Raw genomic sequence first — 47,535 nt, 5'->3', positions numbered from 1 at the left:
TGGTGGGAGAACAGTTTTTATTCCGGGGTTTTCCCCCTAAAAGCCGCACGTTCTCCCGGCTACCGCCATCTTAATACACCTACAAAAATAGGCCAACCAGAAATTCTGGCTGACCTAATAATACGAAGAGCCGCTATTCTGCATGAATGATGGATGACAGTGCTTCATCATTCGCATGCTTGATAGCGGCTTTACTGTTAATCGATTGAAGTAAATGGCACATTCATCATTTGTAAGATTGCTTCCGCACATACCTTAGGATGATAACGAGATGCCTTCTGCTCATGTTCTAAGCGGCGTGCGGAGACCTCATCATAATGATGTACAAGAAGATTCATCCATTTCGTAATCGTATGTGCAGACTCGATCGACTCGCCATATCCCTTCTCCGTGAAGTAGTGGGCATTCTCTTCCTCTTGGCCGGGAAGCGGCTGATAGAAGAGCATCGGAATCCCCTTGGCCAGCGCCTCGGTACAAGTCATCCCGCCTGGCTTAGTGACGAGCAGGTCGGACACATCCATCAATTGGTCAACTTCCTTGGTGTAACCCATCAGATGAATATTCTCATACTGAAAGCGAGGATTCTCCAGCATACGACGGCGAAGCTTCTCATTATTCCCGATACAAAAAATAAACTGTACATCTTTGCGCCAGCGGGTGAGCAGCTCTGTGGACTGTGTCGAATCCATCATTCCCCAGCCGCCGCCCATGACGAGCACAGTCGGCATGTCTTTCAGCCCGAAACGGGCGCGGATGGATGATTTGCCCATCCCATCATGCGGCTCCCAGAAATTCGGATGAACAGGAATTCCTGTCACTTGTATGGAGTCGCTGCTTACGCCATGAAGTTCAAGCTTCTCCTTCACCTCAGGCGTTGATACAAAATAGCGATTCACAGCAGGACTCACCCAGGCTGCATGCGCATCATAATCAGTAATGACCGTACAGAGCGGAACGTTAAGTCCAAGTCTGCGCAATCGGGAAATGACAGCGCTTGGGATCGGATGAGTGCATACAATCATATCAGGCTTAAGCTGGCGCATAACGGACATTGCATGAGTATAGAATACCCGGTGAAGCGCCATTGTAGTCAGTCGATTTAGCGATCTATTGTACTGTGTCTTATACATAAAGCCTACCAGCTTCGGCTGTACAAGCACAGTTTTGCGATATGCTTCTATAATGAGCGGAGCTGTCTTGGGGTTAAGGAAGCTCCCAAGCTCCATCACACGAGTTTGTACATGCGGAGACAGCTTGCGAAGGCTGACAGCAAGTGCATGGGCAGCTTGGGTGTGACCAGCTCCGAAACGCTCTGACAGCAGCAGTATACGCTTCTTTCCTTCGTGCTCGGCACCAAGTGTGATGGTACCGGAGGGAAGTGTAAATGTCATTGCTTGATGCACGGTATTTCACCCTTTTATTCGATCTTCTAGGTATATAATGGTTCTCATAATTTCTATACCCTACTATACCTGATGTCCATAATTACACAATAGGCCATAAAGCGACAGTACTTACGGCAGCGCCTGTACCGATGAATGCGCCAGCAAGACAGTCGGATGGATAGTGAAGTCCTAAGTACATACGGGACAGTGCGACGATACATGCAATCGGCAGAAGTCCCCATGACAGAGTCGGGTTAGCTATTATGAGCGGGACAACGACTGAGAATATGGCTGTCGTATGTCCAGAAGGAAATGAATGGTCAACAAGCGGCTTGCGGAATGTGCGTATATTAGGCAATGCTAAGTGTGGACGCACACGCGGATACCACTTCTTAATTAAGGCGACAGGCAGGTGGCTAACGGCAAGCGCAGCAACACATTGCCAGCCAACGATATTCCATGGATTAGGCGCCAGCCAGGCAAGCAGCAAGGTAAAGGCAATCGTAAAGGTTGCCCCGCCAAGATGGGTCAATGTATACAATATAATATTCATGCTCCGGTGATGCAGCCGGTGATTAATCCAAAAGAATAATTGGCGCTCACGATTACCCAGCCACGCGATAACACGGGTCATGTCGGTTCCTCCGTTATCCGGTATTTAATAATATGATCGTAACAGCGTAACATTAACAGAAGATGATGGGTTTGTGAATTTTATCTGAAGTCGCTACAAGTTCAAAGAGCATCTTTAATCATATTTTCAAATGCCGAGCATTTCAACAAGTTATTCCTATTTTACCTTGAAGTGATACTGCCTGCAAAATCGCGAATTACGCACGTAGAATGCCTATTTCTTCGATTATCTTGCTGTAGTGCCCTGTAATGAAAGGTGTAGCATGTACGGTAGGATTATGCGGTGAATCCGCTAATACAGAGGTTATGAATGGTAAGGGTTCTATTCATCAGAATCTTTGGCAATGCTGTATGAAGATAATGCCAGAGACATGTTTTCCATATATTCCAAACGGGTAATAAACATTACCTGAAACTTTCTTCCGTTGTATTACGTCCATAATAAAGAGAGGGTATATCCCCAGGTACAAAAAAGTAAATTGTTCCATTCTTATTGTCTTTCGGATCCTGGATCAACTTGAAAGAACAGCAAATTTTGACGAAAAGGGGGTCAAAAGCCATAATTTCTTAGCATTTGGATGAAAATATAACATAACCTTGCGGGAAAGCATGATTCGATGCGACTTCGCACAGTAACTGCGGCGATAATGTTCATATTCAAGCGTTGAAAGCCAATAAAAGGTTTTGACAAATGAAAGCAAACATTAGAAAATCGTGATCGACCGTTTTCAGCGGGGTAAACCATATATAGAGTTGATGAGCATGCGTTCATACATAAAAAGAGAGCGCCATGTTCGTTGACGCAACAATGAAATTGAAGTAGGGGTTATTTAAAAGGGGGACACCAAGCATGGTGGATACGTTATTTATCGTCTTGCAGGTTCTGCTGGCCGCGATTGGGGTGTACCAGTTTACCTTGTCGCTGTTCGGTATTTACCGCAAAAAAGAGAAAAAAGTATACGAACCGCAAAAATCCTTCGCTGTGCTCGTAGCAGCGCACAATGAAGAAGCCGTTATTGGAGCATTGGTTGAAAATCTGAAGGCGCTGGATTATCCAAGAGAAATGTACGACGTGTTCGTCATCTGCGACAACTGCACGGACGGTACAGCTGATATCGTAAGAGAGCATGGCGTGTACGCTTGCGAACGTCATAATCCGCATCAACGAGGCAAGGGTCATGCCATCGAATGGATGTTGAAGAATCTGTGGGAAATGCCGCGTCAATACGATGCAGTTGTCATGCTCGACGCTGACAACTTGGTAAGCAAAGACTTTCTGACTGAAATGAACAACGATCTGTGCTCGGGGGCACGCGTTATTCAAGGATACATCGATACGAAGAATCCAGAGGATTCTTGGATTACAGCCGCTTATGGCGTAACATACTGGTACTGCAACCGTCTATGGCAGTTGTCCCGTAAGAACTTGAACATGGCTAACTTCCTCGGCGGTACAGGAATGTGCTTCGAGAGCAAGCTGCTGAAGGAAATGGGCTGGGGTGCAACGAGCTTGGTTGAGGACTTGGAGTTCACTGCCCGCTGTGTTAAAAACGGCATCAACCCAGTGCTGAACTACAATGCACGCGTGTTTGATGAAAAGCCGCTTACGTTCAAGGCATCGGCTCGTCAGCGTCTGCGCTGGATGCAAGGTCACTTTACCGTAGCGCGTCGTTATTTCTTCCCGCTGCTGTGGCAGAGCATCAAGGAGCGTAACTTGGCGAAATTCGATATGGCGCTATACACAATTACGGTGTATACAGTCTTGGTTACTTTCCTCATGACGGCGTTCATGTGGGTAGATGCAGCATTCTTCAATGGGCCGAACGTGGCAACGTTCTTCCAGTACCTGCCTGAGTGGGTTCCGGTTGTGTCACTTGTGCTGTCCTGTGCTGTATTCGTACTGGCGTTGATTTTGGAAGGTGTCAAGTCTTGGCGCATCTATGCATCTCTGATTACATTCCCAGTATTCTTGCTGTCCTGGTGGCCGATTACGTTCTACGCATTCTTCACTCAGAACAACAAGGTATGGAGCCACACTGAGCATACACGAGTTGTGCGCTTGGAAGAGATGCAAGGCAAGCAAGTGTAAGGCGTAAAAAAATAATAACAGTGGCTTGACTTGGTTCAGTTCACTGTGATATATTATTCAAGTATTTGAAACACATATTGCAATTGGAAAAGAAGAAGCCCACGCTTCTCACCTGACCGACATGTTGTTGGCTGGTTATGACTCGCACTGCCTAGGCAGTGCTCACTAGATTAGAATGTCTATGTGAGGGATGTGGGCTCGATGAGCTTGCATCCCTTTTTTATGCGATAACCAGTTAGATGCAGGAAATTCGATTATGGAGGTGGCACACCATTAGCAAGGATCATTTGATTAACGAGGACATTCGTGCAAGAGAGGTTCGCTTAGTTGGTGCAGCTGGGGAGCAGATTGGCATTACGCCGTTCCGCGAAGCACTGCAAATGGCTTACGACGCTAACTTGGACTTGGTAAACGTGGCTCCGCAGGCAAAACCGCCTGTATGTCGTATTATGGACTACGGAAAGTTCCGTTATGAGCAACAGAAGAAAGAGAAGGAAGCGCGCAAGAACCAGAAGATCGTCGATGTAAAAGAAGTATGGTTCCGCGCCAATATCGAGGAGCACGACTTCAATACGAAGCTCCGCAATGTCTTGAAGTTTTTGCGTGACGGAGATAAAGTAAAATGCTCTGTTCGTTTCCGCGGACGTGAAATCACGCATGCTGATATCGGGAAGAAAGTGTTGGAGCGCGTTCTGAAAGAAGCAACTGAGCTTTGCATCGTTGAACGTACACCGAAGCTGGAAGGCCGCAGCATGATTATGATTTTGGCGCCAAAGACGAACAGCTAATTCGGCCCGCCGCGCAGAAGAAGGCGGCGGATAAGAATACCGAACTTGAGGAGGAAACGATAATGCCTAAAATGAAAACGCACAGCAGCTTGAAAGGCCGCTTCAAAATTACGGGAACAGGTAAAGTGCGCCGCTACAAAGCGTACCGCAATCACTTGCTTTCCCACAAATCGAACCGCACGAAGCGCGTTCTTGCTACTAGCCCAGTAATGGCAGCAGGCGACGTTCGTCGTATGAAGCAACAATTGGCTAACTTGAAATAAGCAATTATACGGAAACATCGAATCGATTGGGAGGTTAATACGAAATGGCTCGAGTAAAAGGCGGATTTACGACACGTCGTCGTCATAAAAAAGTATTAAAATTGGCAAAAGGGTACTTCGGTTCCAAACACAGATTGTTCAAAACAGCTAACGAGCAAGTGATGAAATCCTTGCTGTACGCTTACCGCGATCGTCGCGTTAAGAAGCGTGACTTCCGCAAATTGTGGATCGCTCGTATCAACGCAGCGGCTCGCATGAACGGCTTGTCCTACAGCAAATTCATGCACGGCCTGAAATTGGCTGGTGTTGAAGTGAACCGCAAAATGTTGGCTGACTTGGCAGTGAACGATATCAACGCGTTCAACTCCTTGGCTACAGTTGCAAAAGAAAAAGTTAACGCGTAAGAGTGCGTTGATATAAGAAAAGCAGCGATTTCGAAACTAATTCGAAACGCTGCTTTTTTTCATATAGGGATAAGAAAAGCATCATTTGCAGATCGTATGCTTTCTTTTCTCGTTATTGAAAGGAGTAAAGTGTTGTGTTGTTTACTCCCAGTACTTGCTCGTCGTTAGCTTATCCGCTAACTGTTTGCTCGCTACACGTCTTACCTTGCGCAGCTCTGCTCGTTCTGTGGCCGATTCATGAAGCAGCTTCTCTTCCTCTGTATCAGGGATAACAGGGGGCACAAACGCTGCTGAGCCGTCCTCATGACGTGCTACGAAGGTCAGGAAGGAGGTAGCGGCAACAACACGCTCGCCGGTATAGAGCTGCTCTGCAATGACCTTGACGAATACTTCAATGCTAGTCTTGCCTGTCCAAGTGACGAAGGACTCTAAGCAGACGGAATCTGTGGGACGAATCGGCCGTAGGAAATCTACGGAATCCGTGGATGCAGTCACGACATTGTGACGGCAGTGACGCATCGCGGAGATGGATGCTGTCTCGTCAATCAGACTCATCAGCTTACCGCCGAACAGCGTCTGATGGTTATTGACATCGTTAGGGAATACACGACCGGTCTTGAAGACACGGGATTCCTTGCAGTGTTTGGGTGCAGGAAGTGAAGAAGTTGTTGATTGTTGTTCTGACATAGCCTTCATTACGCCCTTTCTAAGAAGTCATAGGTATATTATAAAGGGTTCAGTCTCATTCATGCGGAAGAAAAAAATGACATTCAGGCAGCAGGAGAATAGGTAATAGCCTGTAAGCAATCAGGTTCGTATGCCGTATACAAAGAAAAGGACTGACACAAGGAATGCCAGTCCAACAAAATTTGCGGTTAGAGTATGCTTATTGCTGCTTGCTCGTGTGCTCAATTGCCTAATGAGCCGTTAATGCCTTCTTAAGTTCTTATTAAGCCTTCAGTGCCTGCTTGAAAGAGTCAGACAGCTTCGATTGAATCGCAGCAAGCTGGATTTTGAAGCTTTGCGATCCATCTGCTCCAGGAGCAATTTCATAACGGTCAAACGTCAGCACAAGGTACCCGTTCGATACATAGAAGTTTTGAGTTTCTTTAATTTGTTCGAAATTAAAATCAGCGTTGTTCTTCTTCAGAGCAATTTGATTGCGAACGACATTGCCAAGCAGGGCTTTATAATCGGTATCCTTGTTGAACAGATCGCCAAGCTGCAGGGCGTGCGCATTCTCTTCATTCAGGAAGGTATATGTGTCCGTACGGCTGGTGCCGTTAGCCTCTGCGCTCGTGATTTTGTACGTGTCGGCAATCAGGGATATGACATTGCCGCTCTTTACGAAGCGGAAATCAGAATTCAACACAGCCGGTTCGAAGGAAACCTTTTGTTTTTTCGCCACTTCAGCGGCTTTTTTGGAAGCCTCATAGACTTCAGCTTTTTCCTTCATCGCATGACGCATCAAAATATCATTTAGCTGCTCCTCGTATTTGCTGTCTTTCAAGCCCGATAGAACAGGTACACTCATATTGACATGCACAAATTTATTTGTGGCTTTAATCGGTTGCTTCGCTGCCTTTGGTGTTGGAATTGCGGATATGTACATTTCGGACAACTTGCCGAAGCCTTGCAGATCAAAGAGTACACCGTTCGTTTTCCAATTTGCCGCATAATCGGAAGGTGCCGATTTATCCAAAACTGGCTCAGATGCTGTGCCCAGCTCTTTGGAAATTTGCGGAGTCAATTGTTTTGCCATCTCATTGTCGAATACGAGCGTAACTTGGAACACTTTTTGGTTATCGTCCAGCATGTACTGAGCAGTAACCGGCTGTTTCAAGTTGAACCATTTTTCTTTGTACTCGATCATCGTAGCTTTTTTGCCTGAATATTCGATTTTCCCTTTGCCTTTGGTTTGCTGCAATTGTTTCAAGGTAAGATCAAGACCAACTTTGTTTGCTGTATATTTATTATTCAATGGAGTCGCTGTTGTTTGAGTAGGAGTAACTGCTTTGCCTGCAGCGGGTGCCGCGTAAGCTGCTGCACCCATGTTCGCGATCATTGTGCAGGAGAGTGCAAGTGTAACAACTGTTTTTTTCGTTTTCATCGATGTTTCAATCCCTTCGTGTGTACGATCTTCTGTGATGACTGCTCTATTAGTATAGACCTTTGTGAGATCGAAGACTTTACAGCAGAATAACAATTACACGGGAAAAAGAAACAAACTATTCATTGAAAGCGCCTTATGTATGACGATGTATTCATGATTGATGAACAACGTAGGGAATAGGGGGATTGTGTATAGATGTGTATAAACGCATCCATAGTTGAGAATAATTATCACTGTGAGTGATTCGTGCGTAGGCAAGGGCGGCGTGTCGGCCGCCCCATTCTCCTTACAGCTTTGGTTCGAATGTTTTGCAGTCCGTGTCACCGGAATCGCCAGCTTGCTTGCCACGATTGTTCACCACATAAATAGAAGTTGCAGCGCATTTGTTGCCTGCTGCCCAGTACTTGCAGGAGTTTACTTCACATAGTACGTCCTTAGCCATCGTTATTCACCTCCTCTCCTTACTAACTTCGCCAGCGGGCACCTCTTTTTATACATCTAGGAGAAGTTTCTATCATTTTGTAGTTTCCGAATCCTATCCTTTTTCGTTACAATAGAGGAATGTGACTTCGAGAAGAGGAGTGGGAATTACATGATCGATCTATCCAAGGTGGACATTCACCAGATGGTGATTCATAAGGTGGGCAACCAATCCAAAGATGAAGGAGTTCGTGTATCGAACGAACTGTACCATATACCGAATGACGACGTACGCGAGACGCTGCTTAAATATTTTATCTCCAGCTTTAAGTTTGACATGCATTATACGTTCCAGCATGAAGCTGAGTTACCCTTGAATGAAATGTATACCTATGCGAGCCGCACATTCCAGCAGGCGGGCTCGTTCCATGAACAGTCGGTTCACATGCTGAATCATTTGTATGAGCAATCCTCGCATCCGCAAATTAAGGCTGGCGAGCTGTACGTTGTGCACCTGAACAATATTTTGTACAACAATTTCAGTATTGATGCGATCGGGATCTTTAAGTCCGAAAATAAGGATGTATATATGCGAATTGATGAGCTAGCATCCGATGACTTGGGACTCCAGGTGGAGCAGGGCATTAATATTCGCAAACTCGACAAGGGCTGCATTATTTTGAACGTGTATGCGGACTCTGGTTACGTATTGGGCATCGTTGACACGTCAGCGGGCAAAGGCGGAGAGGCAGCACAGTATTGGATGGAGGACTTCCTCAATGTGAAGCTGCTTGAGGATGAGCATTATTTAACGGACAAGGCAATCGATATGTGCACGCAATTCTATGAAGATGTCATCGTTCCGGCTGCGGAAGAGCGCCCTGAGAAGAAGGACAAGCTGATGTTCATTAATAGTACGATGGAGTACTTTGCGAAGCATGAGCAATTCGAAGAGGAAGCATTCGCGGAAGAGGTTATCGGGCAACCTGAGCTTGTACCGTTGTTCAAGGCATATAAGGAAACATTTGAGGAGGCCAATGAGCTGCCTCCGATTACGGAAATTCCCATTTCGCAGCCTGCATTAAAGAAGGCCAAGCGCTCTCATAAGAACAATATCCGTACAGACACGGGGATCGATATGAAGCTCAAGCCAGAGAGCTTTCCTTTCATTGAAAAGGGTTATGATGAAGAGCGTGGCATGCACTATTACAAAGTATTCTTTAACGAAGAAGAATAGAGTGAGTATGATTCATTCCCACTACATCCATACCAGAATTGGTATGGATTTTTGTTTGATTGCATGGATATTTGTAGTTTTAGAACAAAAAGCCGAATTTATTGCAATATATTTAAAATGTTAATTTCACAGATTGAATATAATGTAACCCTAGGAAGCAGCAGAGATCGCAATTCAAAACAATAGGTACGAATGTAGTATCAAATCATGTCATCGATGATTTTTTTCGTGAAGTGGAGCAGACAGGGAGAGAATCAGAATGAGAAGGAGGGCTTGAGATTATGAGAAAATTGAAAACGCTGTCAATAATGCTGATCACGCTATCGATGCTGCTCTTATCTGCGTGCGGCGGAGCGGGAGGAACAACAGAAGGAGCGAAGCAGCCGGAGAAGCAGGAAGCGCAGAGCCAAGGGAATGAGGAGAAGAAAGAGCTCCCCGCATTTGATATGGGCGGTGAACCCGTCAAATTTATGGCTTGGGGTGGCTTGCCGAAGGAAGGCGAATCCAATGCGGGCGATGATCGACTGAGGCGAATGAAGGAGATTGAGCAGAAATACAACACGAAGATTGAGTGGATCGTTGTCCCTTGGGGCGAGGGTCAGAGCAAAATTGCTGCTGGCGCATTGTCTGGTGAGGCTCCGGCAGATTTCGTGCTGATGAACATGTACTTGGCCTTCCCAAGCTTAGCGGAAAAAGGGTACTTGCGTACAGTCGATGATGTATTCAACTTCGACGATCCGAAGTGGCCGTCCTCGCTGCGCAGCTCTGGCGCTTATAAGGATAAAGTATATGGAGTTGTCGAGAACATTGATTCCGGTGCAGGGATGTATTATAACCGAACGATGCTGAAAAAGCTTGGTCTGACCGATCCGCATGAACTCGTGAAGAAGGATGAATGGAACTGGGATCATTTTAAGGAAATGGCCAAAAAGGCGACACAGGATTTAAATGGTGACGGAAAAATCGATCAGTGGGGAATCGTATCATATGCGCCAATTTTCGCCCGTCAGGCCATCTATTCGAATAACGGCAGCATCGTGGAGACGAAGGACGATAAGCTTACTTTTACAATGGGTGAGCCAAATGCGATGGAAGCGCTGCGTTTCGTTTATGATTTATTTGCAACAGACAAGGTTATTATGCCCAACAAAAACGGCAGCATGGCAGACTATGAGGATACCCAGGCGATGTTCAATACAGGCAAGGCGCTATTCGTGACCGGAGAAATTTGGGAGGCATGGGGCCGCAAGGAAATGGCCGATGAATTTGGCTACGTATATTTTCCGAAAGGTCCAAAAGGAACTGATTACACAAGTCCCAACCCGGGCATGGCGATGTGGTTCATGCCGGCGAATGTGAAGAAGGCGAAGGAGAAAGCGCAAATTTATGAAGATTGGATTTTGTGGGATAAATTGAAGGACAACCAAAGAGAAAGCAATGAGTCGGTATTCCAGACACCTGAGGATGTGGATGTTGCTATGGATATCCCTACGAAAAATATTACACTCTATCATGATGGCATTGGTGATGTAGGGAAAATGTACAATGAAGCCATCGTGTCATTTACGAAAGGGAAGGATACGCCTGAATCGGCAGTGGAGAAAATGAAAAAGCCTGCGCAAAATATTATTGATTCCGTGGTAAATACAAAGTAAAGTGACACAGATTCATAGATTCAAGGCCAATATCCAATCAGTATGTTCGCAACGGACATACCATGTAGGGTACACCGGTGAAGGAGGGAGTATTATGCGTGGTGTGACGAAAGAACAGGCTAGAAGCTTAATCGGCCAGAAAATCTATGTGAAGCATAAAGACGGTAGCGTCGTAAGCGGCAAGCTGCTTGAGGTGAAGGGCAATCGGCTTGTGCTGGAACAAGGCAAAGGAAAAAAAGTAAAGACGAAAGCGATTATCCCACTTGTCTTATTTGACTTGCTGGCAATCGGCACGGCGCCTTTTGCATATGGCGGCTATGGAGGCTATGGTGGCGGATATCCGTATGGTGGCGGCTACGGATATTCCGGGTACGGAGGACCAGGGTCTTATGGCGGATTTTATGGAGGATATGGATATTATAGATAACATGCGGACATAAGGAAGATCTGCAAATAGGAGAGCGTAGTTACCTGCTAAGCAGAGAAGAGCCGACAGTGAGCCCGGGCAAATGCCCGGGCTACTCGCTCTTACAATTTCTTTCCCATCTCATGGCACACCACGGCGGGAACAAAGCGAATGAACCGATACCCTCTGCGTTCATAGAATCGTTCTGCCCGCACATTACCGTAATCGACCATCATGCGTGCTTGGGAGCATCGCTTGTATTTCCCGTATTGCTCAGCCTTTCTCATTAGTTGCCTTCCGATGCCTCGATGCTGCGAATCTTGAGCAACGGCCAGCATATCGATAATGAGCGTACCTTCTCTTACATATACATGAACAAATCCTATCGTTCGATTGTGACGATCAACGGCGACATACGTTGGCCCTACCTTCAACCGTTCAGGAATTTCCTTCAATAATTGCTCATGGCTCGCAATCAGATGGGAGTGTGGGAGCAGCTCCCGCTTCACAAGCTGTATAATTGCTTCATCGTCCAGTGCAGGGCGTCGAAGTCGGATCATAGTCATTCCCTCTGTTCCGTTTGTTTTTCTTAGTTTATGACTGTAATGATCGAGCGGTGATCATCGATTATTTTTTCATGAGATTTCGGAAAAAAAGCCGACTACTGTGAACAATATTCAAAATGCTTCCAGAGATAAAAGCATATAATGTGAATAACCTTAAGGGGGATACATCCAAAATTTATAGACATTATGGATGATCATTCTAAATAGAGAGAAGCTGTTAGGGATGAATCAAGGCTAGCGGTTATTGTCTATCGCTATCTAGCAGATGAATAGGGGTCATAATAAGCAGGGGGGAAACCAATGAAACCTAAAATGAAAGCGTTCGCAATTATGCTTGTTGCACTAACGATGCTACTCGTCACCGCTTGCTCGGGCTCTGGGGGGAATACAGCTCAGTCGCCGCAGGAACAGCCCAAAACAGAGGCTCCGAAGGAAGAACCAAAAAAAGAGGAACCAAAGGAAGAACCCAAGTCAGAGAAAAAGGAGCTGCCCGCGTTTGATATGGGTGGAGAGCCAGTACGATTCCTGACATGGGGCAAAGGGCTAGAGGAAGGCAAATCAAATGCTGAAGATATTCGCTATAAGCGGATGAAAGAAATAGAGAAGAAATACAATACGAAAATTGAATGGATTACCGTGCCGTGGGGCGAAGGAGCAGAGAAGATTGCACAAGGCGCACTATCGGGAGAAGCGCCGGCGGACTTTGTTATCCTCGATTTATATTTGGCTTTTCCTAACTTGCCGAACAAAGGCTATTTGCTGCCGGTAGACGATTTATTCGACTATAACGATCCGAAATGGCCGAAGCGAATTAAGGAGTTCTCCTCGTTTGCAGGCAAATCCTACGGGATCTTGGAAGATTCGGGAGCAGGAGCAGGCATATTCTTCAATCGCTCCATGCTGAAGCGCGAAGGTCTGGAAGATCCGCAAGAGCTTGCGAAGAAGGGCGAGTGGACATGGGATAAATATTTGGAAATGGCCAAGAAAGCAACGAAGGATACGAATGGAGACGGTGCAACCGATCAATGGGGAATTGTATCCTACGCGCCGGTGCAAGCCCGTCAAGCGGTGTACTCGAATGCAGGAAGCATTATTGATTACAAGGACGGCAAGCTGCAATTTACACTCGGTGAGCCGAATGCAATGGAAGCGCTCCGATTCCTAGGCGATTTATACACGACACACAAGGTGGCAATGCCGAACCGCAATGGCAACTTCGAAGATTACAACGAATCGCAGAAGGTGTTCAACAGCGGGAAAGCACTATTCGTGCCGGGAGAGATCTGGGAAGGCTCTACACGCCAAGATATGACGGATGAATATGGATTTGTATATTATCCGAAAGGGCCGAAGGCAACCGATTATGCGAACCCGATTACAAACTTCACGATGTGGTTCATGCCGGCTAACGTGAAGAAGGCCAAAGAGAAAGCGCAAATCTTTGAAGACATGGTGCCATGGGATCATTTAGAAGAATTCCGGATGGAGGGCTTCGAGAGTTCGCTGCAAAGCCCAGAGGATGTGGAGATTGCTCAGGCGCTGGCAGAGAAGGTTCAACCACTCTATTACGACAATATCGGCGACCTCGGCAAGAAATACACCGAAGCGGTTCTAGCTTTTGTCAAAGGAAAGGATACACCGGAATCCGCTATTGAGAAGATAAAGAAATCGTCCCAAGAGCAGATTGATACCATAATGAACAAAAAATAGTTGTGCGGTTATTCATCCCCCGCTGCCTCACAGCGGGGGTTTTATGTTGGTACCGTTAGAAGATTGGAGAGAGAAAGGAGAGACCGTCGTGGGCAAACACATGGACTCAACATGGAAGCGGCGAATCAGCATGATGCTGGGAGTCGCAGTTGCCGCAGGGGTCATTTGGACAGGAGCAGCCCTGTTCTCGAATGACTCGCGGAGCTCAACAATTGAACCAGCGTTAGCAAGCGGTGCATTAAAGCCGCTAAGTGTTTCTTCGGACTCCAATCCGAAAGGGCTGCTTCGTTATGAGTCGTACCAGAAGAAAGTGGGGAATCCATCTGCAATCGCATCGCAGCCGATTGAACTCTTAGCGAGCGAATTGGATCATTCGCTAAGCGAGGGAAGTCCTATAGAGTCGTCGTACGAGGGCTCAACAGGACAAGTGATTCGCAGTGGGGAGATGGGGACGTTCGGCTGGACGTTTCATGTGGAGGAAGATGGATGGTACGATGTGAAGCTTCGTTATTTTCCTGTGAGTGGAACAGGATCTCCAATCGAGAGAGAACTGCGGGTGGACGGAAATATTCCATTTGCAGAAGCGGAACGGATGCTGTATCCGCGAATTTGGGGCAATGAGAGAGAGGACATCGAACGTGACAGCAACGATAACGATATAAGACCGCGCCAAGTCGAACAGCCTGGTTGGACGGAACGAAGCTTGAATGACGCAGAGGGATATTATGCCGATACACTTGCCATTTATTTGGCGAAGGGGAAGCATACACTTCAATTTATCGGAATAAGAGAACCGATGATGGTAGAGCGCGTGACATTGGAACCGCGTGTAGCCAAGTCATATGCAGACATAGAGAAGGAGTATGCAGAGAAAGGCTATCAACAGGCAGACGATGCACTGATTAAAGTACAAGGAGAGTCGGCCTACCATAAGTCAAGCCCATCGCTATATCCGATTAATGATCGCTCTGGCCCGGATGTAGAGCCCTATGATGCATCCCGCATTCGCATGAATGCCATTGGAGGCGACCATTGGAAGGCACCCGGGCAATGGATCGCATGGAATGTAGAGGTGCCTGCGGATGGATTATATGAGATTGGATTCAAATACAAGCAGGATTTAGCTCGTGGCCTTAAGGTGACACGCAAGCTGATGGTTGATGGCGAGCTTCCATTTGCCGAAGCGGCAAAGATTACGTTTCCACCGAGCACTTCATGGGATGTGAAGGCAGCAGGCGATGAGCGCACAGGGAAGCCCTATTTGTTCTATCTGACGAAAGGACAGCATGAGCTGCGGCTGGAAGTAACGATGGGCGATCTCGCAGATATGGTTCGCATCGTGAAGGACAGCATTCAAGAGCTGAACGGATTGTATCGCAAAATTATAATGATTACGGGCACTGCTCCAGATCAATTCCGCGATTACCCGCTTGAGGATTTGATCCCGACGATGGCGGATACGTTCCTTGCGCAGAGCAAGCAATTGTCGCTTGTTGCGGATGAGATGGATCGTCTAGCAGGGGGAGCTAGTGTAAATGCAACAGTACTTCGAACGACAAGCTATCGCTTGCAGGATCTCGGCGAGCATCCAGAAACGATTACATCCCGGCTGACCAGCTTCAAAGATGGCATCATGTCGCTAGGAACGTGGATGCTTAGTGTGAACACGCAGCCGCTAACGCTTGATTATCTGTTTGTAAGCTCGCCGAAGACGGCATTGCCTGAAGCGGGAGTAGGATTGTGGGCATCCGTGAAGCATGAATTAACGTCGTTCTGGTATTCCTTCACAGATGATTACAATCTGGGAGGCGGCGGGAAGAAGACGGACATTACGGTATGGGTAGCTGGCGGACGCGATCAGGCACAGTTGATCCGAACCTTAATTGACAGTTATTTCACGCCGGAGACCGGCATTCAAGTTGACCTGCAGCTTGTCGGGGAGAATGTGCTGCTTCCTGCAACACTTGCAGGCAAAGGGCCGGACGTGGCGATTGCAACTGCCAACGTGATTGACTTTGCGATGCGAAATGCGCTAGAGGATTTGAGCCAATATCCGAATTTCCAAGAGGTATATGGACGATTCCGTGACAGTGCATTTGCGAGCTTCAAGTCCAAGGACGGTGTATTTGCCATTCCTGAAACGCAGTTGTTCCCGATGCTGTTCTATCGCAAGGATGTACTTAGCGAGCTGGGCATGAAGGTGCCGGATACCTGGGAAGAAATGATGTCGCTCGTGCCGGAGCTGCAGAAGCGAAATATGCAAATCGGACTAATGCCGAATCCGACCTTCGATACACTCCTCTATCAATTGGGCGGCAGCTATTACGAAGGTGATGGCATTGCAGCTGCGATTGGCAAGCCGGAAGGAATGGAGGCATTCCGTCACTGGACAGAGCTGTATACTCATTACAAACTGCCGCGTGAATTCGAGTTTGTGAATCGCTTCCGAACGGGGGAGATACCGCTTGGCATTGCAGACTACACGACATTCAATACCTTAGCTGTATTTGCTCCCGAGATTCGCGGGGAATGGGGGTTCGCTCCAATTCCGGGTGTTAAGGGAACAGACGGTGTTGTACATCGGGAAAGTCTGTCGTCAGCAACGGGCTCTGTCATGTTCAAGAAGGCCAAGAATAAAGAAGCGGCTTGGAAGTTCATGAGCTGGTGGACGAATGCGGATACGCAATCATCCTTCGGAAGAGAGATGGAGTCTATACTCGGCGAATCTGGCCGATATACGGCAGCTAATGTTGAGGCTTTGAAGCGGCTGCCATGGTCTGCGAAGGAAGTGGCGACACTGAATGAACAGTGGAAATGGATTGTTGGGAAGCCTGCGGTTCCGGGTTCTTACTCCTTCGATCGCCACTTGCAGAATGCATTCTTCGAGGTATTCAATAACGGAACGGATGTACGGGAGACGCTAGAAGAATATGTGCGCATTATTAATCAGGAATTGACCATTAAGCGCAAAGAATTCAATTTGCCAATCCGAGAGGGGGAGCAATAGCCGATGGAAGTGAATCGACCTGTTCCAGCATCTGCGAAGTCGGTGCAGCCTGCCTCTAAGCTGCGAATGCGCCTGAATCATAAATTGGCCGAAGTGCGGCGCAATCGAACATTATATGCAATGATCGCGCCGTATTTCCTTATTTTCTTTACTTTTACGGTCTTGCCGGTAGTGTTGTCGCTCATTATTAGCTTTACAAATTTCAACATGCTGGAACTTCCAAAATGGGTAGGCTGGCAAAATTATGCCCGGTTGTTCGTCCAGGATGATGTGTTCCTCATTGCCCTGAAAAATACGCTGATGTTCGCAGTAATTACTGGCCCCGTCAGTTATATTGCCTGTTTTGTACTGGCTTGGATTATCAATGAATTGTCGCCGAAGGTGCGTACATTCGCTACCCTCGTGTTCTATGCTCCAGCGCTATCCGGCAATGCGTTCATCGTCTGGACACTGTTGTTCAGCGGCGATGCTTACGGGTATATCAACGCTTTCCTCATGAAGTGGCGCATCATTCTGGAGCCGATTCTCTGGCTAAAAGATACGAAGTATATTATGCCGATCATTATTATCGTACAGCTATGGTTAAGCTTAGGCACCAGCTTCCTTGCCTTCATTGCGGGCTTGCAGGGCATGGATAAGAGTTTATATGAAGCGGGGGCTATCGATGGGGTGAAGAATCGATGGCAGGAGCTATGGTACATTACACTGCCTTCTATGAGACCCCAGCTGCTGTTCGGTGCAGTCATCCAGATTACCTCATCATTCGCTGTGGCAGAAGTGGCGACGACGCTCGCCGGATTCCCAAGCGTGCAGTATGCAGGGCATACGATCGTAACTCACTTAATGGATTTCGGATCGCTCCGCTATGAGATGGGCTATGCCTCCTCCATTGCCACGGTACTGTTCGGGATTATGCTTGGCTCGAACTTGATTGTGCAGAAGCTGCTGCGGAAGGTGGGGGATTAGGATGGGACGTATATTTCGATGGAAACTGCGCATCGGACGCAAGGTGAATCGTTCTCGTACCGGTGATGTGTTTCTGTTCTTATTCTTGAGCTGCATTGGCGTTTTTATGGCGATGCCGCTTGTATTCGTCATCAATAATGCGTTCAAGCCAATCAATGAAATTTTACAATTTCCACCTAACTTCTTTGTTCGCAACCCTACGTTCAATAACTTCGTGGATTTATTTCTTCTCATGTCGGGCACATGGGTGCCCTTTTCCAGATACATTTTCAATACGCTGTTCATCGCATTTGTCGGTACTGCTCTTCATGTCATTATTGCCTCACTGGCGGCATACCCGCTTGCGAAGAAGAAGTTCCCCGGAAAGGGGATTCTGTTCACGGTTGTCGTCTTGTCCTTGATGTTCTCTGCGACCGTAACGCAAATTACGAACTACATGACGATGTCATGGCTTGGTTTGGTTGATACGTATTGGGCCATTATTTTGCCGGCGGTTGGCTCCTCGCTCGGCTTGTACTTAATGAAGCAGTTCATGGAGCAGGTGCCGGATGCGCTGCTGGAAGCAGCTCAGCTGGACGGATGCTCGGAGTGGAGAATCTTCTGGAGCATTGTCATGCCAATCGTGAAGCCGGCATGGCTGACTTTGATTATTTTCTCCTTCCAAGGATTGTGGAATGTAGGGGGAGCCGGCGGGGCCGGTTCACTGTTTCTGTACAGTGAGACGCTCAAGACATTGGATTATGCATTCAGCCAAATCTTAGCGGGAGGCATTATCCGCACAGGGCCATCAATGGCAGCAACGCTCATTCTCATCTCTGTTCCAATCACGATCTTCATCATTACACAGAGCAATGTGCTGCAGACGATGTCGACGTCCGGCATGAAAGAGTAAGCCAAGGAGGGAGCGTATGTTATTACATCAACCCAACCAAACATTGCCGTCCCGCCTTGTGCAGGCGGGATATCGAATCGTGCTTGCCTTCGTCATCTGCGCCATGCTGGGAATTTCTCTGTTCGATGCCACAGCATCTGCGGCTCCCTATGAAGGCTACAACTATGGGTATGACGGCAAGCCGATCAAGGCGCCGCTTCCATATGAACCTTCGCGGAGCTGGACGGGTGAAGCTCTTGGCGTTGGCGCATTGAATTCGCCGGAGGATATGACTATTGGCCCTGATGGGACGATGTATGTTCTCGATACGGGCAATAACCGATTGATCGCATTGAACGACAAGCTGAAGCCCAAGTGGGTTGTAAGCAAGTTCACGAACCAAGGGATAACAGATACGTTCGAACGCCCGCAAGGCCTCTTCGTGACGGAAGACAATCGCATCTATGTGGCGGATACCGGCAAGGCGAGAATCGTGGAGCTGACACCGGAGGGGAAATTCGTACGTGCACTTGGAACGCCGAAGTCGGATATGATACGGGCAGATCTGCAGTATGTTCCGATTAAGCTGGTCGTTGACCGAACGAAACGATTTTATGTCGTGAGCAAGGGCGTATTTGACGGCATTATGGAGTTGTCGCCTGAAGGGGAATTCAATGGATTTATTGGCGTGAACCCTGTTCTGTATAACCCGATTGAGCTGTTCTGGAAGCAGTTTGCGACGAAGGAGCAGCGCAAGCAGATGGCACTGTTCATCCCAGTCGAGTTCAATAATATATCACTTGATGATGAAGGCTTCATGTACGTAACCACTGCCGATGAGATGTCTACCGAGCCCGTTCGCCGCCTGAATCCTTCTGGGGTAGATGTATTGAAGCGCAAGGGCTACGAAAAACCGATGGGTGATCTGTACTTCAGCAACAGTGCCACAATGGGCGGATTCTCCACCTTAATTGCGGTTACTGCTGATAAGTTCGGCATGTATAGTGTGCTCGACAATAAGCGCGGCCGTATTTTTACGTATGACAAGGAAGGCAAGCTGCTGTACATCTTCGGGCAGAATGGCGATAAGTTCGGCCAATTCAAGGCTCCAATTGACTTGGAGATGTCAGGGGATAAGGTACTTATTCTTGATAAAGGATCGAATCAGATTATTGTGTTCGAGCCAACTCGATATGGACGCGTCTTGCGCAAGGCGGTTGAATTGACGGAGGTTGGCAATGAGGCAGAAGCCGAGGCCGCGTGGGAAGAAGCATTGAAGCTGAACAATAACTTGGATATGGCGCATGTTGGCCTTGGCAAGGCGAAGCTGCGAGCTGGCGAATCTGAGAAAGCCATTCATGAATTTCGCCAGGGGATGCGCCCAGACTATTACTCGCGTGCATTCAAGAGTTATCGCAAGCAGTTGATCTGGGATCAATTCGGGCTCATCGCGACCTTGTGCATTGTGCTCGTTGTTGGCCTGATTATCGGGAATCGGATGTTGAAGGGCAGACTTGCTTCTGAACCAGGTAAGATTCGATTTGCTTGGAAGCTGATGTTCAGGCCATTCAAGTCCTTCTGGGAATTGAAATATGAACAGGCAGGTCATTGGGGTTTTTCTCTGCTTTTGCTTCTCATCTTCATTATTTTATCAGTTATTAAGCGGCAATTTACCGGGTTTATTATTTTTCAGAGCTTGGAGACACAGTTCAGTATATGGATGGAAGTCCAGGTTGCCGTTATTCCATTCTTCCTCTGGTGTATTGCGAATTGGTCATTGACTACGTTAATGGACGGAGAGGGCAAGTTCAAGGAGATTGTAACTGCAACGGGTTACGCGCTTATGCCGTTAATTGTCATGCAAATTCCACTATTGATTCTATCCAACATCATGACGCAAGAGGAAACCTCGTTCTACTACTTGCTGGAATCGATCAGCTATGTATGGTGCGCCCTGCTCTTGTTCGTCGGCATGCTGACAGTGCATCAATATACGGCATCGAAGACAGTTGTCACGATGGGCCTGACCTTCGTCGTTATCGGGATCATCCTGTTCCTCGGTCTGTTAGCATTCAGCTTGGGGCAGCAAATGATAATGTTCGTATCCACCGTATATCAAGAAATCTTATTCCGGATCGGAGAGGGGTGACGACTTGAAAATCTCATTACGCAAGTCTCGTGATTCTGGAACTGTCGCACCCACACGGCGACGGAAGTGGAAATGGAGAACCATAGGCATAGCTGGGGCGATTATGGCTGTGCTGCTGCTCCTGTTCGTTCTGTTCCAACCAAGAAGCCTGCCGCGCACGGGAGATGCAGCGATGCCGGACTTCGGTGTATCCACATCGCCAGGAGCGATCAAGGGAACGGTTGCGCTGGCATCGAATGCCCAGTTGTCTGCAGCCCGGCAACAGGTAGCTGGCCTGGAACGAGTGGCAGCAACAGATGTCCTGGAATTGTACGTAAACAAAAGCACGGCAGAAGCTGCCGTCGTCGATCTGCGAAGCGCTGCGGTGTGGTGGACGAATCCACAGGATCGAGACTCGGACGGTATGGCCAGCCCGTTAATCAAGGGCAAGCTTGGCGCCCAACTGTCGCTTACCTACTTAATGCCGAATGGACAGACGAAGGATTATGACAGCTTCAATGACAGTGTTGTCCATAAGACCTTCACCATCCAATCGGAGTCGGACGGCATGACCGTCGTCTATGAATTTGGTAATCCGGAACGCGGCGCAGAAGTGATTCCACTCAAGATTAGCAAGCAGCGGCTGGAAGAGAAAATATTGAATAAGCTCGACCAGAAGGAACGGAATCAGATGTTGACCCGCTTCCGTCTAAATGAGGATACGGGGATCTATGAACGTAGAGAGATTCCGAAGTCAGCGCTCAAGAAAGTGCTTGATCTGATTGAGAAGGCTGGATATACCGAAGAGGATCTGAAGTCCGACAATGAGCAGAACGGTGTAATTGAAGGAGAGGGCGGAGGCAGTGCATCCTTTACGGTGCCGCTTCGCTACAAGCTTGATGGGGAGCACCTGCTGGTGAGTGTGGATGCCTCGGCAATCAAGGCGCAGCCCCCATACCGGCTGCATACCCTCGATGTTCTATCCTCCTTCGGTGCGGCAGGTAAGAAGGAGAATGGCTATTTGTTCGTGCCGGATGGTTCGGGCTCACTTATTCATTTCAATAATGGCAAGAACTACGCGCAAGGATTAGTCCTTCCTGTATATGGCGAGGATCCAAGCTTCTTCAAGACAGAGCAGTTGAATACGTATGAGACGGTTCGTATGCCTATTTACGGCATGAAGCGGGACACGAGCTCTTTTCTAGCGGTCATCGAGGACGGAGATGCGATGTCGACCCTTTATGCAGATGTCAGTGGAAGGCAGCATGAATATAACTGGATTGGCCCCCAGTTCACCGTATTGCCGAAGGACAAAGTGATGCTGAATGCCAGGGAGGAGCTTATTAAGACGCCTGCAGAGCCATACGCAGGACAGCTGCAAATTCGCTACATGTTCCAGAATCGCGAAGAGGCAGGATATTCGGGGATGGCGAATGCATACCGGGATTATTTGATGCGCAAATACCAGCTGAAGCCGCTGCGCGAACAGGCTGATAAGGCTGTTAAGCCAGCGGATGCGCCATTTTACGTAGAGGCGATCGGTTCGATTTCTAAAGTAAAGACCTTCTTGGGCGTTTCTTATGATTCGCCAGTGCCGCTCACCACATTCGATGAAGCCGGTCAGATGGTGGAGGAGCTTGCAGCTAGGGGAGTCTCCAATATTCAGATGAATTATGCCGGATGGATGAACGGAGGCATTCAGCATAAGCTGCCGAACAACGTGAAGGCGGTTCGTGAGCTGGGTGGAAGAGATGGACTGAACCGGCTGCGTGAACAGCTGCAGGCCCGAGGGGGAACCTTGTATCCGGAGTTCTCGCTTGGACGCGTATACAATGATGATGGGTGGAACGCAACCAAGGACAGCGTACAATCGCTTGGCCGAATCTCGTTGAAGTTCTTCCGATTCAACGCAGCTAATTTCAAGAAAAATTACGAAGCATTCTCCCATTCATTATTGTCGCCAGCGTTGTACCCAACCGTCATGAGCCGTTACTTGGCGCATGCAGAGCTGCCAGCGGATGATGGTGTCTCTATTCAGGATTCAGGAAGCGAGATCTATTCCAACTTCAATCTGAATGAACCCATATTGCGTCAGAAGTCGATTGCCTTCGTCAGCAAGGCGCTGAAGCAAGCGGCGGATCGGGGCAAGGTCATGCTGCAAGGCGGCAATGCGTATGTGCTTCCTTATGCGAGCCAGATTGTCCGCGCACCGATGCAGAGCAACAGATTTCAGATAACGGACGAGATGATTCCTTTCTATTCGATGGTTATGCATGGCTTGATTCCTTATGCAGGTGAAGCATTTAACGGGGTGGAGAATCAGGATGTGAACAGGCGGATGCTGCAAGCGGTAGAGACAGGTTCTAATGTATTCTTCAGCTGGCTTGCGGCGAGTACAGAACAGCTCCGCGATACGATGTGGGATGACTTCTTCGCCGCAGAGTATTCGCAATGGCTCGACGAAGCAGCTTCTGCGTACCGGCAGTTGAATGAGCTGCACCATAAGGTTGGCGATGCATTCATGATCAAGCATGAGCGCCTGGCGGATGAGGTAGTGCAGACAACTTACAGCAATGGTGTGCGCGTCATCGTCAACTACGGCAATGCGCCTGTTGAGGTAGGCGGAGCGGCGGTGGAAGCGGCCAACTATCGCATTGAGGAGGGGAGCAAGTGAAGCTGTCGATTGGAAAACGAAGAAGACCCTCGCTTGAACGAAAGAAGGCGATGTTTGGCTGGCTTTTTATCGCACCATGGTTGATCGGATTTTTGCTCCTCATGGCTGTTCCGCTCGTACGATCGCTGCTCTTCAGCATAAGCCATTTGAGTCTGACAGAGACGGGCTACAAGCTGTCATCTGTTGGATTTGAAAATTATACAAAAGCATTCACCGTTGATCCCAACTTCAATCGGCTCTTGATTGAAGCGACAATGAACATGCTAGCGAATGTGCCGCTAATTATCTTTTTTAGCTTATTTTCAGCAGTGCTGCTCTCTCAGAAGTTCCGCGGGAGAATGCTTGCCCGTGCAATCTTCTTCCTGCCGGTCGTGCTTGCTTCCGGTGTTATTCAGGGCATAGACAGCTCGAACTATCTTGCCCAGATGCTAGGGGATGTTGCATCAAGCGTAGAGGGCAATTTCTCAGGACTTCGCAGTATGGGACTGCGTTCTTTGCTGATAGAGATGGGGATGAGCGGCGATATCGTATTTTATCTGACTAGCGCTGTTGATCGCATCTATTACATTGTAGCGGCGTCGGGTGTGCAAATATTGATATTTTTAGCTGGGCTGCAGTCCATATCGCCTTCCTTGTATGAGGCTTCCAAGATTGAAGGAGCAACGGGCTATGAAGCATTTTGGAAGATTACATTCCCGATGATGTCGCCGCTTATTTTGACAAATACGGTCTATACGGTCGTAGATTCGTTCACGAATAATGGAGTTACAGGTTATATTCATCGGATGGCGTTTAGGGAGAATAACTTTGGCTTAAGCTCAGCGATGTCTTGGGCATATTTTCTTATCGTATCTATTATGCTCGGAGCGTGTGTCTACTTTATTTCCAAACGGGTCTTCTATTATGACTGAGAAAGGGGAGAGAAGCATGTCATCTATCGCAAGACAAAAGGCAGACGCAATAGGTCGACGTATGGAACGATGGAATGCGGAAGTTCGTCCCCTTGACCAGATGAAGAAGTGGCTGTGGATTTGTGCGCGAACCTTGCTTATCGTTGGGATCTGCTACATCATCCTGTACCCGCTCATTACGAAGCTGTCCATGGCGATTCGGGATCGGATGGATTTGTTTGATACGACGATCGTATGGATTCCGCGTCATTTTACATGGGACAATTTCAAGACGGCATTTGATATGCTGGAATATCCCGCCGCGTTCTGGAATTCTACGATGCTGAGTCTAGGGACTTCCGTTCTGCAAATGGTCTCCTGCGCCTTAGCCGGATACGGCTTCGCGCGGCTGAAATTTAGGGGAAGGGGGATTCTGTTCACGTTAGTAGTGTTCACGATTGTCATCCCGCCGCAGACCATTATGATCCCGACGTATTTGAATTATCGATTCTTCGATATATTTGGTCTCTATGAGCTGTTCACAGGCAAGCAAGGGGTTAACTTGCTGGAAAGCTATTGGCCGTTCTTTATTTCCTCTACATTAGCAATGGGGATGAAAAACGGGTTGTTCATTTTTATTTTCCGTCAATTTTTCCGCGGCCTACCGAAGGAGTTAGAGGAAGCCGCTTATGTTGATGGAACAGGGGTTCTCGGTACGTTCTGGAGAGTCATTATTCCGAATACCGTGCCGGCCATCGTAACGGTGCTGCTGTTCTCAATCGTCTGGCAGTGGAATGACAACTACTATGTCTCTCTATATATGAATTATACGCAGGTGCTGTCCTCGACGCTTGCCAGCATGCCAGGGGCATTAGGGCGGATTACGACAGATCCTTCCTATATTTCGCAGCTTATGAATACAGGAGCACTGCTTGTCATGATACCAATGATCATTTTGTATGTATTTGCCCAGAAGTATTTTGTTGAGAGTGTTGAGCGTACGGGTCTTGTCGGATAGTATTACAAACCATACCTTTTCCGCAGCACGAGTAATGTGCATGCACGAGAATGATGGGGTGTTTACTATATAAGGGGATTACTGCCTTAGAAGAAGAGGAGATGGAGTTATGTGCAAAGGGAATATGCATATGCAGGCTGAGGAAATCCAGCACAATTGGGCGCATGGAAGCTGGAGCGAGTTGCTGCAGGCGGAATGGAAGCAGATGATCGAAGAAGGAAAGGAGACACAGGGCATTGCGGAAGCCTTAGAGGACTGGATCCATCATCATTCGCATGATGAGGAGGCTGCTGCAAAGCTGTATTGCGACATGTCCAATCGCCGCATTCGCAGCGATTTCCCCTTTACTGAGCCATCTGACTTGGAGAGCATCCGGGAGCTGAGACCTACGAACGCTCCATTTCGCTCAGAAGAGGAGCTCAAACGGGAATCGGCACTGCGGGATGACGAGTTCTGGCATGATCGTTTCCATGGGGCATGGGTTGGGCGCGCAATCGGCTGTGCGCTCGGCAAACCGTTAGAGGTGCCTCCATTTGTCGACGGAGCGGGTGGAATTCCGGGTTGGAAGTGGATTCGAACGTGGCTTCAAGATGCCGATGCTTGGCCATTTCGGAATTACGTGCCGGGACATTCGCGCGCATCATCTATTGAGTTTCGTCCAGGTGAGAAACTGAGGATTTTCTTTCCAGACAGCCAGCTCGAGCAGATTCGCTTCATGGAGACGGATGACGATATGCGTTACGCGGTTCTTAGTCAGCTCTTAATGGAACGCCATGGATTGAAACTGAAGACGGAGCATGTCGCAGCGGTATGGCTGGAACGGCTCAGTCTAAAGCAGGTATTCACTGCTGAATGCATGACCTTCGTGAATTTAGAGCAGGAGCTGGCCGCCGTGCAGGACTGCAAGATGTCAGCTTCCAGTAATAAGCGGGAAGTAGACTGGGAACGAGTGCGTATGCACCTGAATCCCTACCGGGAATGGATTGGCGCCCAGATTCGCGCGGATGTATACGGCTATTCTGCTCCTGGACGACCGGAATTAGCAGCAGAGCTAGCTTGGCGTGATGCCTCCCTATCCCATGTGAAGAATGGAATTTATGGTTCTATGTTCGTAGCAGCAATGATCGCTGCGGCTTTCTATGAACCGGATCCTGAACGCATTGTTCGGGCGGGGCTTGCTCAGATTCCAGACACGTCGCGTCTGGCTGCTGATATCGCCCAGGCGATTGAGATTGGCAAGACGTCGAAGAGTGAAGAGGAAGTAGCTGAGAGAATTTGGAACTCGTTCGGACATTATTCATGGGTGCACACCAATAACAATGCCGCGCTCGTTGCTGCTTCGTTGATTTTTTCTAAAGGAGATTTCGCGTGTGGTGTAACAACGTCCGTGCTGGGTGGATTCGATACAGATTGCAATGGAGCGACAGTAGGTTCCATTTTAGGGGCTTCTATGGGACATCAGCAACTTCCCGCACATTTCGTGCAGCCATTGAACGATACTTTATATGCGGATGTCGAAGGGTTCCATCCTATTGATTTCACTGCGTTAGCGCATCGTTCCGTTGTATTGTTCAGGGGGATTGAAAACGCTTTAGTAGGGAAGTGAAAAGGCGTATATTATTTTGTTTTATCAAATAAAAAGTTCGGATATAAACTGTCCACTGAGCGAAAACAGGAACAATCATGCAAAAATGATCAGTAATCCATAATGATTCACAAAACAAAAAAATAAAGAATGCCCTATTGACTCCTGATAGGTGTAGGAATATAATGTTTCTAAACATTTGAAACATGACACATAATACCAACGGCAATGAAGAGGACGAAGTAGTAAGGGCTCTTATGAACAGAGAGCGGTCGGAGGTTCTGCTGAAACCGACGCCTTAACCCCTTATATGCGAGCTCACCTCGGAGCTGTTCTCCTGAACAGATGATTAGGACGCTGGAATGTATCGTTCTATCATGCGAGTAGGGAGAATCGTAGGGCGCGCGTTAGACGCTATGAGTATTCGTTATTGTCTATGGCATACGAATACTTGCTGAGATTTCATATTGCGAGATATGAAATGAATGCGGGTGGTACCACGGAAGCACAACCTTTCGTCCCTAATGCAGCAGTTTGCTGCGTGGGATGGAAGGTTTTTTTGTATTTGCTGACTCTCTCATTTCTCATCTTCATGTGATGAGTTGGCATAGTATGTGCCTGGCCAGGCAAGACATATCTTCACAAATGTAACCTAGAGCCCGAGTATGGAAATGAGTAAATATGCGTAAGGAGGATGTCGAATGAGCTCACATCGTACGGCAATGAGGTCAAAAGAAGAATTAAGACAGAAATGGATGCAGCCTGAAGTCATTACAGGCTCGGATATTTTGCTTCGCAGCTTGTTGTTGGAAGGTGTGGAGTGTGTGTTCGGATATCCAGGCGGCGCGGTGCTCTATATTTATGACGCCATGCACGGCTGTGAGGATTTCCACCACGTTCTGACCCGGCACGAGCAAGGAGCGATTCATGCAGCGGACGGATATGCCCGTGCAAGCGGCAAGGTCGGTGTATGTATCGCAACATCGGGACCAGGCGCGACAAACCTGGTTACAGGAATTGCTACTGCCTATATGGATTCGGTTCCGCTCGTTGTTATTACAGGCAACGTAGCGACGACCTTGATTGGCACCGATGCATTCCAAGAAGCAGACATTACAGGCATCACCATGCCGATTACGAAGCATAGCTATCTGGTACGCGATGTTAAGGATCTGCCGCGTGTCATTCACGAGGCATTCCACATTGCGAACACAGGACGCAAGGGACCGGTTCTCATCGATATTCCGAAGGATGTATCGGCGGCGAAGACGCTGTTCGAACCGGTATCAACTGTAAATATTCGCGGCTATAACCCTAACGTTCAGCCGAACAAATATCAAGTCGATAAAATGCTGAAAGCGATCGAAGAGTCGAAGTCACCTGTGATTCTCGCGGGAGCTGGAGTTATCCATTCTGGAGCGCATGAAGAACTGTATGAATTCGTGAGCAAGACACAAATTCCAGTAACGACAACGCTGCTGGGACTTGGCGGATTCCCAAGCGGTCATGATCTGTGGATGGGCATGCCTGGCATGCATGGAACCTATACAGCGAACAATGCGATTCAGCAGGCGGATTTGCTCATTAACATCGGGGCTCGCTTCGATGACCGAGTGACGATGAAGCTTGAAGGTTTCGCGCCACATGCGAAAATCGTCCATATCGATATTGATCCGGCAGAAATCGGCAAAAATGTCCCAACGGACATTCCGATTGTAGGCGATATTCGTACTACATTGGAACTAGCCAATAAGACAGCAGCACGTGCAAACCATGCGGATGAATGGCGCGCTCGCATCATGCAGATGAAGTCGGATAAACCGCTGCAATTCATCGATTCGGATGAAGAACTGAAGCCGCAATGGGTCATCCAGCTGATCAATGATACGACCAAAGGGGAAGCCATCGTTACGACAGATGTCGGACAACACCAGATGTGGTCAGCGCAATATTATCGCTTCAATCATCCGCGCTCCTGGATTACTTCTGGCGGCCTTGGAACGATGGGATTCGGATTCCCATCCGCAATCGGAGCGCAAATGGCCTTCCCGGATCGTACCGTTGTATCGATCAATGGCGATGGCGGCATGCAAATGTGCGCGCAGGAACTTGCAATCTGTGCGATTAACAATATACCGGTCAAGGTAGCGATCATCAATAACCGCGTGCTGGGGATGGTTCGCCAGTGGCAAGAAATTATTTATGACAATCGCTACAGCCATATTGACCTTGCTGGAAGCCCAGACTTCGTGAAGCTCGCGGAAGCTTACGGGGTAAGAGGATTCCGCGCGACGAACAAAGAGGAAGCAGAACAGGCATGGCAGGAAGCACTGAATACACCGGGGCCAGCGGTTGTGGAATTCGTTGTTCGCAAGCACGAGAATGTGTACCCGATGGTAACGCAGGGCTGCACGATTGACCAAATGATAATGGGGGATTGTGAATGATGAACATAACCAAACATACCATTGCCGTCATCGTGAACGATCAGCCAGGTGTTCTGCAGCGTGTCTCCGGTCTATTTGGCCGCAGAGGATTCAACATTGAGAGTATTACTGTAGGTGCTTCTGAGGAGCAAGGTCTCTCCCGCATGGTCATTGTGACCACGGGAGATGACCATATGCTGGAGCAGATCGAGAAGCAGCTGTACAAGATCGTTGACGTGATCAAGGTACTCAACTTAAGCTCCCAGCCAATGGTTGCTCGTGAACTTGCACTCATTAAGGTGAAGGCTGAGCCACACGTACGTCCAGAGATTCTTGGCGTCGTGGAGACGTTCCGCGCTTCCATCGTCGACATTGGGCCAAGCACGCTTATGGTGCAGGTTGTCGGCGAATCGCAGAAGATCGAAGCGATGATTCAACTGCTGGAGCCATACGGAATTCGTGAGGTTAGCCGCACAGGAGTTACAGCCTTGATTCGCGGTCAAGTAACAGATAAGTAAGGAAGCGTCTGGACTTATTCCTACACGTATGGATTGAATCGAATAACGGCCTTCGAATGAGGGGGTATCTCAGGGGACAAGCGGAAGCTGTAAGAGGCCCGTGATTGTCACTTGAAATACCCGCCTCATTCGGGGGAGATTACTACACACTATTTATATAGGAAGAAAGAGGAGGACTCATACTTATGCCAGTTACAATGTACTATGAAAATGACGCTGAATTTAACGTACTGCAAGGAAAAACTATCGCCGTTATCGGTTATGGAAGCCAAGGACATGCTCAAGCGCAAAACCTGCGTGACAGCGGTCTTCAAGTGGTAATCGGTCTTCGTGAAGGCAAATCTGCAGACAAAGCTCGTCAAGACGGCTTCGAAGTGTTGTCCGTTGGCGAAGCTACTTCCCGTGCTGATGTGGTTCAAATCTTGATGCCGGACGAAACGCAAGCATCTGTATACAAAAATGAAATCGAGCCGAACTTGAAAAAAGGCGCAGCCTTGATGTTCTCTCACGGCTTCAACGTACATTTCGGTCAAATCGTAGCACCGAAAGACAACGATGTATTGCTCGTAGCTCCTAAATCCCCAGGACATCTTGTACGCCGTACGTATGTAGAAGGCTTCGGCGTTCCAGGTCTTATCGCAATCGAGCAAGATGCAACTGGCAATGCGAAGGCTATCGGTCTTGCATACGCGAAGGGCATCGGCTGTACACGTGCAGGCGTTATCGAGACTTCCTTCAAGGAAGAAACAGAAACAGACTTGTTCGGTGAGCAGGCAGTATTGTGCGGCGGTGTAAGCGCACTGATCAAAGCTGGCTTCGAAACATTGGTAGAAGCAGGCTACGCTCCTGAAATGGCATACTTCGAGTGCTTGCATGAGCTGAAGCTGATCGTTGACCTCATCTATGAAGGAGGTCTGGCTACAATGCGCGACTCCATCAGCAACACGGCTGAATACGGCGACTATGTAACAGGTCCACGCATCGTAACCGAAGAGACGAAGAAGGCGATGAAGGAAGTATTGTCCGACATCCAACAAGGCAAGTTCGCACGCGATTTCATCTTGGAGAACCAAGCGAACCGTGCGTTCCTGACAGCAACTCGCCGCAACGAAGCAAACCATCCGATCGAAGTGGTTGGCGGTCAATTGCGTGAATTGATGCACTGGATCAAGAAATAAGAAGTAAGAAGTAAGCTTTAATCTCATATATGTAGTTCAAAAAGTCCATACTGCAGCCTTTTCGGTGCTATTCATGGGCTTTTTGAACATAAACTGATACTTGTAAAGCTCCACAGACTACAGAAGGAGGTGCAGCCGGTGCGCAAAATTTATATTTTTGACACGACGCTTCGGGATGGAGAGCAGTCCCCTGGCGTGAACCTGAATACGAAGGAGAAGCTTGAAATCGCGCTTCAATTGGAGCGCCTAGGCGTCGACCGCATCGAAGCGGGATTCCCTGCGGCATCTCCTGGTGACTTGGCAGCCGTGAATGCAGTGGCAAAAGCGGTGAAGCAATCTACGATTGTCGGCCTGTCCCGTTCCCGTATTCCGGATATTGATGCAGCTTATGAAGCGCTGAAGGGTGCAGAGGATGCTTGCTTGCATCTCTTCCTTGCCTCTTCGCCAATTCATCGCAAGCATAAGCTCCGCATGGAGAAGGAGCAGGTTCTTGAGACAGCTGAAGCAGCTATTCGTTATGCGAAGAAGTACTTCAGCAAAGTTGAGTTCTCTCCAGAGGACGCGGGCCGTACGGAGATCGACTTCTTATGCCAAATGACAGAGATGGCGATTAAAGCAGGAGCTACCGTTGTGAACATTCCAGATACGGTTGGATACTTGTCTCCGTATGAGTACGGCAATATATTCAAGACGCTGAAGGAGAATGTACCGGGAATCGAGACGATTCAGCTTAGTGCACATTGCCATGACGATTTGGGAATGGCGACTGCCAATGCGCTCGCTGCAATCTTGAACGGTGCAGATCAGATCGAGGGGACGATCAACGGTATTGGGGAGCGTGCAGGCAATACTGCAATTGAAGAGGTTGCAATGGCGCTTGATACGAGATCGAGCTTCTATGAGGCGAAGACTTCGCTCGTCTTGTCTGAGATTGCGCGTACGAGCCGACTCGTCAGCAAGCTGACAGGCATGCCGATCCCAGGCAACAAGGCGATCGTGGGCGCCAATGCCTTCGCGCATGAATCCGGCATTCATCAAGACGGCATGCTGAAGGAACGGTCAACGTATGAGATTATTACGCCAGAGACGATCGGACTTAAGGAAAGCAAACTCGTGCTCGGCAAGCATTCTGGCCGTCATGCCTTCCGTGAGAAGTTGATTGATCTTGGCTATGACTTGGATGAAGAACAGCTGAACGGGGCTTTTGCCAAGTTCAAGGAATTGGCAGATAAGAAGAAGGAAGTATCGGATGAGGACATCCGGGCCATACTCGAGGAGAAACTGATCGATACGCCTGAGGTGTACTCGCTCGAGACGATATACGTCGCTTACGGGAACCAAGCAATTCCGGCTGCGAAAGTGCGTATCGTAACATGGGAAGGCAGTGTGCTTGAGGAAGAGTCGGAAGGCAATGGCTCTGTTGATGCGATTTACAAGGCAATCGACAAAGCTACGCAGGAAGATGTTGAGCTCGTTGACTATTCCATTAAGTCGGTCACGCACGGCAAGGACGCACTCGGTGAAGTGCATGTCGTTCTCGCACAAAATGAAATATCTGTGCTTGGCCGTGGTGTAAGTACAGATATTCTCGAAGCGAGTGCACGTGCTTATGTCGATGCGCTCAATCGACTGATTGAGAAGCGCAAGCAAGGTACAGCCAGTCGTCGCGACAAAATTGGACTTGTCTAAGTGAATATCAGCAGGTAATGGAAGCTGCCCCACAAGCCTTGAATTGGCTGTAGGGGCAGTTTTTTATTGTAAATGGAACGGATCGTGGAAGACACTCGAATTTTCATAGGAACGATCGCATTGTGCGGATATGTTACAATAAAAGAGTTATGTATGATACGCACGAATGGAAGAAATTCGCCTAATGCGATGGGAGGATAAAGTGATGGATCAACAACAATCAACGGTTCGATTGACAACCTTGTCAAGCAAAGGAGGATGCGGCTGCAAAATAGGGCCGTCCGATCTGTCTCAAGTATTGCGCATGTTACCGCAGACAGAGAAGCATCCAGATTTGCTCGTAGGTTTGGATACAAGCGATGATGCAGGCGTGTACAGGTTGAATGACGACATGGCATTAGTGCAAACGGTTGATTTCTTTACGCCGATTGTCGATGATGCTTATTCGTTCGGTCAAGTTGCCGCTGCGAATGCACTTAGCGATATTTACGCAATGGGAGGCAAGCCGCTCACGGTATTGAATATTGTGGCCTTCCCAATTTCGAAGCTGGACAAGTCCATCTTGGCAGACATTTTGCGCGGAGCGGGAGATAAAGTGAAGGAAGCGGGAGCAACACTCGTTGGCGGTCATTCCATTGATGACGCGGAACCGAAGTTCGGCATGGCCGTAACGGGCATCATTCATCCGGACAAGGTGCTGACGAATGCGGGGGCTAAACCTGGCGACAAGCTGGTGTTGACGAAGCCGATTGGTGTCGGCATCATGACAACTTCCTTGAAGCGTGAGCTGCTTCAGCCAGAAGAAATTGAGCTGGTAACACGGACGATGACGACACTCAATAAGACGGCAGCTGAAGTAATGGCCGGATACGAGATCCACGCATGTACCGATGTTACGGGATTCGGCTTGCTCGGCCATAGTACAGAAATGGCAGCAGGCAGCGAGGCAGGACTTGTTATTCACGCGGAGAACGTACCATTCTTGCCACGCGTTCGTGAACTGGCTGAGAACGGTGCTGTACCGGGCGGAACGAAGAATAACTATAATCATGTGAAGGATCAAGTTATATTCGACGAGCGACTTGATGAGATTGCACAGTGGATGCTGTGTGATGCAGTCACATCAGGTGGACTGCTCTTGTCTGTTGCAGCTAGCGATGCGGAAGCGATGATTCATGAGATGCAAGCTCGTGGTGTAGAAGCGGTGTGCATCGGTGAAGTGGTGGCCGAGCATCCAGGTAAGATTCATGTAGTGGGCAGCTTCGTCGGTAGATAACAACAATCAGAGTTAAATAGAGAATACGTGTACCAAATACCGCCAGGAGAAGAGGAGAGGTTATCCTCCATTCCTGGCGGTATTTTGATGTAAGCAAGTGAATTCGGCAAGGCGCCAACGGAAATGGCAACTTACTTTAGAGCGAAGGATTCTGCTGTAGAAAGTGCTGTGCAAGCTGTGACAGCTGTACAGAGTTAATCTGCTGATGAGACGAATTCCATACGACTTTCTGCTTGTAAACAAGCAGAATTTGCGGGGATTTATGGGGAGTCTGCAATAGTTCCGCTACTTTGCCAGACAGCGCCTTCTCTTCGAGGACACGAACGACAGCGTAGGAGAAGCGGGAAGATACATGCGGATAACGAGTCAAAAATTGATTCAGCGCGAGGTGAGCTACTCTGCTCGAACCGCAGTTTGTATTGTGCTTATAGAGCCACAACGGACGTTCATCTGTCTGTTGAATCAAGCTGATAAGCTGCTCCTCGGTAGCGATGATAGGGAGTGCCTGCATATATCTTCTTCCTCCTTCTGATTGTTGTTCCCGCTGCAAGGGAGGGTGGAGCTATGTAATGTCCAAGGCAGTGATAGGGAACAGTTCTATCCTTGTCAAGAAGTCCATACAATGAAACTGATCGAATGAGTGATACGCGCGGCTAAGGGGGACTGCTATGCATAACATATCCTGGTTGTCATTGACATTACTTATTTTGGCGAGCTATCGCCTAACTAGACTCATCGTATTCGATGAAATTACTTCTTTCATTCGCAAACCCTTTGTAGAGGAGCGATATCATACGGATGAGAATGGAGCTATATTTGCGGTGATTGAAGAAAAAGGCGGCCGTTTTCATGCCTTTATGCGCAAACTGCTTACTTGTTATTGGTGTACGGGTGTATGGTCTGCCGCATTTATCACGGCATGTTACCTTCTCATCCCCACTTATGCATTTCCGGTTATTCTCCTGCTTGCTATTGCGGGTGCGGCCGGGATTATGGAGTCTTTTGTCAAAGGCTAAAAGCACCCTCTTCTATATGCTAGGTTTCTATCCACGGGCTTGTTGCACATTTCCTCGTCTATCAGGCTGTTGTCTCTCAAGATTTCGAAAGCCGCATCATAAGATATAGCAGAGTTGATAGAAAATGCGGAACTTGCTAATCGAAGTGGTGAACGAGTTATTCCAGTTCCCGCACTCTACTCAACAAATGCTCCAGACGCTTCGCAAATGTATGCTCTGCCCGAGTTCGTTCATAGCCTTGAGAGGCGATGGAGCTCCGCTTGGCATCTTCGTAGAGGTACGTATGAATAAGCTCGGCACATTCCTTCGGCGATTCGAAGCATAGCAATTCCTCGCCTGGTTCATAGAACATATGAATATCTGGGCGATAATCAATGATCTGTGCACGCCGGCATGCCGCAATATCGAAGGTGCGATTGTTAATGGTGTAACCAGGAGCACCTGTCTTATTTTTATCAATTAACGTATCATCTTCGCTGCGGTGAATATTCAGCACAAGCTTGGCACCATTGTAATAACGGGGCGTCTCAGAGAAGTTGACCCACTTGGTTCGCAGGTGAGGGATACAACCACCCGACCAATTTACGGTGTCCCAGAAATGTCCGACAAGCTTCACATGCAAGCCAGGATCAAGCTCCTTCAGCATTTGCTGCATCATACGGAGTCGGTTATCGTACCCTGTACCGATGAAGCAGATGTCGCTCTCATAAGAAGGATGAGCGTTGAAGGGACGGAAGATATCGGTGTCTGTTCCGAGCGGCAAATGGTGAACTCGCTTGCAGCCGTGGCGCTCATAGTAAGGGACACAACCAGAATCAATAGTGAAGATGATATCGTATTCGGCCGCTACTTGCAGCGCATTGTCGATGGCGTAGGGATCATCAACGAACCACACGCCAATTGGAATACCCATCCTCCGTATGCTGCGAACCTGATCAACAGGCAGAAAAGAGCGCGGGCCGCAAATGGTCAAGATGAACTCAGGCCTGAATTCGCGGATATCGGGAAGAAGCTGCTGAAGTGGTGCACGATTCAATAGAAAGATTTTGCTCTCATGACACTGGCCGTACAGAGCCTTCATGAGCGCATTATCGAGGATATCAATTGGCCTCCGATAACCGGAAGCAATGTAATATAGCCGCATTAGCCCCTCCTCGTTCCTGTCATCGACAGAATAAAAAAGGGGATGGTTTTAGCCACCACCCCAAGCCGATCAGCATTTTGATTATGATGGGAACGGATAAGGTGCACCAGGGAAGATAGTAGGACATTGTTGCGGGAATGTGACAACACAAGGGCTCTCAGGGACTGGAATCACTGCCCGAGGTTGGCACAGCTCAGCTTCAACGACTAACTTGACAGGCGCTGTTACTTGAATGCTTTGGCAAATCACGATATCCACGTTGACACAAGAGTTGTCGACAATATCGAGAACTTCAATTGTTGTTGTGTTCGGAACGATGTCGCAAGACACAGTAGTTCCCGGAGGCGCGCACAACAGGACTTTCTCGAAGCGTACAAATGTTTTCGTAAATGTGCAATGTACTACGTTAGGGACGACAGTAGTATCAATGATCGTGACTTCGTACGTTCCTGTTTTCCTAATGACAACACGTTGTAGAGTAACTGGTGTGCCACCAATAGTGACCACTACATTTTCTCTAATCGAACCGACTTTCTCGCCGCAGTCTACTGTCAGTACCGTTGCTTGAACGCTGAATGAAGCCGGCAATGGCAAGCAGATAGCTGGATCGATGCAGGCTTCATCAACAATTTGCGTCGTTAACAACACCCAATCGAATACTTTAGGAACCTCTATACATTCCAAAGAGGGTAGTGGCAAATATTCGGGGGGCGTTGTTTGCCCTTGAACTAACTTGCTCTCCATGAATGTTTCCTGCCTCCTTTATAGAATCTGAATTCAAATTCAATACAGTCTATGGGGGCGATCTAGAAAAGGTGACACCCCCATAAAATAATTTGGAGGGGATCGCAGTGAGGCAAGAAGTTTGCTTATATTCCTCAGAAGGCGTGCATTGGGTAGAACTTCAATCCGATGGGTCGCTGCTTCATTCCTTATACCGCGGAGTTGAACTGGTCAAGCAGCACCTATGGAGGTTCAGCAGTACCGTGAAGCAGTTCAGCGCCATTCTGCTTCATGGACATATACATATGTTGATGGCTTATGAATCGGGTATCTATTATGCACGTTGCAGCGTGAACGCGCGTGCAGATGAAAAGCAAGAATTGCGAATAAGCAGGCATCCCAGCTCATCGAATCCGTATCTCTTTAACCTTGGCAGAACCCTCTATTTCGGCTTCACTACAATACTGAACAAGAAGTTTACGTATGTGCTTCGACAGGTTGAGCAGGGGAGGTGGCGAGAGAGGGCTTTTTCCTATGTTCACGAAGATTATGGCGTCAATGTACATATTGAACAAGCAAGCTGCGATATAAGTGAATCAGGGACTTTATATGGGCTGTTCCTGATCCGACATGGAGATACGAATCGACAGCAGCTAATGCTGCTCGAGCTCGATATGGAATCAGAGGAGGCAAAATGGCAACACGTCTTCTCTTCTGCGCAAGCAGGGCAGAGTTGGAGCATTACAATATCCGCGGCGAGGGAAGGAGATCCGTATCTCGCGTGGGTCGTACACAACGGAGTCACAGCTACGGTATATTGTGCACGAGGCAGACAAGTTACGAATTCCTGTATCCCATTGAAGGTATTTTTTCAGAATCAATTTTTCGTTCCTCGACTTATTATCGCAGGAGAACATGGTCTGTTTCTCTCGATTACAGGTTCCTCCTGGTTAGCTTGTGCTTATTCAAGCAACGGAGGGAAAGATTGGGGGACCTTTATGGAAGTGCCGTTCGCACGGGAATCGAGACTTCGCATCATCCAAGGGGTTCGTAGCTCTGAACATGATCATGTGCCTGTGTCGCTTGTTGGCATCGGGTACCCGTGCTTCCGTCCGGTCGAACTCATTGATTTGTTCCATCCATTCTTGACCATGAATACAATGGGCCCTTCTATACAGGATGATGTATTGCTTCATTATGCCAAACTGCAGTTAGGCGTACTGCATGATTTTGCATCTGGACGAATTGTTTCATGGCAAGAAGAGATGATGCTGCTTGAAGAACGTCTGCTGCAAGAGGAGCATGCGCTGCAACGATTGGAATCATTTATCGAAGAGATGGAGCGGGAGCAGGTTCGCGTATTGGAGCAGTTGCATGCCGTTGGTTCCAATTTGGCACCATTCGGAATTCGCCTCATACAATGACGTTAGTGAGTACATACAAGAGGGAGGGGCATGGAATGCACATTCAGTTGAATGGCAAGCCATTATGCAAGATTGCGGAGACGCGGTTAGTTGATGTATACCAGCTGCTGGGCAAGTACTCGTTCACATTTCATCTGGACAAACGACAAGGCGTGCTCGATATTATGAACCCGCTTGAAGGGTGCAGAGTTGTACTGGAGAGTAAGATGACGGAGATTGTGGATCGGTTGTTGTATCCGATACAGTCCACGCTGTCCCAAGCTGGATTGAGGGTCACGATTGTGGATTCAGAGGATACGCGCAAGCAGCTGTTAAGCGAATCCAATCATCAGCGGCAGGGGATATGGATATCAGCAGTGCCGGATGATGCAATGGAGGTAAGTGTGCATTATTATTTCCATCATCGTAAGCAGAGCAAGCAGTTGGCCCAATTACTTATTATGAATATGTTGAAGCACGGTGAGCTGCCTATCCGTGGAGCCACCTTGAATTGGAAGGATCGATCGAATTATCAGATATCGCTGACAGGGCAATCATGGACTTCGGTGGCACTCACATACGGCGGGTTCCTGCGATTGTCTTCGGAACAGCTTGTGCAGCTCGGCAATGGAATCACTCGCGCAGCTGCCTCCTACTTCTCGTATCTTCCGATCCTAGATGTCATTGAGAAGCTTCGAGCAATGGATAATGGTGAGGGATTTGAATCCGATAGGAAGAATGAAGCAAGTCCCGTTACTACTGAGGTGCGGCACGCTGAAGACATTGCATCGCTGCGGGAGGAAGAGGCTACGGCTCCACATGTGCAGACCTCATTCATGGATGTATCTAATATGCATCAATCTGTAGACAATTCAAGCAGGGATGAACTGGAACCGCACGAACACTCGAAGCAGCGGGGGCATAGAGAGGCACGGCTTGCTCAAGAAGCGCGTTCCGCTTATGAGGGTTCAGGGACAGCTGCCGTTGAGCACAGTGAAGAACGAGTAAGTGTGCATGAGCTTGAGCATGGGAATGAGTTGAATGAGCAAGTGTATTGGGAAAAGTATAAAGATAATGAGGAACCTTCGGGAGACGATTGGCAGGAAGCGGATGTTGAAGAAGCAGTAGATATCGAGAAGAGCCTTAATGACACCGGTTATGATGACGATATGTTCGTGAACAGAAGCGTGTTGGTAGCGGAATATGAATGGGAAGATAAAGAGAATATGTATGACTCTCCTACGGTGGTTGAAGCCGATGAACTGTATAAGGGAGAGCAATCAGATAGCAGGTCGATCGGGGTTAAGGAGCAAGCCCACCATGAACGGCTAGCTGAATTGGTTGAATTGGAGAGACGAGAGCAGGAACAAGTAGAAGACAAGAAGCGGCAGGCTTCAGCATATTCGACGTTTACATGGCTTCATGCCAATACGGTAAAACGTGCAGACGGAGCAAGCAAGCAATCTGGCTCACTGCTCAGTTATATGAATCAACAATCATTAACGAGCCAGCCTCGTAGACCGAAAGATCCAGCTCAAGATCTATTGCTCATGCAAAGGGAGCGGGCGAAACGTGAACAATCGTCTACCGACAAATCATAATGCTGTGGGACTACAGCTAACGGAGAACACATATCGAGAGATGGTAGGGCATTGTCTGCAAGAGAAGCCACTGGAAGCTTGTGGACTGCTGTCAGGAAAAGACGGGCTTGCTAACCGCTGCTGGATTATCGATAATATTGACCGCAGTCCGGTATCATTTACGATGGATATGGAGCAGTTGGATCATGCACTGAAGCACATGGAGGGGAGTGGAGAACAGCTGCTCGCTGTATTTCACTCTCATCCAGCCTCTGTTCCATACCCGTCCGTCTTCGACATTGAGCATGCTGTGTATCCGTGCTCGTACATCATTATATCTTTGTCACGGCTTCGTCCTCGCGTACGCAGTTATCGGATTGAGGGGCGTCAAGCACAACCGGAGTCAATAAGAATTGTAACACATGGCACGAAGCATGATGCGCTCTAAGGAATCGCATCATGCTTCGTGTTGTTTCATTCGATTCAGCTAATCAGCTGGTTTGTGGGAGATAAGCAGCGGCAATTACACCAAGGACTGATAAATGTCAGCGATGAAAGACAATCCAGCGGTGTTGACAGCGCCGGTTGTGAAGTAGTTTGTCACTTGGAATTGGAATACAAATTGTACGCTAAGCGCAATTGAGATGAGTCCAAGTGATGCTGGAATCGTATAGAAGCGCACATTTTGCCAGTTGTATGGATTCGCAACATCTGTAGTTAAGCCAGTAGTTGGATCCAAGGAGCCTGCAGTCAATGGTACATTCAGTCCGGGAACTGGGAACAAGCTGATTTGCAATGGGCTGAAAGCTTGAATCGTTGCAGTCACAGCATTGTCGGCAAATACAGCCATCGCAATGACAAAGTCAGCAGCAATTCCAATAGTAAGCGGAATTGCTGCAGAAACAGTAGCAAAACCGTGTGTTTCACCTGGAACGAATGTGGCTTGGGACCAGATGAATTGCGGATTTGGAACTGCTGCAAATGGCCCGTTATCATTGTCGAATTTTGCTATCTGAGGCCATATTTTCGGAGCATTTCCTACATTCACTACATTCGGTGCTGCACCTGCGATTGCTAGTGTAGCAGCAGTTGCACTAGTGGCGGCCGTTACAACGTTAGATGTGCTGCTTACGATCCGTTGAATGGGAATAAGAACCATATTAGTAAACCTCCCCTTCATCATATGAGCGAAAGAATCCGCTAGAATTCTTTCTACACTGTTAATGTATGAAGGAGACTCGTCATAAGATTGGATGAATTACTAGATTCATTCGTACAAACTTATGTAATAATACACGTCATTCATGTAGTTTAGAATAGATCCTTTATGGATGAACAGCAGCTCGGAAGCTGATACTGCTCGGATTCGCGGCAGGGAACTCCTTGCCCCCTGCAAATACATAAGCGTGTATGTGCAGGGGGGTAATGAGGCGGTCGATATCGCATTCAATATGAATATCTCTGATGTCTGACCAGATGCGTGGAGGGAGTAGAAGTGGCTGGACAGGCTCAATCCGGTACTCCCCGTTTTTGCGTCCGTACGAGAACCAATCATCCCGATCGAATTTCCATCCCGTTTGCTGATTGCCTTTCTTATGGAGACCAAACACCAGAGCATGCTGCGGGGCTACAATTTTCCCGCTCACGACTGCGAATTGGCTTGGGGATAGCGTTAGTAAAATATGAGACAACGACACAGGCTGAGCTGAGGTATTGCGGAATTTAATATGGGTAATCAAGCAGATTCTGCGCGTCTCCAGATCAACATCGGCCGCAGTTTGCAGGATCACATCAATTGAAGCTGCTGGATCATTTGTCATCACAAGCTCCTCCTTAGCGGGGGTTTGATATTTTTAATACAATCCGTGATAATTGTTCCTTCATGCCGCTTCGAGAGTCTATCTTATCTTCTTTCTTCATTAATAATGTATTCTTCTCACTAAGTTCCTGAATGGCAAGGCGCACTTGAACTTCCTCCTGCAAGGCAGCGATTCGTTCAGTCAGTCGGTCTGCTGTGGCTTGCCGATCCTTCTGGATTTGTTTCAATTGGACGAGTTCCTTCTTTCTTGTTCTGCAACATTCCCTCATGTAGGCGATAGAAGCGATGAGTGCATCGGCTGAATCGATACTATGTGTGAGGTCGCGTGTTGCTCGGTAGCCCTGCATGACTGCGGGTGCTGCAGATCCGGTGAAGTCGGGCGTTGTTTCCTGGTCAGAAACAATCCATACGGTAGGGCCATCGCGACCTGACTGCTTGTCATAAATGCAAGTCCAGATTACTGGACACTGAATTGCTGTTGTGTATAAGTCGCTCCATTCTTCTTGATGGATGCTGTAATGAATGCGGAACAGCAAGTCTTCTGTTACCCAGCTTAAGCGATACCGCCCCTGATCGTATGCACATATGACTTGTGCTGTGAGAGTGGGGGGAATGATTGTTTGGTTATGAGCCGTCATTGTCCATTCCTTTTGTTTATTCCATTCATATGCTGCAAATAAGAGCTTGTTCCCAATGCGCTGAAATCGAAACATTCCAAGTCGCCTTTGTACAGAGTAGAGTTCATAGGCTAGAAGGTCTTCCCTCGATTCCAGCGGGACAACAGGCAATGAAGTCGAAGGCAGCCATCGGCTAGATGCTGTATGGAACGATTGCAGGAGCAGTCGTAGTTGCTGATGGGGAGGCGCAGTCGTAATTAATGCAGTGCACAGCCAGATATGATCTTGATGTGAGAATAGACGGAGGGAATGGATCTCTTCGCCATCATATAGGACGTCTGCGGTTGACCAATGAATGCCAGATAACGATACATGCTCAATACGGGAACGGTATTGAATCACAGCATGAAGCTGATTGTGGCAATTCGTCAGTTGAATATGCCTGACATGCTTGAACACTCCTGCTATTTCGCGCTTGTGCGACTGCAGGGAACAGGGATTGATTGAGACATGAATGAGCTGGTCATCCCTATTCACATACACGAGATGAACATAATGTGCGTCATCCTGACACACGCCGAACGGACCGGCCGCATCGTGGTATATCACCGGCTTAGGGCATTCAATTAGACAATGCTCCTGTGGTTCGAATAATAAGCTGCCGTCTCTCATCTGCAACGAGGAGAAATGATATCGGTTCGATAACAACATACGCGTCATCGGATTACACCCCCTAGGTTCGCACAAGCTCTTCATTTCAATGTATTCAATCATCTTCACATCTAGGATTGAAATTCTCGCTCGAACATAGCGAGTCCCATTTTGATCGTGTAGGGAAGAATGTTTATACCAAGTTCGTTGAATCGCATATAGTGATATACGGAGGTGAGTAAGGTGCTTGCATTTTGGGAAAAAATTATACTTCCACTTTTGCAATCATTTGGTGTGAAGAGAATCGTAGAGATTGGTGCGGAGCATGGTTTGAATACGAGCAACTTATTGCAGTATTGTCGTGCGGTGAATGGTGAATTATTTGTTATAGATCCAGCACCGAGATTTGATATTCAGCAGTTTAAGATGCATTTCCACAAGGAATTTCATATGCTGCTGGACTATAGTTTAGAGATTCTTCCGCACCTGAAGCAATTTGATTGTATCCTGATTGATGGGGATCATAATTGGTATACCGTATATCATGAACTGAAGTTAGTTGAGATAATGGCTCAGCAGCAGGAACGGTTCCCGCTAGTATTTCTGCATGACACACAATGGCCGTATGGTAGAAGAGATATGTATTATTTCCCAGAATCGATTCCCGCGGGTTTTGTGCACCCTTATGCGAAGATGGGGATGGTATCAGGCCAATCGCAGCTCGTTCATGGCGGAGGGGCAAACAATTTGCTGAATAATGCACTCTATGAAGGAGGAGCCCGCAATGGCGTGTTGACTGCTGTTGAGGACTTCCTGCAGCAGACGCCTTGGTACGTTAGCTATCATCAAGCCTTGTCCAATAGCGGGCTAGGTATTATTGCACCGAAGCACCCATCGATCGATATACATGTCCAAACGATTCTGGCAGCTTCGGGATTATAATAGCGAGACGAGAGGTGAAGGTTGATTCACTAAGCCCAATTATAGGTGTGACAACGACATATGTGTCAAGACACGACTTCCATATTCTTATCATTACGAATAGCTATCATGAATCGCGCAGCAATTAAGCTATGACACATAGGGTGTATTCTAGCCGCAGATAAAAGGAGAATCTGTGGCTAGAGATACATAGAACGGTTGCATTATAGACCGGATTGTTCAATTATTCGGCGTATTTCGCGATTGAAGTAATGATGTGTTTCTGTAATGTCTGGCATAATGATGCCTAGTCCGAACTGGCTGCGTACGCGATGCAGCTGGAGCGGAATTTGGGTTTCCTTCATAAAGTCTTCTACCGCAGTCAATACTCCGTTACGATCTCCATTTTCATACTCCGCATTGTGGACAGAATCGTTATGTCCATTGTCTACGAGTTCGTTAATACCTGGCAATATCCCCTTCTTAGCGCTCGGCTTGCGGAACTCCGCCGGAATCGATTCAGGGAAATAATACATATCCCGCCTGCCATAAGGCCATTCCAGGTCATGAAGGAAGATGATCGGGAACTTCTTGATGCGCTCGAATTGCTTCAGTTCGTTGTACACGGTATACCAATTATGATCCCCGTCAATAAACGCGGCATCGCATGTGCGAATATGCGGCAGAACTTCCAGGCTGTAATCTTGCACCAGCAGAAACTTATGGCCATACAGCTGCTTCATTCGTTCAATATCGAACAGGGGAGAGGGATCGATAGCCACAAGTTGACCGTTCTCCATCGACTTCACATGTTCGAGCAAATTAACGGTGTTATATCCTTGGGCACATCCTACTTCTACGATCACTTTCGGCCTTGTCAGCTGAAGAATAGGATGTACGACCTGGTTCCAGAAATAAATCACTTCAGTTGCCTCCCATGATCACCACGTTTTGTACGTGCGAATGAAATCCTCAATTCTATTGGAGAGAAGGAGGGGCCAAGCGGCAGTGATTTTCTCTATTGGCCAATCCCACCACGCGATGCGCTGCAGGTCGTCAATGAGGGAAGGGGAGAATCGATAACGTATCACACGAGCTGGGTTGCCGCCAGCGATGGCATATGCCGGGATATCCTTGGTCACTATGCTCCTAGCCGCAATAACAGCACCGTTGCCAATGGATACGCCAGAGAGGATTAGTGAGTCGTACCCTATCCATACATCGTGGCCAATTGTAACATCTCCCTTTGTCTTGGGATGTCCAAGGAAGGCTGCTGCATTGGGGAATATCGGATTGAAAGGGTAAGTGGTAACCCAATCCACGTTATGTTCTCCGCCCAGCATAATGTCTACATTATGAGCAAAAGAGCAAAATTTACCGATCGTTAATGTGGCTTTCTCTCCCCATGAGAATACGTTAGGGAGGCCGTAGGTCCAATCACCGATTTGATATTGTTGATAAGCTGGATTGTGTTTCAAAAAGTAGCTCATCGAACTTCCCCCTCCCCAGAGCTGTTAATGCTGGTGATAGCTTGCTGCTCTCCACATATCCAAGTAAAGCTGGAGTGAGTTAATCGTCTCGGCAGGTACGGCATTGCCCTTAATGCCGATACCGATGACGGTGTGAGGGAATAACTCTTCCCCAGCATAGTCGGTTATTACCGTATCGAATGGCTTCAAGATGCTGGCGAATGCTTGCGGTGTGAAGCGCCAATAATCGGCTGGGTAATCATGGATTGGAAAATTCATGACCGAGGTAATAATAGCAATGCCATTCGGTTTTAAGATGCGATGAACCTCTTGCATGGCGAGACGGGGATCTTCCACATGCTCAAGCGTATCCAAGGAGATTACAAGCCCTGCTGTCTCCGCAGGGAGGTCGATATGATGAAGATCCAAAATCGCATCTACACCCACACCTGGCCGCATATCACAGCCGACATAGGGTTGGTTAGGGAAGAAGGGGCGCAGGTCAGCGAATCCTTCCTGGCCTTGCACCTGATAGGATCCAAATTCATATACTGGCACTTCATAGGGGAGAATGTCCGAACATATTTTCACCAAATTTTTGACAATGTGTCTCATTTCTTCACTCCTTATTCATGTACCATCACCTAAATCTAGTACTCACTGTATTCAGCGATGATGGAGATGTTGAATAGGCTCCTATCCAATTGTTATTTAGCGCCCGTGACGGTCAAATGCACAGGCAAATTGGAACCTGTGCTAATACACTAATGTAAATGACCGTATCATCCGTAATGTGTATGGAGGGATCGAGTTTGAATATCATCCAGACGTTACACCAGATGTTCCGCTTGGAAGAGGAAGCATTTGTGTCGGAACTATATAGGCAGGTGTTGAATAGGGAACCGGATCACGCAGGGTTGAGCCATTTTACCGCACTACTTCGCGCAGGGCACACGAAGATGACCATCGTTACCCATTTTCTTAAAAGTAAAGAGTTGAAGCAGGCATTCGCTGGTGAAGTTGCCATCGATATGGTCGGCATTCCATTTCGTATCTTTCATCGGATTTATACCTTATTGAAAATCGATCCAAACGAATTTCCGCATGAGCTGTACCGAGAGATGTTGTGCAGAGAAGTGGAGGACGGCGCATTTCGGCACTATTACTTCATGCTGAGACAGGGGAAGCCGCGAATGTCAATCTTAATGGGAATTCTGGTATCGCCGGAATGTCAGATGCTGCTCCATGCCCCACAAGCCCCAAGACATAATGGTCCGGTTGACTTTGGACGGTTCGAAATTATGGAATACCCTCCTGCCAAGACGATTGGCAAGCGTGCGCCGGCTCCGCCGCTGCAGCGCAAAGTATCGATTGTCATCCTGACATGGAATGGACTAGAACATACGAAGCAGTGCATCGCTTCACTTGCCCCGTTGGCTGCGCATGAATTGGTGGATGTCGTGGTGCTGGACAATGGAAGCACGGATGGAAGTGTGGACTATCTTCGAGGTCTGAAGTGGGTTACGTTAATTGAGAGTCCGCAAAATATTGGATTTACGGCTGGCAACAATCTGGCCATTGCTCATTGCGATCTAGGCAGTGATATTCTGATGCTGAATAATGACATTTTAATTACGCAGGCAGATTGGCTGGAGCGCCTGCAGGAGACGGCCTTTCAAGCTCCAAATATCGGCGTTGTAGGCTGCAGATTGCGTGGTGAAGACGGGAAGCTTCAGCATGCAGGGACATATATTTTCGAGGATACATGTTGGGGACAGCAGATTGGTGGATTACAGACCGATATTCGTCAATATGAAGGTGTTCGCGATGTACAAGGGGTTGTATTTGCGTGTGCCTATATAAAGCGTGAGCTGATTAATCTAATCGGTCCATTGGATACTGATTATTTTGCGTATTTTGAGGACACCGATTATTGCTTGCGGGCATTAGCCGCTGGTTTCCGGGTTGTCTATGATGGAAGAGTAACGCTCATTCATGCGCAGAATACCTCTACGAAGGTAAATAAAGTCGATTTCAACCAATTATTTTTGCTCTCACAGGGTGTTTTTCATGCAAAATGGGGCCACAAGCTTGCCGGGGAATATCATACGCAGCTGAATTGGCATTCTATTGTGAATCTGCCAAGCGGTTATGCGAATTCCTCCCGCAACCTCATGATTGCTCTCGACGAACAGCGTGTGAAGATGCATTATCGCTATGTATACGGACCTGGAACACCGTTCCATACGAAGGAACCGAATATGAGCGATGATTATCGGGTGAATCTATTTAGCGCG

The 47,535-nt window shown here is 48.0% G+C and carries 42 protein-coding genes (1 of these 42 cut by a window edge); 27 read left to right on the top strand and 15 right to left on the bottom strand.

Annotated elements, in window-relative coordinates; genetic code table 11:
• Window positions 1-197: 197 nt before the first annotated feature.
• Together M3661_RS09330 and M3661_RS09325 are read right to left on the bottom strand one after the other, a co-directional pair.
• Complete coding sequence (locus M3661_RS09330; protein ID WP_065290434.1) at window positions 198-1,391, bottom strand: MGDG synthase family glycosyltransferase; 1,194 nt, start codon at window positions 1,389-1,391, stop codon at window positions 198-200.
• A 94-nt stretch (window positions 1,392-1,485) separates the two neighbouring features.
• Window positions 1,486-2,019, bottom strand: coding sequence for a phosphatase PAP2 family protein (locus tag M3661_RS09325; protein ID WP_021254458.1), 534 nt, complete (start codon window positions 2,017-2,019; stop codon window positions 1,486-1,488).
• An 849-nt stretch (window positions 2,020-2,868) separates the two neighbouring features.
• On the opposite strand from M3661_RS09325, the gene M3661_RS09320 reads away from it, so the two are divergent.
• The 4 genes from M3661_RS09320 (at window position 2,869) to rplT (ending at window position 5,562) form a co-directional block, all read left to right on the top strand.
• The gene (locus M3661_RS09320; protein ID WP_021254459.1) at window positions 2,869-4,107 is read left to right on the top strand and encodes a glycosyltransferase family 2 protein; all 1,239 of its coding nucleotides are present in this window, start codon (window positions 2,869-2,871) and stop codon (window positions 4,105-4,107) included.
• 287 nt (window positions 4,108-4,394) lie between these two features.
• Window positions 4,395-4,895, top strand: a complete 501-nt coding sequence (infC, locus tag M3661_RS09315) for a translation initiation factor IF-3 (protein WP_065290379.1) — start codon at window positions 4,395-4,397, stop codon at window positions 4,893-4,895.
• 62 nt (window positions 4,896-4,957) lie between these two features.
• On the top strand, window positions 4,958-5,158 hold the full coding sequence (gene rpmI, locus M3661_RS09310; protein ID WP_005548700.1) for a 50S ribosomal protein L35: 201 nt from the start codon (window positions 4,958-4,960) through the stop codon (window positions 5,156-5,158).
• Between the two features lie 44 nt (window positions 5,159-5,202).
• The gene (rplT, locus tag M3661_RS09305) at window positions 5,203-5,562 is read left to right on the top strand and encodes a 50S ribosomal protein L20 (protein ID WP_021254461.1); all 360 of its coding nucleotides are present in this window, start codon (window positions 5,203-5,205) and stop codon (window positions 5,560-5,562) included.
• A 141-nt stretch (window positions 5,563-5,703) separates the two neighbouring features.
• On the opposite strand, the gene M3661_RS09300 is transcribed toward rplT, so the two are convergent.
• The 3 genes from M3661_RS09300 to M3661_RS09290 form a co-directional block, all read right to left on the bottom strand.
• The gene (locus M3661_RS09300) at window positions 5,704-6,258 is read right to left on the bottom strand and encodes an acyl-CoA thioesterase (protein WP_021262108.1); all 555 of its coding nucleotides are present in this window, start codon (window positions 6,256-6,258) and stop codon (window positions 5,704-5,706) included.
• A 253-nt stretch (window positions 6,259-6,511) separates the two neighbouring features.
• The gene (locus M3661_RS09295; RefSeq protein ID WP_251483993.1) at window positions 6,512-7,672 is read right to left on the bottom strand and encodes a DUF3298 and DUF4163 domain-containing protein; all 1,161 of its coding nucleotides are present in this window, start codon (window positions 7,670-7,672) and stop codon (window positions 6,512-6,514) included.
• A 289-nt stretch (window positions 7,673-7,961) separates the two neighbouring features.
• On the bottom strand, window positions 7,962-8,117 hold the full coding sequence (locus tag M3661_RS09290) for a DUF1540 domain-containing protein (RefSeq protein WP_005548696.1): 156 nt from the start codon (window positions 8,115-8,117) through the stop codon (window positions 7,962-7,964).
• Window positions 8,118-8,267: 150 nt separating this feature from the next.
• Here M3661_RS09290 and M3661_RS09285 point away from each other — a divergent pair, with 150 nt between their 5' ends.
• The 3 genes from M3661_RS09285 to M3661_RS09275 all read left to right on the top strand — a co-directional run bounded on the left by M3661_RS09285 (window position 8,268) and on the right by M3661_RS09275 (window position 11,414).
• Complete coding sequence (locus M3661_RS09285) at window positions 8,268-9,332, top strand: nucleoid-associated protein (protein WP_065290381.1); 1,065 nt, start codon at window positions 8,268-8,270, stop codon at window positions 9,330-9,332.
• Between the two features lie 281 nt (window positions 9,333-9,613).
• Window positions 9,614-10,987 (top strand): extracellular solute-binding protein, encoded by a 1,374-nt coding sequence (locus M3661_RS09280; protein WP_251483991.1) that lies wholly within the window; start codon window positions 9,614-9,616, stop codon window positions 10,985-10,987.
• Window positions 10,988-11,081: 94 nt separating this feature from the next.
• On the top strand, window positions 11,082-11,414 hold the full coding sequence (locus M3661_RS09275; protein ID WP_251483989.1) for a hypothetical protein: 333 nt from the start codon (window positions 11,082-11,084) through the stop codon (window positions 11,412-11,414).
• Between the two features lie 101 nt (window positions 11,415-11,515).
• Here M3661_RS09275 and M3661_RS09270 read toward each other — a convergent pair whose 3' ends face one another.
• Window positions 11,516-11,953, bottom strand: coding sequence for a GNAT family N-acetyltransferase (locus M3661_RS09270; protein WP_065290384.1), 438 nt, complete (start codon window positions 11,951-11,953; stop codon window positions 11,516-11,518).
• Between the two features lie 306 nt (window positions 11,954-12,259).
• Here M3661_RS09270 and M3661_RS09265 point away from each other — a divergent pair, with 306 nt between their 5' ends.
• From M3661_RS09265 to selD, 14 genes are all read left to right on the top strand, one after another.
• Window positions 12,260-13,669, top strand: coding sequence for an ABC transporter substrate-binding protein (locus tag M3661_RS09265; RefSeq protein WP_065290385.1), 1,410 nt, complete (start codon window positions 12,260-12,262; stop codon window positions 13,667-13,669).
• Between the two features lie 88 nt (window positions 13,670-13,757).
• Window positions 13,758-16,676, top strand: a complete 2,919-nt coding sequence (locus M3661_RS30505; protein ID WP_251483987.1) for an extracellular solute-binding protein — start codon at window positions 13,758-13,760, stop codon at window positions 16,674-16,676.
• A 66-nt stretch (window positions 16,677-16,742) separates the two neighbouring features.
• Entirely contained in the window at window positions 16,743-17,642 is a 900-nt protein-coding gene (locus M3661_RS09255; protein ID WP_227774342.1) for a carbohydrate ABC transporter permease, read from the top strand.
• 1 nt (window position 17,643) lies between these two features.
• Window positions 17,644-18,534, top strand: a complete 891-nt coding sequence (locus tag M3661_RS09250) for a carbohydrate ABC transporter permease (RefSeq protein ID WP_251483973.1) — start codon at window positions 17,644-17,646, stop codon at window positions 18,532-18,534.
• A 16-nt stretch (window positions 18,535-18,550) separates the two neighbouring features.
• Window positions 18,551-20,662: a YIP1 family protein gene (locus M3661_RS09245; RefSeq protein ID WP_251483970.1), complete on the top strand. Its 2,112-nt coding sequence runs from the start codon at window positions 18,551-18,553 to the stop codon at window positions 20,660-20,662.
• Window positions 20,663-20,666: 4 nt separating this feature from the next.
• Window positions 20,667-23,315, top strand: a complete 2,649-nt coding sequence (locus tag M3661_RS09240; protein WP_251483968.1) for a DUF5696 domain-containing protein — start codon at window positions 20,667-20,669, stop codon at window positions 23,313-23,315.
• Window positions 23,312-24,226, top strand: coding sequence for a carbohydrate ABC transporter permease (locus M3661_RS09235; protein WP_021262096.1), 915 nt, complete (start codon window positions 23,312-23,314; stop codon window positions 24,224-24,226). The genes M3661_RS09240 and M3661_RS09235 overlap by 4 nt, the downstream gene beginning before the upstream one ends.
• A 16-nt stretch (window positions 24,227-24,242) precedes the next feature.
• Window positions 24,243-25,223 carry a carbohydrate ABC transporter permease gene (locus M3661_RS09230; RefSeq protein WP_251483966.1) on the top strand — a complete coding sequence of 327 codons (981 nt, stop codon included), beginning with the start codon at window positions 24,243-24,245 and terminating at the stop codon, window positions 25,221-25,223.
• A 109-nt stretch (window positions 25,224-25,332) separates the two neighbouring features.
• Entirely contained in the window at window positions 25,333-26,829 is a 1,497-nt protein-coding gene (locus M3661_RS09225) for an ADP-ribosylglycohydrolase family protein (protein WP_251483964.1), read from the top strand.
• A gap of 680 nt (window positions 26,830-27,509) precedes the next feature.
• Complete coding sequence (ilvB, locus tag M3661_RS09220; RefSeq protein WP_251483962.1) at window positions 27,510-29,255, top strand: biosynthetic-type acetolactate synthase large subunit; 1,746 nt, start codon at window positions 27,510-27,512, stop codon at window positions 29,253-29,255.
• Entirely contained in the window at window positions 29,255-29,752 is a 498-nt protein-coding gene (gene ilvN, locus M3661_RS09215; protein WP_028531812.1) for an acetolactate synthase small subunit, read from the top strand. Before ilvB ends, ilvN begins: the two co-directional genes overlap by 1 nt.
• Before the next feature lie 185 nt (window positions 29,753-29,937).
• Complete coding sequence (gene ilvC / locus M3661_RS09210; RefSeq protein ID WP_021254479.1) at window positions 29,938-30,930, top strand: ketol-acid reductoisomerase; 993 nt, start codon at window positions 29,938-29,940, stop codon at window positions 30,928-30,930.
• A gap of 138 nt (window positions 30,931-31,068) precedes the next feature.
• Complete coding sequence (locus M3661_RS09205) at window positions 31,069-32,619, top strand: 2-isopropylmalate synthase (RefSeq protein WP_021254480.1); 1,551 nt, start codon at window positions 31,069-31,071, stop codon at window positions 32,617-32,619.
• A 205-nt stretch (window positions 32,620-32,824) separates the two neighbouring features.
• Window positions 32,825-33,895 carry a selenide, water dikinase SelD gene (selD, locus tag M3661_RS09200; protein ID WP_251483948.1) on the top strand — a complete coding sequence of 357 codons (1,071 nt, stop codon included), beginning with the start codon at window positions 32,825-32,827 and terminating at the stop codon, window positions 33,893-33,895.
• 136 nt (window positions 33,896-34,031) lie between these two features.
• Here selD and ytxJ read toward each other — a convergent pair whose 3' ends face one another.
• Window positions 34,032-34,406, bottom strand: a complete 375-nt coding sequence (ytxJ, locus tag M3661_RS09195; protein ID WP_251483945.1) for a bacillithiol system redox-active protein YtxJ — start codon at window positions 34,404-34,406, stop codon at window positions 34,032-34,034.
• A 157-nt stretch (window positions 34,407-34,563) separates the two neighbouring features.
• Here ytxJ and M3661_RS09190 point away from each other — a divergent pair, with 157 nt between their 5' ends.
• Window positions 34,564-34,911 carry a DUF1360 domain-containing protein gene (locus M3661_RS09190; RefSeq protein ID WP_021262087.1) on the top strand — a complete coding sequence of 116 codons (348 nt, stop codon included), beginning with the start codon at window positions 34,564-34,566 and terminating at the stop codon, window positions 34,909-34,911.
• Between the two features lie 157 nt (window positions 34,912-35,068).
• On the opposite strand, the gene M3661_RS09185 is transcribed toward M3661_RS09190, so the two are convergent.
• Complete coding sequence (locus M3661_RS09185; RefSeq protein WP_251483943.1) at window positions 35,069-36,055, bottom strand: CgeB family protein; 987 nt, start codon at window positions 36,053-36,055, stop codon at window positions 35,069-35,071.
• Window positions 36,056-36,136: 81 nt separating this feature from the next.
• A complete protein-coding gene (locus tag M3661_RS09180; RefSeq protein WP_251483941.1) occupies window positions 36,137-36,799 on the bottom strand; it encodes a BMQ_0737 family morphogenetic spore coat protein in 663 nt (220 codons plus the stop codon).
• A 107-nt stretch (window positions 36,800-36,906) separates the two neighbouring features.
• Here M3661_RS09180 and M3661_RS09175 point away from each other — a divergent pair, with 107 nt between their 5' ends.
• The 3 genes from M3661_RS09175 to M3661_RS09165 are packed head-to-tail and all read left to right on the top strand — an operon-like array spanning window position 36,907 to window position 40,209.
• On the top strand, window positions 36,907-38,202 hold the full coding sequence (locus tag M3661_RS09175; RefSeq protein ID WP_251483939.1) for a hypothetical protein: 1,296 nt from the start codon (window positions 36,907-36,909) through the stop codon (window positions 38,200-38,202).
• A 35-nt stretch (window positions 38,203-38,237) separates the two neighbouring features.
• Window positions 38,238-39,782: a hypothetical protein gene (locus tag M3661_RS09170; RefSeq protein ID WP_251483937.1), complete on the top strand. Its 1,545-nt coding sequence runs from the start codon at window positions 38,238-38,240 to the stop codon at window positions 39,780-39,782.
• Window positions 39,754-40,209: a M67 family metallopeptidase gene (locus M3661_RS09165; protein ID WP_251483935.1), complete on the top strand. Its 456-nt coding sequence runs from the start codon at window positions 39,754-39,756 to the stop codon at window positions 40,207-40,209. Before M3661_RS09170 ends, M3661_RS09165 begins: the two co-directional genes overlap by 29 nt.
• A 75-nt stretch (window positions 40,210-40,284) precedes the next feature.
• On the opposite strand, the gene M3661_RS09160 is transcribed toward M3661_RS09165, so the two are convergent.
• From M3661_RS09160 to M3661_RS09150, 3 genes are all read right to left on the bottom strand, one after another.
• Entirely contained in the window at window positions 40,285-40,920 is a 636-nt protein-coding gene (locus tag M3661_RS09160) for a hypothetical protein (protein WP_251483933.1), read from the bottom strand.
• Between the two features lie 166 nt (window positions 40,921-41,086).
• Window positions 41,087-41,581 carry a hypothetical protein gene (locus M3661_RS09155; RefSeq protein WP_251483930.1) on the bottom strand — a complete coding sequence of 165 codons (495 nt, stop codon included), beginning with the start codon at window positions 41,579-41,581 and terminating at the stop codon, window positions 41,087-41,089.
• Between the two features lie 13 nt (window positions 41,582-41,594).
• Entirely contained in the window at window positions 41,595-42,917 is a 1,323-nt protein-coding gene (locus tag M3661_RS09150; protein ID WP_251483927.1) for a hypothetical protein, read from the bottom strand.
• 174 nt (window positions 42,918-43,091) lie between these two features.
• Between M3661_RS09150 and M3661_RS09145 the strand changes: the two genes are divergently transcribed.
• Window positions 43,092-43,790: a class I SAM-dependent methyltransferase gene (locus M3661_RS09145; RefSeq protein WP_251483924.1), complete on the top strand. Its 699-nt coding sequence runs from the start codon at window positions 43,092-43,094 to the stop codon at window positions 43,788-43,790.
• A 203-nt stretch (window positions 43,791-43,993) separates the two neighbouring features.
• On the opposite strand, the gene M3661_RS09140 is transcribed toward M3661_RS09145, so the two are convergent.
• From M3661_RS09140 to M3661_RS09130, 3 genes are read right to left on the bottom strand one after another with little or no spacing between them, the layout of a single operon-like run.
• Entirely contained in the window at window positions 43,994-44,692 is a 699-nt protein-coding gene (locus M3661_RS09140) for a class I SAM-dependent methyltransferase (protein WP_251483921.1), read from the bottom strand.
• An 18-nt stretch (window positions 44,693-44,710) separates the two neighbouring features.
• Entirely contained in the window at window positions 44,711-45,259 is a 549-nt protein-coding gene (locus M3661_RS09135) for a CatB-related O-acetyltransferase (RefSeq protein ID WP_251483918.1), read from the bottom strand.
• A gap of 24 nt (window positions 45,260-45,283) precedes the next feature.
• Window positions 45,284-45,853, bottom strand: a complete 570-nt coding sequence (locus tag M3661_RS09130; protein WP_251483916.1) for a class I SAM-dependent methyltransferase — start codon at window positions 45,851-45,853, stop codon at window positions 45,284-45,286.
• Between the two features lie 197 nt (window positions 45,854-46,050).
• Here M3661_RS09130 and M3661_RS09125 point away from each other — a divergent pair, with 197 nt between their 5' ends.
• Window positions 46,051-47,535, top strand: the 5' portion of a protein-coding gene (locus M3661_RS09125) for a DUF4214 domain-containing protein (protein WP_251483913.1). It continues 891 nt past the right edge of the window; only the first 1,485 of its 2,376 coding nucleotides appear in the window; the start codon lies at window positions 46,051-46,053; its stop codon lies beyond the right edge, outside the window.

Origin of the sequence: Paenibacillus sp. MER 180 (assembly GCF_023713665.1) — a bacterium.
Lineage (GTDB): Bacteria > Bacillota > Bacilli > Paenibacillales > Paenibacillaceae > Paenibacillus_B > Paenibacillus_B suaedae.
This window is presented reverse-complemented; position numbering and strand designations above follow the sequence as displayed.

Bases quoted from the DNA above. Each gene is read 5' to 3' on its own strand.
- M3661_RS09325 (WP_021254458.1), bottom strand. From the start codon at position 2,019: ATGACCCGTGTTATCGCGTGGCTGGGTAATCGTGAGCGCCAATTATTC.
- M3661_RS09155 (WP_251483930.1), bottom strand. From the start codon at position 41,581: ATGACAAATGATCCAGCAGCTTCAATTGATGTGATCCTGCAAACTGCG.
- M3661_RS09185 (WP_251483943.1), bottom strand. From the start codon at position 36,055: ATGCGGCTATATTACATTGCTTCCGGTTATCGGAGGCCAATTGATATC.
- ytxJ (WP_251483945.1), bottom strand. From the start codon at position 34,406: ATGCAGGCACTCCCTATCATCGCTACCGAGGAGCAGCTTATCAGCTTG.
- M3661_RS09300 (WP_021262108.1), bottom strand. From the start codon at position 6,258: ATGAAGGCTATGTCAGAACAACAATCAACAACTTCTTCACTTCCTGCA.
- selD (WP_251483948.1), top strand. From the start codon at position 32,825: ATGGATCAACAACAATCAACGGTTCGATTGACAACCTTGTCAAGCAAA.
- M3661_RS09290 (WP_005548696.1), bottom strand. From the start codon at position 8,117: ATGGCTAAGGACGTACTATGTGAAGTAAACTCCTGCAAGTACTGGGCA.
- M3661_RS09230 (WP_251483966.1), top strand. From the start codon at position 24,243: ATGTCATCTATCGCAAGACAAAAGGCAGACGCAATAGGTCGACGTATG.
- M3661_RS09150 (WP_251483927.1), bottom strand. From the start codon at position 42,917: ATGACGCGTATGTTGTTATCGAACCGATATCATTTCTCCTCGTTGCAG.
- M3661_RS09225 (WP_251483964.1), top strand. From the start codon at position 25,333: ATGTGCAAAGGGAATATGCATATGCAGGCTGAGGAAATCCAGCACAAT.
- M3661_RS09320 (WP_021254459.1), top strand. From the start codon at position 2,869: ATGGTGGATACGTTATTTATCGTCTTGCAGGTTCTGCTGGCCGCGATT.
- M3661_RS09285 (WP_065290381.1), top strand. From the start codon at position 8,268: ATGATCGATCTATCCAAGGTGGACATTCACCAGATGGTGATTCATAAG.
- M3661_RS09270 (WP_065290384.1), bottom strand. From the start codon at position 11,953: ATGATCCGACTTCGACGCCCTGCACTGGACGATGAAGCAATTATACAG.
- M3661_RS09255 (WP_227774342.1), top strand. From the start codon at position 16,743: ATGCGCCTGAATCATAAATTGGCCGAAGTGCGGCGCAATCGAACATTA.
- M3661_RS09250 (WP_251483973.1), top strand. From the start codon at position 17,644: ATGGGACGTATATTTCGATGGAAACTGCGCATCGGACGCAAGGTGAAT.
- M3661_RS09170 (WP_251483937.1), top strand. From the start codon at position 38,238: ATGCACATTCAGTTGAATGGCAAGCCATTATGCAAGATTGCGGAGACG.
- M3661_RS09265 (WP_065290385.1), top strand. From the start codon at position 12,260: ATGAAACCTAAAATGAAAGCGTTCGCAATTATGCTTGTTGCACTAACG.
- M3661_RS09245 (WP_251483970.1), top strand. From the start codon at position 18,551: ATGTTATTACATCAACCCAACCAAACATTGCCGTCCCGCCTTGTGCAG.
- rpmI (WP_005548700.1), top strand. From the start codon at position 4,958: ATGCCTAAAATGAAAACGCACAGCAGCTTGAAAGGCCGCTTCAAAATT.
- M3661_RS09330 (WP_065290434.1), bottom strand. From the start codon at position 1,391: ATGACATTTACACTTCCCTCCGGTACCATCACACTTGGTGCCGAGCAC.
- M3661_RS09275 (WP_251483989.1), top strand. From the start codon at position 11,082: ATGCGTGGTGTGACGAAAGAACAGGCTAGAAGCTTAATCGGCCAGAAA.
- ilvN (WP_028531812.1), top strand. From the start codon at position 29,255: ATGAACATAACCAAACATACCATTGCCGTCATCGTGAACGATCAGCCA.
- M3661_RS09180 (WP_251483941.1), bottom strand. From the start codon at position 36,799: ATGGAGAGCAAGTTAGTTCAAGGGCAAACAACGCCCCCCGAATATTTG.
- ilvC (WP_021254479.1), top strand. From the start codon at position 29,938: ATGCCAGTTACAATGTACTATGAAAATGACGCTGAATTTAACGTACTG.
- M3661_RS09295 (WP_251483993.1), bottom strand. From the start codon at position 7,672: ATGAAAACGAAAAAAACAGTTGTTACACTTGCACTCTCCTGCACAATG.
- M3661_RS09280 (WP_251483991.1), top strand. From the start codon at position 9,614: ATGAGAAAATTGAAAACGCTGTCAATAATGCTGATCACGCTATCGATG.
- M3661_RS09160 (WP_251483933.1), bottom strand. From the start codon at position 40,920: ATGGTTCTTATTCCCATTCAACGGATCGTAAGCAGCACATCTAACGTT.
- M3661_RS09135 (WP_251483918.1), bottom strand. From the start codon at position 45,259: ATGAGCTACTTTTTGAAACACAATCCAGCTTATCAACAATATCAAATC.
- M3661_RS09190 (WP_021262087.1), top strand. From the start codon at position 34,564: ATGCATAACATATCCTGGTTGTCATTGACATTACTTATTTTGGCGAGC.
- ilvB (WP_251483962.1), top strand. From the start codon at position 27,510: ATGAGCTCACATCGTACGGCAATGAGGTCAAAAGAAGAATTAAGACAG.
- rplT (WP_021254461.1), top strand. From the start codon at position 5,203: ATGGCTCGAGTAAAAGGCGGATTTACGACACGTCGTCGTCATAAAAAA.
- M3661_RS09130 (WP_251483916.1), bottom strand. From the start codon at position 45,853: ATGAGACACATTGTCAAAAATTTGGTGAAAATATGTTCGGACATTCTC.